Genomic DNA, 56,881 nt, shown 5'->3' with positions numbered 1-56,881 from the left:
GTGGCCGACAGATCAAACGCAAGGCACCAGGGCCAGTCGTAGCGCGAGTCAGGCCACCGCTTGGAGCGGCACCCCAACATCCTCACAGTCGTAGCGGGTGGCCACCGCGCGGGACTGCTTCAAGCGGTTGATCGCCCGTTCGATGCTCCGGCGCCGCAGGTACTCCCGGCACGGACCGCTGCTATCAGGTGGACATCGACGCCGATACCCGCCGCGTCGTCATGGTTGGCCGGCCGCTGCCGGGCAACCGGCACAACCCCCGAGGAGGGAGTCCGGTGCCAGAGCCGCCGTGTTCTGGTCTCTGCCTTGGTGGACGACGTCCGCGGACATCGTCCAGCCCGGAGCGCGGACCAGCGATGCGGGCCGGTTCACGGCTCCGGGGTGGCAAGCCCCGTTTTCCAGGCCCATGCCGCGATGCCGACCCGGTTCGCGGTCTTCAGCTTGGTCTGGATGTTGGCGACGTGGGTCTTCGCCGTTCCCGGCGAGATGAAGAGCTGGGCGGCTATCCGGGCATTGGTGTGGCCGCGTGCGATGAGACGCACGATCTCGCGCTCGCGGTCGGTCAGCGGATCCGCGGCGCGTGCCTCCGCCTGCGGGCGGGCGGCGGACGGCAGCGACGACGACGGCGGCGGCGGCGCGAGCCGGCGCAGGAGGCGGACGGTGATCTGCGGACTGATCAGCGCGTCACCGGCCATGGCCGCTCGGACGCCCTCGATCAGCAGGGTGGGGCCGGAGCGTTTGAGGAGGAAACCGCTGGCGCCGTTGTGGAGGGCGGTGTGCACGTACTCGTCGAGGTCGAAGGTGGTGACGACGATGACCCGGGTGGGATGCGGGGCCTGCGGGTCGGCGAGGCGGCGAGTGAGCTCGAGGCCGTCCAGTCGCGGCATACGGATGTCGGCCAGGACGACGTCCGGCCGCAGGCTCCGGGCCAGCTCGAAGGCCGTGGCTCCGTCGGCGGCCTCGCCGACCACGGTCATGTCGGGCTGTGAGTCCAGGACGAGACGGAAGCCGCTGCGGACGTCGTCCTGGTCATCGGCCAGCAGGATGCGGGTGGGTGCGTGGTTCACGAGGAGCGCTCCGCCGCAACGGGGGCGTCTGCCGACTCCGACGCCACGGGCAGCACCGCAACGAGCCTCCAACCGCCGTCGCTGTGGCGCCCGTAGGCCAACGTTCCACCCGTGGCGCGTACGCGCTCGCGCAAGCCGCTCAGACCCCGACCGCCGTGGCCGTCCCCCACCCGCCGCATGTCCGTACGCGGGCCACCCCGGTCGGTGGGTCGTCCGCCGACGCCGTCGTCGGCCACCTCGACACGGAGGGCGGGCGCGCCGTCGGGCGTACGGGCCGGGGTGAGGGTCACCTCGACCTGAGAGGCGTTGGGGGCGTGGCGGCGGACGTTGGTGAGGGCTTCGACGACAACCCGGTAGGCCGTCGAACCGGCAGCCCGCGAGAGGCCGTCCGTGGCGCCGGGGGCCACGTGCAGAATCGCCGCCGGGGCCAGGCCCGCGGAGGAGAACTGTGCGACGAGAGGGGCCAGCCCGTCCACGCCGGGCAGCGGCTCGACACCGTCGGCTCCCAGGCGCCGGGCGTCGCCGTCGTCCGCTTCATGAAGCGTTTTCACCATCCGGTCCATCGACGCCAACGCGTTGAGCCCGGCAGCCTCGATGCGCTCCAGGGCCGAGAGGGCCTGCCCGGGGTCCGCTTTCGCGACGAAGCGCGCGGCCTGCGCCTGCGCCACTATGCCGCTGACGTCATGGGCGACGAAGTCATGCAGGTCGCGGGCGAGTTCGAGCTGCTGGGTGCGCCGGGTCTCGGCGACCAGACGCTGCCTGCGGTGTTCCATCAGCCGTGGATAGCCGCCGATCACGGCTGCACCCAGTACGGGCAGGGACCAGAACGCCGCCGCGCCCGCGAGCGACAGCAGCGAGGCCTCCGGCACCAGCGGCAGTGTCCACGCCGCCACCGCCGCACCCGCCAGCACGACCGTCCCCACTGCCGGCCGCAGGGGAGACCAGCGGGCCACGACGACGAGCAGTACCAGCAGAACGGCCACTTCCACGAGTCGCGCCCATGACGCACCGGGCACGGTGGGCGGGGTCGCGAGGGCAGTGGTGGCCAGGGACAGGGCTCCGGCGAGCGAGAGCGGCAGGGCCAGGCGTTCGCGTGAACGGGGCCAACAGGCCAGGGCCCACGACAGCGTCGTCGCGGCGGCGATCGCCGATGGCGCCCCGTAGGGCTTCGACGCAGTCCCGTACACGGCGGCGACGGCGGCGAGCGCCGTACACCCGGTGGCGACGGCGGCGGTGGCCAGGACGACGTCGCGGCGCCCGACGTTCTCGATCTTCCTCACTCCTTGATCCTACGGGCGAGTGCCGCTGCTCTCCTCTGCCGAACGGCAGAGGAGAGCAGTCTGCCGGAGAGGGAGATCCGCTGATCGGCAGATGGTCCGAGCCCCGCTTCCGAAGTGAGGGTGGAGCCCGTCACCGAAACCACGGCCGCCGAGACGGCGGACCACCGAACGAAGGAGCCCGCATGTCCGGCATCCTCTCCACCCCGCGCCGCCGGATCGCCGTCGTGGCGATGGCTGTCACGACGGTCCTCGCCACGCTGAGCGGACCGTCCTCCGCCTCCGCGAACAGGCCGAGCGGCCCCGCCAAGGTCAGCGGACAGGGACGGATCTTCTACACCTACTCACCGGACGACGAGATCCGCTTCAGCGTGGACGCGACCGCGGCGCCCTTCAGCCGTCCCCTTGACCAGTTGCCGAAGGGATTGCCCACCGACGCCCGCGGCACGGTCACCTTCTCCCACCGGGTGGCCAGGACGCAGGAGACCCGGACGGCCGAGGCCGCCGTGGACTGCCTGGTCACCGGAGGCGACACCGCGACGCTCACCGCCGTGATCACCAAATCGGCCGACCCCGAAGAGATCGGCACGCGATACGGGTTCAGCGTCAAGAGCGGGGGCCCCGGCCGCGGCCGGTTCGCCTTCAGCTGGGGCGTCTCCAACGTGGACGTCGTCGATGGCAAGCTCGTCGCGCCACGGGTCGGCACGTGTATGGCCCCTGCTCCCTTCGCCCCGGTCACCGAGGGAGGCTTCCAGGTGACGCACCGGGATCTGCCGGCGCTGCCGACCGGATGGCAGCCCGGCGAGGACCGGTGACAGCGGGGAACGGGCAGCAAGGCCGTGCGCGGGCGGACAGAGCTCTGCTCGATGCACCCCGCCAGCGCACGGCCATGACCTACGGGCCGACATTGCCAGGACGGGGGTGGTGTCCGGTTCCGGACCGGCGACGTGTTGACGCCGGAATGCCCACTCACCAAGGCCGCAGTCGCTTCGATCTCCCGCCTCTACGTGTCCGTACGATGGCCGTGGAATGCCGTCGATCCGGAGGCCGCTCGCCCCGTACCGGCGCCGCCCCCGGGCCGGGCTGCACCACCGTCACCACCCCGTCCCCGGCGGCCGGGGTGTACTTCAGCCAGACCATGAGCAGGCCCAGGTCTCGGCCCGCCTCGGGCCGCTGCCGGCCCGTCGACCTGCACGGCCTCAGGTACAGGGCGACCCCGTCGGCTTACGACTTCGTCGTCAGATCGGCCCGGTCCCGCCCGAACCGAAGGTTCCGCAGCCAGTGATCGGCTACGGAGACGACCCGGCCCTGGGGCACCTGCCGGAAGCGATCGCTCCGGCCCCCTCCCGTGGTGCGTGGCACGCACAGAGTGGATCCCGTTGAGCCCATCAGCAGACCAGGGCGCGCCGATGGCGGCAAAGAGACGTTCATGGTTCTTCCGCCTACGACCCGGAGTTCAAAGAGCCGGCCGGCCAAAGGTCGGCGGCGGCTCCCGGGTCCTCCTCCCTGAGCAGGTGCCAGGCCGCGTGCGCGTTGCGGCGCGTGCGCACTGTGTCGTCGGCCTCGGGGCGGTGGCGGGCGCGCGCCACTTCAGGACGGCTGACCTGTGCGCCGGAGCAACTGCCCGGATCGCACCGTGCGCGTCGGGGCCATCGGCACGGTCCGGCACGTTTTGTGAGCTCCGCATCGCATGATGGAGACATGGGCGACAGCGAGGACTTCCTGACGTGGATCAAGACCGACCTGTACCAGGCGGAGGCCGCGCTTCACGACGGCGATCCTGAGCCCAGGCGGGCGCTCTGGTCGCACGAAGAGCCGGTCAGCGTGCTGGGCGCCTGGCGCAACGCCCGCGGCCTGGCGGAGGTCGACGCTCTCTTCACCGCCCTCGGCGGGTCCTTCTCACACTGCACCTCCTACGCATTCGAGCTACTGGTGTACGACGTCGTGGGCGACATGGCCTACACAGCAGGCCTGGAGCACGTCAGCGCCTCCGTCGATGGGGAGCCGCGCACCTACACACTGCGGGCCACCCAGGTGTACCGCCGCGAGAACACGGCGTGGCGGACGGCCCACCGCCACGCGGACACAGTCGCCCAGTGACGCCGTGACCCGACATCCGGGCCGCAGCCCGGTGAGCTGCGGACCGCCGGCAGCCTCACGGCACCGCGGCCAACAGCCATTGCGTCCCCAAGGATGAGACCAGTGGCGTGCGGGGCGCAGGGTGCGCAACACAAGCAACCCCCGATCGGCGGGAGGAGAGCGGCGACCAGGATCCGGAAGACGCCGGGTCCTGGGAGTGCGAAGACGCGGATGGCGGCGCCGGGGCGGATGCCGGGCAAGGTCCACAGGACCAGGCGCCGGGCGAGGGATTCGCCGACGACTGCAGCAAACTGGTGACGACCGAAAGCGGCTACGGCACCGCCCCGGCCTGCCACCGGCTCGGCTCCCAGCCGGTGCCGAGCGTGGACATCGATCCGTACCTGGTACAGACCTCCGCCGGACGCCCATGGCGCCTGGGCCGGCCTCAAGACCCGCCGACGCGGGACCTGGCTCGATCTCGTCCGGGAACGGAGCTGTCGACTCGAAGATCATGACCGAGAGGCCGACACTCGTACGATCCGGATGGTCTGTCTGCGCGGCAACTTCGGCTACATCGCTCCCCGTAACCCTGATCTGGCGGGACGCTGCAACCGCGCGCGAGCACCTGTCCCACGTCGTGGCGCCTGAGGGCGAGAGGTACCACCTGGTCGCCCTGGTGCTCGAAGTCCTGACCGAGCGCGGGACTCAACGCTGACAGCGGAAGCCGATCTCGCGCTCCTCAACACCATTGCGCGGTGGCGTGGAGAGTCCCGAGGAGGGTGAGAGCCTGGGCGCTGTGGGTGGCGGGTTCGGCCTGGTAGACGACGAGTTGCTGGCCCGGTGCCTCGCGTACGTCGAAGGCCTGGTAGGTGAGGGTCAAGGGGCCGACGTCGGGGTGGAGGAAGTCCTTGGCGTCCAAGGTCTTGCCCCGCACGGCGTGGGTGTTCCACAGGCGGGTGAAGTCCGCACTGTGCTCGGTGAGGTCTCGGACGAGACTGCGTAGGCGCGGGTTGTCGGGCTCGATGCCGGCCGCCTGGCGCAGGTGGGCCACAACGGTTTGCGCCGTGTAGCCCCACCGGGTGTGGAACCGCCGTCCCGCCGGGTCGAGGAAGACCATCCGGGCAAGGTTGTCCGCCGACTCGAAGGGCGAGTACAGGGCCCGGGCGAGGGCGTTCGCCGCGAGGATGTCCAGCGCCCGGTTCATGACGAACGCCGGGGCGCCCGGATAGCCGTCCAGCAGTTGGCGCAGGGCGGGACCGATATGGTCCGGGGCAGTGGGCGTGAGCGGGACGGACGGTGCCGTCCCGGCAAGTTGGTGCAGGTGCGCGCAGGCGTCGGAGTCCAGGCGCAGGGCGCGGCTGAGGGCGTCGAGCACCTGGGCCGAAGGGTGGCGTTCGCGTCCCTGTTCCAGGCGCGTGTAGTAGTCCGCGTTCACACCGGCCAAAACCGCCACCTCTTCCCGGCGCAGTCCGGTGACCCTGCGCACGCCGTGGTCGGGCATGCCGACGTCTCGGGGGCGCAGGCCGGCTCGGCGGGCGCGGAGGAATTCTCCCAGCTGGTTGTCGGGCATGCCGTCAGGCTAGACGGTGGCGGCGAGATGCTGCCTGGGTGCGGTGCACCCAGGCAGCACCCGTCCTGGCCGGTGCGCCTCGACCTGCCCAGACTCGGTGGTGTGAGCGGGGCGAACTCTCCTGAGTCCGCCGACATTTACCTCGTGCTCCGCTGAGAGGAAAACAGGAATGACATACGCAGCCAAGGTCGTGGCAATCACCGGAGCGAGCAGCGGCATCGGGGAGGCGACCGCCCGCCGACTCGCCGCCGACGGGCACCACGTGTTCCTCGGCGCACGCCGCACCGGCCGCCTCGATGCCCTGACCCGCGAGATCACCTCCGCCGGCGGTACCGCGGACTTCCGGCACCTGGACGTCACGGATGCCGCCGACGTGAACGCCTTCGTCTCCGCCGTCCGCGAGCGCTACGGGCGCGTGGACGTGATGGTCAACAACGCAGGCGTGATGCCGCTCTCGCCGCTGGACGCACTGCGGGTCGAGGAGTGGGACCGGATGATCGACGTGAACGTGCGGGGTGTCCTCTACGGGGTCGCCGCCGCCCTGCCGGTTATGCGCGCCCAGGGCGGCGGGCACTTCGTGAACATCGCTTCCGTCGGCGCGTACGAGGTCGTCCCGACGGCCGCCGTCTACTGCGCCAGCAAGTTCGCCGTCCGCGCGATCTCCGAGGGACTGCGCCAGGAGTCCCGCGATGGCAGCATCCGCGTCACTCTCGTCTCCCCGGGCGTGACCGAGTCCGAACTCGCCGACTCCATCGGCGACCCCGCTGCCAGAGAAGCCATGAAGTCCTACCGCGCCAAGGCACTGCCCGCTTCCGCCATCGCCGAGGCGATCGCCTACGCCGTTTCCCAGCCGGAGCAGGTCGACGTCAACGAGATCGTGGTCCGGCCCGCCGCGAGTGCTCAATGATCGCTTCGGTGGTATCTCGTCTTCTGACCTTGGTCCCCCCTGTATGCCGGGAGACAGCGGCTGGTCAGAGGCTTGACCACGATCCCTTGTGCACAGTCGGCCACTGACCGCATGCCCAGCGCCGTGATCGTGAACGCGTGGCGGTGCGGGCCACGGTGGAGGAGTTCGACCTCCCTCCCGACGGAGTGCCCTTCGATGTACGGCTGCTGACGGCGAACCGGGCGGAGTGGCTGCGCGAAGCGGGCCTGGAGGCAGGGACGCCGTTCCTCGTCTCGCCGGTGTTCGTCGCCCACCCGGCCTGGCGGCGCCGGGACGGTGACGGGCCGTGCATCGCCGGGGCGACGCGGAACCGCGAAGTGGCGGGGATGGACGCCTTCAATCGGTGGGCTGTGCGTGCCGGGCACGTGCCGACGAGCCCGATCCCGCAGGTGGCCAGGCGCCCGCGGGTTGGCGCGCAGCTGTCGCGCCGGACGGCGGACGAGCGCCGGCCGGCGACGTACGCGCGGGACACCGGGGCCGTGCGGGCGGAGTGGCTGCCGCCGGTCTCGTAACCGGTTGTGGCGGGATGTGGGGGTGCGGGGCTTCGACACGGCGGGCCTGCCACGATCCGGGTTCCGGGCGCGGTGGGCGGCGCGCAACGCGACGTTCTGCGACCTGATGGTCCGCACCGGGCTCAGGCTGGCCGAGGAGTGCGCGCTGACGGTGTTCGAGGTGCCGTGGTGGACACCGGAGTCGGGCGCCTACGTGAGGTTCTGGCTGCCGCAGGCGGTGGCGAAGGGCAGCTCGTCCCGTTGGACGTACGTGCCTGCTGCGGTGCTGCGGAACGTGGACGACTACCGGCGGTGGGACCGGGCTGAGGTCGTCGCCCAGGAGCAGGCGGCGTGCAGCCGGCCTGCCACGCGCACATGCTGCGGCACACCTTCGCCGTGGTGACTCTGGAGCAGCTGCAGCGCGGGAACCTGGCGGTTTTGGCCGAGCAGCACCCGCGCCAGCGCGAGCACTGCACCAGGGGGTTCGGTGACCCGCTGGACTGGGTGCGGCGCCGGCTCGGTCATCGTTCGGTGGTCACCACGCTCGTCTACCTGCACACTCTGGCGGAGCTGGAGACGGAGACCAGGATGGCGTCGGTTCCGGGTGGCTGGGACTTGCCGGTGCACGTGGTCGACGAGACGGCCGGCGGCGTGAACAGGCGCGGGAGCACCCGTCCGGGGGTTCGGGCGGCCCTGCCTGGCACCGGCTACGAGGTTCGCTCGGCGGTCTACCGTTCGTCGGGCGGCAGCGTGTGCGTGGACTTCGAGGGCGAGGACGGTCGACGCCGCACCTTCGACTTCGCGGACTGCGAGCTGCCTGCCTGGCTGGCCGGCATGAGGATCTCGCGGTCGCGGTGGCCGCCCGGATCGGCCCTGGCGGAGGACTGCGCACCCCTGCCTCCGCCCTGGCGATGTGGACTCCGTTGCAGCGGCTTCGTGACCGGCTGCCCATCCTCACCGCGGGATTGCAGGTCCCCGATCCACTCGAAGCGTGGTACTCAGGCTGGGTCCGCCGAGCCTCGTTTGTCCTCAACGTGGACGACGTGAAGCTCGGTGCCGTCGCGGTGGCGCTGGGAACGTCCGAACAGCCCGACAGTGATGTGTGACTGGTCCTGAGGCTCATCGGGGCCGACATAGGTAAGGACGTCGTTGTGATGACCGGTCACGACCCATCCCCCGACGTCCTCGAGGTCGATCACCCCAAAGTCTCCTGCCGAAGATCCGGCATGCGCCGGGCCGAACTTCTTCAGGAGGTCGGTGGCCTGTTCGGCGAGCTCCCCGTCCGGAGTGGTCAGCACGACACAAGTGCCATGCTCGAACAACACCCACGACTTGCGAGGGTCGGCGAGAAGCTGCTGCCAGACGTCTATCAGTACCTCCGTGTTCACGCCGATCATCATGCCGCAGGGCACCGACACAGGGTGACGATGGGCCGACGGCTCCGGCGAGTACGTGACCGCCTGAACATTCGGGCCTACCAGTCCCAAGGCCGGGATGGCTCCCCCGCAATCGGCTGGACCCGGTCAGCCGGTCAGCCGGTCAACCGGTCAACCGGTCAACCGCGAACCCTGTCCACAAGATCCCTTGTCGCTGGTTGCCGTCGGTCGTCCTTCCTGAGGGGGAGGGGACTACGAGTGAACGGGCGGGTCCGTCCCGGAAGCCCCGGCGGATACGCGGAACTTGGGTATGAGTCTCGGCCACGTGTCCGGATTACAGGTGGTACGTGCGGGGGACGGAAGATCGTTCTTGGGAGGGTTCCGGTCTGACCTGCTCGTCCAACACAGTCGAGGCGCAAGCGATTTCACCCGACGAAGGAACGGGACCACTCGCATGAAACGTCTCACACGACTGCTCGCCACTTCCGGACTCCTCGCCGCCGCCCTTCCCGGGCTGGCGACGCAATCGGCCTCCGCCGCCCCGACCCCCGCGTACCTGCGACAGACGCCGGCCTGGCACCGCTGCAGCCCCGATCGGCCGGCGGCGTACGAGTGCGCCACCCTCAAGGTGCCGCTCGACTACCAGCGTCCCGAAGGGCGCACCCTGAACCTCGCCATATCCCGGATGAAGAGCGAGAACCCCGCCAAGCGGCGTGGCGTCCTCCTCCTCAACCCCGGCGGCCCCGGGACCTCGGGACTCTACCGGCCGATGCGGACGAATGCCGAGATACCCAAGGACGTCCGCGACCGCTACGACCTCGTCGGCTTCGACCCGCGCGGCGTCGGCGAGAGCAGCCCGATCGGCTGTGGTGATCTGAGCGAAGCGGAGGTGGGCGTCGGCGGGGCGTACCGGCCCGAGACCTTCGCCTCGGACGTGTCCTGGGCGCGCGGAATCGCCGACAAGTGCCGTGAGAAGTCGGGCGATGTGATTCCGTACATCACCACCCGCAACACGGCGCGCGACATGGACGTCATCCGCGCCTCACTAGGGGAGCGGACGGTTTCGTACCTGGGCTACTCGTACGGGACGTACCTCGGCGCGGTGTACTCCCAGATGTTCCCGGAGCGCACCGACCGGTTCGTCCTGGACAGCGGCGTGGACCCGGGGCGCGTCTGGCGCGGCATGATCCAGGCGTGGGGGACCGAAGCCGAGCCCGCATTCGAGCGGTGGACACGGTGGGCGGCGGAGCGCTCGGACACTTATGGGCTCGGCGCCACGCCCGAGGCGGTCTCGGCCACCTTCTGGGCGCTGGTGGCGCGGGCCGACCGGGACCCGATCATCCACTACGGGGAGAAGATGACGGGTGACGACATCAGGGCCGACCCGTCGCTCTTCTTCGATCCCCACGGTGCCTCGGTCGTCGTCAAGTCCATCAAGGCATCGGCCGACAAGGCGCCCCAGCCGCCGGGTGGCACCGCTCCGGGCGCGAGCGGGAAGGGCGCCGACAGGAAGGGGCCCGGCGCGCAGTCACCGCTCGGCGGCATCCGGGCCGCCGGCCCGGGCATCGACGCGGGAGGGGCGTCGGAAGGTCCGGACGCCGTTCCCGCCGGCAACGCCACCGCCGTGTACTGGGCCGTGGTATGCGGGGACACGGACAGCTGGCCCCGCGATCCGGAGCAGTACGCGCGGGACGCGGCGCGGGACAAGGTGAAGCACCCGCTGTACGGGGACTTCGCGTCGAACATCAAACCGTGCGCCTTCTGGCAGCGGCCGCTGGAGCCCGCCACGCCCATGAAGACCCGGGCCGATGTCCTGACCGTGCAGAACGAGTGGGATCCGATGACCCCGCTCGGCACCGGCCAGGGGCTGCACCAGGCGCTCAAGGGGTCGCGTATGGTGCTGGCGCTGGGCGGTGAGGGGCATGGTGTGTATCTCTCCAACCCCACGGCCTGCGCCAACATACCCGTCAACGCGTACCTGTCGACGGGACGGCTGCCCGCGAAGGACGTGACCTGCCACAACCCGCCGCCCACCCCGGATCCGGAGGGTGCCGGAGCCCGCTGACGACAGGGCCCGGCCGCCCGTCCCCCGCTGCGATCGGCTGAACCCGGTCAAGCGGTCGGCCGCGCACCCTGTCCGCAAGATGCCCTCCACCCCGGCCACATCCGTCGAGGCCTCACGCCAATCCCGGGCCTTGGCCGGGTCCGTGGTCATCGGGCAGAGCTTCCGGGGGGCCGTCAGGGCGTGGTCGCTGTAACGCCTCGAACGACAACCGGCCCGCTTCGACCTCCCAGACGACCAGTTCCCACTCCCCTGTAGCCGACCTCGATTCCGGTGACGCCGGGCTGCGATCCATACGATCGGAGTCGTGCAGATCCCCGCCCTCGCGGTCATGTTTCCCCATGGGGATGGCGGTTGCGAGTGGATGCCCAAGCCCGGGAGGGGCCGACCTTGCCGCTCTCTGCCGCTCACGTGAACGGTGGAAAGACCGGCGACCACGGGTATCCGAGTTGCTCGCATCGTGCGAACCTCCCCAGACCTCGGCGGTCGCACGGGGGCCGCCTTCGGCCAGCCGCGCTTCAAGGTGCTCGGCCTGGGCTGATGGGTCGTCCGCGGAGATCGAGAGGGGCATGCCGAACCGGAGCCAGGGCCGAGCCGCATCGGCCCGGTTACGGGGGTGCCTCAATACGACATGGATCCGATCAGGTTCTGGGCGGGAGGACCGGACGGCCTCCACCAGCTCACAGTCCCACCCGGCCAGCCAGTCCCGTTTCCTCAGCCCCTCCTACTGGATGACAGCCCGGGGAGGCTGTCAGGTTGGGCTCCTTCGCCGGCCATGGGGGGTCGCTCATGTCGTACTCGCCGATGTCGAGAACGGCTCCCGTGGCGGTGAGGAAATACGGCACGTCGCGGTCCAGGTGCCAGCCGAACAGGTAGGAACCTTCCTGGGTCCCCGGCCGGAGGGGCGGCTGTTCCTGGTCGGTGTCGTTGAAGTGGCGCACGACCTCCAGGGCTCCTCCGCCGTGTTGGCCTTCTTCCGCGGCCAGGCGGCGAGCGAGTTCGGCGATTCGGGCCGTGTGGGGACGGAGTCTGTCCAGGACGCGGGTGATCTGCTCGTCGACACACAAACCCGGCTCTCGACACACGATCTTCCAGGAGTGGCTCACGGGTATCGCCGCGGGTTCGGTTGAACGGCTGCCGCGGACGGAGCCCTCGTCCGGTTCGGTGCCCAGCAACGCGGTGATCTCCGCCGCCGAGGTTCGCTGGCTGAACAACGCGAAAGACGTACGGACGAAGAGGCATCCGGGCCGATATCTGCGGGACGGCGGGCTGGTCCACGGAGATTCGCCTGGATCGAGGCGGCGGGTTCGTGCAGCGGGCAAGGGGGCGGTGACCGAAGCCGGAGGGGCCCGCTGGTGTCATGGTCGGCCGTGGCGGCCCGACCGGTGCAGGCGGGTGTGGCAGTGCCCCTTCCTGCCACACCCACCTGCCTTTGTACGGACCGCGGCCGCCGGTGCCGCCGGCTCTGCACGGTGGCACGAGGGCCTGTACCGGCTTCCCGCCCGGTACAGGCCCTCGTGGTGGTGCGGGGTCAGTCGTTCCAGACCTCGCCCAGGAAGTCGCCGCCGGTGCCCCGCTCGTAGTAGTGCTGCCCGTACAGGCCGCCCACGCACTTCTGCTGGTAGCGGTAGGCGTTGGTGGCGATGGAGCCGACCATCACACCCGAGTCGGCGTCCCACAGCTCGGCGCGGCCCCAGTAGCTGAGGGCCTTGTGCTTGCCGCCGAAGCAGACCTGGTGGTTGCCGTTGGCGGGGATGGATCCGCTGGTGCAGACGTTTCCGCCCCAGCTCTCGCAGGTCGCGCTCGCCGCGCTCGCGGGCGAGGCAACGATTCCGACGGCCACGGCGGCCATGGTCGCGGCCACGAGACCGAGACGGGCAAATCGATTCTTCTGCATGTCCGTTCCTCTGCTCAGCGGGCCGGCTGTGACCGGCCCCGACGCGCTCAACCTATGAGCGAGTGCCGGTCGGCCGGTATCTCACCCGTGCACGGTTGCGGGGCAGGATGCAGTCACCGCTGCACGGTCGAGCCCTCCGCCATGGAGATCTGTTCGAGGAACGGACGGTGCGTACCGTAGAGCGCGAGGAAGGCCAGCGCGAGCTCGTACACGTCCACACCGCCGGCCGTCAGCTCTCGTCCCAGCAACGTCTCCGCACGCCGCAGGTGCTCACGGACCGTCTGAGGATGCAGACCGAGCTGTTCCGCCGTCTCACCGACCGCGCAGTTGGCCAGGATCCAGACCCCCAGTGTGCGGTGCAGGTCGCGGCCGTCCGTGTCGAGCGCGCCGAGCACGTCCCGGGCCCATGCCCGGCCGGCGTCGGTGCCGATCAGGGCGGGCAGGCCCGGGCCGTGGCAGCCGGGTGCGCTGGGCCGGTCCCGCAGTTGCAGGGCTACGTGGAGGGTGGCCCGTACCCTGACGTCGCCCAAGTCCGCGCCCAGCAGTTCACCCGCCCGTTCCATCCGTGACCGTACGGTGTTGCGGCTGACCCCCATGATCTTCGCCGTCCGCACGGCGGTGAACCTCAGGGCCAGGGACACCGTCGACAGCAACTGGCCCCTGACCCGTACCGGCAGTGCCTCCAACGGCTGGAGCAGGTCCGATGCCCAGCGGGCCGCCTCGGCAACCGGCAGCAGGTCCACCGGGTCCATGCGATCGGTGTGCCGGGCACGGCGTCCAGGCAGGTACCGGGACGCCACCAGGTTGCGGTAGGCGCCTCGTAGGCTGCGCCGACCTGCTCCAGCGGGTGGAGGCGGCTGAGCCCCAGGAACACGCGTGGGTGGCGTGCGACGTACTCGGACAGGGCGGGACAGATCCAGTCGGCGGCCCCGGCCTCGGTGACGGGCACCACGATGATGACGTGATTGTCGTAGGCGGGGCAGGGAACGACAAGGGCCCGTCGGGCGGTCAGTTCCTCGCACTCCCGCGCCACCTGGCCACGTTCCTCCACCGGCACCTCCAGCAAGGCCATCCATGCCTGGTTGGCGTCCAGCAGCCCCGGTTGCGTTCCGGCTGCCGTCCGCTGGGCCAGGGCCACGTCCCCGCCCATCAGCAGCTGCAGTACGGCGAGACGCAGGTGGAGCGAGCTCGCTTCCCGTTGCCGGCGGTCGTCCTCGGCTCCCGCCACCCGCCGGAGCAGTCCGAGGATGATGGCGGCACAGCTTGCCAGGGGCGGCGCTCTCTCCGTCGAAGGGACGTGCCCGGGTGACGACGAGGACGTGGAACGGTGCCTCGCCGCCCAGGGGAACGATCCGGGTGTGACTACCCGTTTCGGAGACGACGGCCGATCCCAGTTCACCCCGGGCCACGGCCGCCGCCTCAGCCCCGTGGTCCTTGCCTCCGGGACAGAGGACCTCGGCGGTGCCCCCGAGTGTCCTGGCCAGCCAATCCATGGTGCGTCGTGCTGCCGCCTCTGCGCCGTCGGGGCCCACGCGCGCGTGCCGCAGGAGTTCCTTCAGCCGTGCAGTCTGTGCTGTCGCGCCGTTCACCGGCTTCGGTAAGCCCATGTGCCCTTCCCCCAAAGGTGTGCTGTCCGAGGGGCCGCGGCCCCTCCGGAGCCGATCATGCATGGCGAGGGCAGGGCCGTGCAGGGGAATTCGGGCTGCGCCGCCGCGCTGCGGTTGCGCCGCCGAGCCGTGATGGCCGCGGCACCGACGGCGGACACGGTGGCGGTTCCGGGAGCTTCGCCGGCATCGCCTCCGCCTCATTGCCCGGCTTCACGGTAGCCGGGTCTCGGCCTGCCGGCGCCGGTGCGGCCGACGGCGGCGGTCTGCGGGGTCGGGGCAGGCGCCGTTTGTCAGGTGCAGGTCGCGGTGCCGGTCGGGCCGACGTACCCCTCGAGGGCCACCCGCTTGTTGGGGAACAGCTGCTGACCGACCGCGTCGACGGCCGACAGCTTCCGGGGCATCTCGGCGTCCTTCAGGGGCTCGCCCGCGTAGACGGCGAGCAGCATGCCGTCGCAGGCAGCGTTGCGCTGGGTGACCGCGGCGGGGGTGGCGAAGCTCTGTTCCTTGTCGCCGGTGGTCTGGAGGTCGTTGTCGGAGACGGACTCCAGGCTGACGGAGGAGCTGCCGTTCCTCCCGTGGACCAGCCAGTACTGGATGTGGATCCGTTCGGGCAGGCAGAGCGGGCCGCCGAAGTGGTCCGGGTCGGGCCCGGACAGTCGCACGCCGCCTCTGCTCGGATCCCGGCTCGACAGCAGTTCGAGCCAGATGTAGCGGTCCTTGGCCTGCCACTCCGCGTTGTCGTGGCATCCGGACGCGTTGACGGGAAAGTACGGACCCGAGGCAGTGGACGGTGCGGCGGTGGCCGTGGGACTGGCCGGACCGGCCGAGGAGGAGGCAGACGCCGCCGTCGTGGGCCGGGAGTCCCCCGGCAGGGCCTCGCCACCGGAGTCCGTGCCTGCACAACCCGCCAGCACGGTCACGGCCGACGCGGCGGCGGCGACCCAGGTGCCAGCGACCCATCGGGACGCGATCATGAACCCTCCCCTTGCCGTGCACCAGGGCCCGGGAGGGACGAAACCGGTCCCGTCGGCCCGCGGCGATCCGGAGGCCGACTCTATGGCGCCTCAGGCGGATCGGGAGGCCGTTCGGCACAATGCGGGCGCTGCCGCCGGTCCGTCCGGGAGTATGAGACGGACCGGCGGTGCGGGGCTCGGTCGGGCCTGTCGTGAGGTGCTCTGCCCGGGTCCTTTCCGGCCGAGGTGGCGGGACCGCCGAGTGTTGGGCCGCAGGGCGGTCCAGGTCGGGGCCGCGTGCATGCGACCTGATACGAACCAACTTGCCCGATCTCGTACTTGTCCGGGTCAGATGCGCGTGGAAATATTCCACCGCGCGTCCTTGGGAGGCCGGGGCGGATCGGCCTCGGCACTCCTCACGTCATGGTTCCGTCCCGTGAACGAACAGACAGCCAGGAGTGCATTCCTCATGGTCCGATCGAAACTGCGGACGTTCCTGCTCGGCGCCGGCAGCGCGACCGTCATGCTGGCCGCCGCCCTCCTCCCCGTCGGCGCGTCCGCCGCGGCCCAGCCCTCGGGTCCGGTCGCCACGGACGCCCGCCGTGCGGCGACCGACACGACCCTCGGTCCCGCCGCCGGGTTCTGGTCCTGCACCGTCCCGCCCGGCTACACCTACACCACGACTTCCAGCACCTCCACTTGCGGAAGCAGCAGCACGCAGTACTTTGTCCAGCCGGCCGCGGACAACCTGTGGGCATGCACGCTCCCCGCCGGCTTCACCTACATCTCCGTACAGAACACCTCGGACTGCGGCCCCGGCGGCAGCAGCATCAAGTACTACCTGCGTACCCCGCAGACCAACCTGTGGGCCTGCACCGCACCCGCCGATTTCACGTACATATCCGTGCAGAACACCCTTGACTGCGGGCCCGGGTCCGGTACCAAGTACTACCTGCGCACCCCGGAGACCAACCTGTGGGCCTGCACTCTGCCCGCAGGCTTTACGTACATCTCCGTACAGAGCACACAGACTTGCTCGACCAGCGGGACCCGCACCAAGTACTACCTGCGCACTCCGGAGTCGAACATGTGGGCGTGCACCGTTCCCCCGGGATACACGTACATCTCCGCTCAGAGCACCAACGACTGCTCAATCAGCGCAACGACCACCAAGTACTACATCCGGGCCTATTGACACCTCCTGCGCACCCGGCCCGGCCCCGGCGAGCATGCTTCGTCCGGCCGACGGACCGAGCCGTGGCCAGGACTGTGCCCGAACAGTCACGCAGCGAGGGCCATTTCCAATGGCAGCCCTTGCAGAGGTCGTTGACCTGCGGGTCATGGAGGAAGCCGCCGGCCCGGGCAGCTCCCTCCATGATGTTCTCGGCCCGTCACGTCGAGGGCCGGAGTGAGCTGACCGGCCGCCCTAGGGAGTGTCGTCAAAGTGGCGTCGGCCGCCCGGGAGGGCGGGGCCGGCGGGGCCTGGTGCGTGCGATCGCAAGGCGGAGGAGGGAATCGACGCGGAGCGTCGGTGACTGACGACAACGCGGCGAGCGTGCGTGCCAGGCCCCGCCGGCCAGACGGGACTTTGACGACACGACCTAGGGTGCCAAGCTGAGTCGGAGGCTGCCCACCGCTGGTCGAAGGCTGTCGGGGTCGACTTCCATGAGGTTCACATCGAGACCAACGCACACGATCCGACTCCGCTCTTCTCGGACCGGGGTAAGCGAGGTCCCGGTCGGGTACGCACCCTTCATCGCGGACTGAGAACCGGAGGTCACGTGATCTTGTGACTGACGCGGCTCCGGATCGTTCCGCCTGGCAGGGGGCCCGGTGATCTGCGTGATCCGGAGTGTGAACGGTTGCGGCCGTTTCTGCCGGTCAGCAATAGGCGTTGCGGCAGGCGGCGGGATCACCGGCAGGTGATCGACGGGATTCCGCGCCGGGTGAGCACCGGGGTCCAGTGGCGTGATCTGCCCGAACGCTTCGGGCCGTGCAAGACCGTCTACGAACGCCACCGGCTGCGGTCTGCCCACGGCACCCGGGAACGCCTGCTCCAGCAGGTCCAGGCCGCGGCCGATGCCGCTGGTGAGATCGGCTGCGTTCCCTCACCGTTCCACGTCTTGGTGACAAATCCCCGGGACCGGCGCGGCTCGGTCCCCGGCGGCCTACAGTGACCGCTATGACGGGGGCAGGGGCACGCCTGGTGGGCGGGCGCTACAGGCTGATCGAGCTGGTCGGACAGGGCGGTATGGGGCGGGTGTGGCGCGGTCACGACACCACGCTGGACCGGCAGGTCGCGGTCAAAGAGGTCCTGCTGCCTGAGGGCATCGCGCCCGACGAGCGAGAGCAGTTGCTCCGGCGTACCCTGCGCGAGGCCCAGGTGGCTGCCCAGCTCAACCACCCGGGCATCATCACCGTCCACGACGTGGTCGAGCGCACGGGCGCCCCATGGATCGTCATGGAGTTCGTCGCCGGCCGGTCCCTCGGCGCGCTGGTCGAACAGGACGGCAGGCTGCCGTGGGAACAGGTCGCGGCCATCGGTGCGGAGATGGCCGACGCGCTCGCGCAGGCCCATGCCGCCGGGGTGGTGCACAGGGACCTGAAGCCCGACAACGTCCTCCTCCAGGGCCGCCGTACGATCATCACCGACTTCGGTATCGCCCGGGTCCTGGACGGCTCCGGCGCGACGAGACTGACGCGCACGGGGATCATCGTCGGCACCCCCCAGTACATGCCGCCCGAGCAGCTCGAAGGCGGGGACGCAGACTCGCCGGGCGACATCTGGTCGCTGGGGGCCACGCTGTACGCCGCCGTCGAGGGCACCGCACCCTTCGCCGCACCCAGCCTGATGTCGCTGTTCCACGCCATCATGACGAAGCCGCTGCCACCGGCCCGGCACGCGGGGCAGCTCGCCCCCGTCCTGGAGGAGCTGCTGGCCAAGGATCCGGGGAAGCGTCCCACCGCCGCCGAGCTCGCCGAGCGGCTGGATGCGGCCCGGGGCCCACGCACCCAACCCGACCAGCGCCCTGCCGAACCGCGTCAGGTGCACCTCCTCTCGACCGTCACGGCGCCGCCGGCCCCGCGGCAGCCGGCGGTCCACCCACCCACCGGACCGGCGACCGGTCCGGTACGGGCGCCGACGCCGGTGTCACCCACACCGGCGCCACCCGCGCCACCCCGGCCGTCCGCCGCCCGCCAGCCCCGTGGACCCGGCCGCCGGGCCGTCCTGTTCGCGGGGGCCGCCGCCGTCGTCGGTGGAACCGGCGCCGCGTGGGTGTGGAAGTCCCGCTCGCCGAGCTCGGACCGGGCCTGCGTCGCCACCCTCACCGGCCACACTTACATGATCAACTCCCTGGCGTTCACCCCGGACGGGAAGACTCTCGCCAGCGCGAGCGATGACAGCAGCGTGCGCCTCTGGGACGTGAAGGCCCACGCACACCTGGCCACGTTGACCGGCCACACCGACATGGTGTTCTCCGCGGCGTTCAACCCGGACGGGAAGACACTTGCCACCGCGAGCGCCGACAAGACGGTGCGCCTGTGGGACACCGCGACCCGCAAGCCGGTGGCCACGCTCACCGGCCACACCGCCAGAGCCCGGGCCGTGGCGTTCGATCCCACCGGGAAGATCCTCGCCAGCGGCGGTCAGGACGGCATGGTTCTGCTGTGGAACGTGACGGCACGGACCAGGACCAGCAGCCTCGACGTTCCCGGCGGCATCGTGTACGCGGTGGCCTTCAGTTCCGACGGGAAGACCCTCGCCGCCTCCGCGGGACCCGGCCCCGCCGCCCGCCGGTGGGACATGAGGTCCATGAAGGGCACCGACATCGCCACGAACGGCGGCACCACGCAGTCGATCTCACTCAGCCCCGACGGAAAGACGCTGGCCGTCTCCGAGCCCTATGGCACCGCGTCCCTCTGGGACCTGGCCTCCGGGACCCTGGCCGGCACGCTCGCCAAAGTCCACACGGACTTCGTCACCATGGTCTCCTTCAGCCCCGACGGCAGGACCTTGGCCACGGCCAGCGACGACCGGACCGTCCGGCTGTGGGACACGGCTTCCCGGGACCATATCGCCACGATCACCGGCCACGGAGATCAGGTGATCTCCGTGGCGTTCAGCCCCGACGGAACCCTGCTCGCCAGCGGCAGCCGGGACAAGACCGTCCGGCTGTGGGCTCTGACCTGAGCATGCCTGTCCGGGCCGGTCCGTTGGCATCCCCATGGCCCAAGACCGCTTCCTACTGCCGGCCCGCAGCGAAGACGGACGCATGCGAGTTCGTCTCACCGAAGATGGACCGGAGGGAGGTGAGGCGGCGGTGACAGATGAGGACTGCGGCTATGCCGACGAAGGCGGGGAAGTGTTCTGCCTTGCGTTCGTAGCGGCGGTGGGGCCGACGGCAGCCTGCGAGTCAGGAGACGGTTCTCTCTACCACCCAGCGATGCCGGCCCAGCCGGTTGAGGACTCGACTCCCTTACGGGCGATGCGATGACGGATTCCACGCCCGCGAAGCCATCGGCGCAGGTGATCGCAGTCGTAGCCCTTGTCGGCGTGTAGTTTCGCCGGTCGTCGCCGTCGTGGGCCGCGCAGTGAGCGGATCGGCGGGATGCCCCGCACGAGCGGTTCAAGGCCTCGGCTGTCATGTATGTGCGGCACCGGACATACCCAGCGAAGAGGCAGTCCGTTCCGGTCCGTGAGCAGATGGTTCTTCGATCCCAACGTGCCGCGATCGGTCGGATAGGCTCCCGTCGATGGCCCCCTTTTGCAGCCCGCATGCCGGCCGAGTCGATCGCGCGGCGCGACCAGTCCAACTGGCCTCCGGCGCCGAGTTCGTCGAGGATGACGCGGTGCAGCCCGAGGTGGCCACGAAGATGATCGCGGCCAGGGCCTCGCGGTCACCCGGCCGCCGTCGGCCCCCACCCGGCGGTCGTATCACCTCACTCGTGCGGGTTCAGCGCGGCGGGTGGCCCGCAGCAGAGTCGCGCATTCGTACACCGGACCTTGGTCCGTGGGGTAGTTGGGCGGCCCGGTGTTACTGCCGCCAGAGCGCTCTGGTCACCGGGCCTCGCCCGCGCACGCCCTATCGACGCGGACTGAACCGACCATAGCCACGCCCAGCCACCGCCGGGCATCAGAAGCACAGCGTTCGCCATCCCGCGTGACATGCGGGGGCGGGAGTTGACGCCCAAGGCTGACACCAGCCACCCCAACCGCGGCCTTCCGCGTTCTCACCCCGGCGTCGCAGCGGACCGAGGAAGCGGAGCCGCCTGTTGCGTACGCCGGGGCTTGGTGCCGGCCACTGAAGACGGCTGCTCCCGAGCCGCTCAGCTTGTCGTTCAACCCCTCAGGATCGTCGTCGAGCCTGCCTGCTGTCAGGTGAGCAAGTGACTGAGACCGCCTTGGCCATCCCTTCCGTTCCAGACCACGGCCGGACGTGTGCGACTGCCCCGTGGAATTTGTAGTCACCCTCGCGAAGGTAGGAGGCGCCCCACAAGTCGCGCATGAGCGGCCGTACTTACAGTGCTTGACTGATGCTCCGTCTGGGCTTGACGCCCTGCTTGTGACGGCTGGGGCGTGCGTGCGGCTCGCCGACATCAAGGCGTCGTTTCTTGTGGTGTGATCGCTCGTTGAACCGGGCATGGCGGATCTCGTTGAGCGGTTGGGCCGGACGAGTTATGGGTTTTGTTCCGGCGGGTCGTGCCACCGACCGAGGTGATTCACCCTGTGGAGCCGGGCTCGGGTCTGGACGAGGCTGCACCGAGTAGTCCTGGACGAACTCGGCGCCGGAGGCCAGTTGGACTGGTCGCGCTGCGCGATCGATTCGGTGGGCCTGCGGGCAGCAAAGGGGGGCCTCTGACGGGACCGATTCCGACTGACCTCGGCACGTTGGGATCGACGATCCATCTGATCACGGACCGGAACGGGCTGCCGCTGTCCCTTGGTATCTCTGGCGCGAACATGCACGACAGTCAGAGCCTGGAGCCGCTCGTGTGCGGAATCCCGCCCATCCGCTTACGCCGCGGGCCGCGACGCCGACGGCCGGAGAAACTGCACGCGAACGAGGGGTACGACTACAACCACCTGCGCCGATGGCTCCGTGGGGCCTCATCCGCCACCGCCGGCCTGTCCGTGTGGGCGTGCAGAACGGGTCAGCGTGAGACTCCTACGCTGCTGGCCCAGACACAGCGAGGGGCGCGTCCTCCGGATCGGTGCGGGTCCCCTCCGAGCGGCTCTGCACATCGTCCAGGTCCGCCCAGGAGATGAACCCCGGTCCGCTGTCGGTCATGAACCTCTTGACGATCGGACCGAGATCGTTGCAAGCCACGTAATTCCCGCCAAACGGCAATGCATCCGGGGGCACAGAACCAGTCGAACATCGGAGCTACCCGGCCTGCTCGTCGTGCCACACGAGCCGCCAAAAGAAACGACGTCCAAAAACCGGGGCACGTCCAGGAGAATCCGCCGGAACCTCAGCCGGTACCGGAAACACCCAGGTCAACGGCCCGATCGACGCCGCGAGCCGCACACCCTTGAAGGGACACCCGGGGTCGGCCGCAACAAGGCACTCGCCGACCTCTCGGGACGCCTCCCGACGCAGCGGTACCGTCCGGCCGGCCGCGCAGGCCGGCCCGCCGCGTCGTACCAGCCGAGAGCGAACAGCCCGGAACGGGCCAGGGCGCCGGTGACCGCTTCGTTGGCGTCCCGTCACCTGATCGTGGGCCATCGGCACTTCCCCGAGACATGACGGCCGGTCAGGGAATTGCTCACGACCCCTCGCACGCACCCGCTCACTGACCGCTATGCGCTCCGCCGCCACCTCCTTCTGGTCGACGCACACGGCTGACCAATATCACGGTATGCCCGTAATGCCGGGGGGCGCTCGAAGCCGTCTCTCAGCCGTACTTCGCGCCCGGCCGAATGCTCCCGGGCCTCGGGACCGCATCATCGTTTCTTCCCTGTCAGCCCTGTGACCTGCGCAGAAAGGGCTTCTGGTCGAAAGAGTGACGTGGTGTGGATCCGCTGGTAGCGGGACCTGAGCCTCGCAATCATGGGTTCCGCTTTCGCCTCGAAAGCAGCGGCCTCACGGGTGGCGCAGCCCGGCCGCACCACGAGAGGGAGGAACTGGATTCATGTCCATGCCTGTTGTGAGCATCTGGGACAACGCCATGCCTGGCGCTCAGCCCGCCTACCCGAGGACTTCCGCGTGGGACACCACGTGGCCACTCGAAGGGGGAACCGCCTGGGTATTCTACAGCACGCCGAGTCAGAGCCGGGTCAGGAAGCCGGTGATCCTCTCCGACGGCTTCTCCGCCGGGAAGAGCGATCCCGACGCCCTGTGGAACGCCCTGGAGAACGGCGAGTACCCCTTCGTCTCCTCGCTGCGCGAGGCCGGCTTCGACCTGGTTCTCCTCGGCTTCGACGAGCGGTCCGCGTCGATCATCGACAACGCCGACGTGGCGATCCAGTGCATCAAGAAGGCGATCGACGACCGCGAAGGAACCGCCAAGCTGACGGTCGGCGGCTTCAGCATGGGCGGGCTGGTCACGCGCTACGCGCTCGCGAAGATGCAGCACGAGGGTGACGACCCCGAGACCTCGACCTACCTCTCCTACGACACCCCTCACCGCGGCGCCTGGCTGCCCATCGCGGTACAGGCATTCGCGCACTGGGTGAAGGACAACTGGGGGTCGATCCCGGGGTTCGGCGAACTCCTCGGCAGCTTCTCCGTGCTGGTCAACAGCCCGGCCGCCCGCGAACTGCTGCGCTGGCACATCGATACCGTCGAGGCCGAGGCCGGCCAGGACCGGGCGCGCATCGACTTCCTCGCCGAACTCGAACGGGTCGGCGGCTGGCCCGAGGGCGTACGCCGGCTCGGTGTCGGAAACGGGGCGGGCACCGGCGCCGGAAACAACATCCCGGCCGGCGTGACGGCGATGCGCACCACCGGTCAGGAGCTGACGGGCACCTATCTGGACACGCAGAACACGGGAGAACAGCTCGTCGCCGTCCTGAAGAAGGCCGGAGCCACCGAGATCCGGATCACCACCAGCGGCCTGCCCGACATCGACGGCGCTCCCGGCGGCCTGTTCCCCGAAGCGCACAACCTCCCGGGCCACCCCGGAAACTTCGGAACCGCCGCCTTCCTGGCCGGACTCCTCGAAGGCCAGCCGGCCGAACTCACCTACAACACGAGCACGTTCGTCCCGAGCGTCAGCGCGGTGGCGGCCGGGGACATCGACGACCACGACACGCTTTACAGCAAGATCGACCCTGCCGACAGCGAACTCGACGCCTTCATGTGCGCCGGTGACAACGAGGGACACACAGTGATGACCGAGGAGCTCGGCGCGTGGATCCTGGCCAAGCTCCAGGGCGAATAACCCACTGCCACGACGATGACCGGCTCCCGGCCCTGGCACGACCGAGGGGACCCGGGATCCGGTCACCGAGCCGGCCGTCCGCCGTCAGAGCCACGCGGCGGGGCAGCAGCCAACGCAGAGCCTCCCGGCTGATCCGGACGGGCCGGGAGAGGTTCCTGCACAGGTGATCGGGACGCCTGGGCGGGCGATCACCGGTTTGACGCCCTGGGCCCAGACATGTCGGCGGTACATGTCGTGGTCGTAGCCGCGGTCGGCCGGCAGCGGAGGGGACTTTCGCGATCAGGGACAACAGCTGAGTGCTGTCGTTGCGGTTTCCGCCGGCCAGCGACACAGCGAGCGGGATGCCCTGTCCGTCGACGCAGACATGGCGCTTGCTACCCGGATGTGCTCGGTCGACCGGGCTGGGTCCGCTTTGGCCCCGCCGGGCAGCCCTGACGTTACTGGAGTCGATCACAGCCCTCGACCAGTCCATCTGCTTCGCCGACCGCAGTCTCGTCAGCAGGACAGCATGGAGCCGGTCCCGCACACCGGCCTCATTCCACGCGGCCAGCCGCCGCCAGCACGCCATGCCAGAACTTCAGGACCCGTCCATCCCCAGGTCGGACGGCGGGCCGCGCCGGGCAAGCCCCTCGCGCGGAGGGACGTGCCCGGCATCGTGCGTGGCCGTCAGCGGCCGACCGCTTCGGGGTATCGGGCGCGGCGCCGGTCCGGGTCGTCGACGCCGATCTCCTTGGAGCGGGTGCAGCGGTGGTGCTGCCGGAACGGGACCCCCCGCTCTCGGCTCGCCTCGGAACCGGGAACTACCGTCGCGATAGGCCCTCGCCGGTGTCAGGCGTGCTCGTCCGATGGCTGCTGGACAGGCTGGACCGACCAGCTTGGCGGCTCGTCGTTGCCTGAGGCCTCGTCGCGCTCCGCGTCGGCGGCTGTCGCATGGATCTTGCCCGGCGCGTGGTGGACCGGTGCGTATACGGCGTAGAGCTGCAGGGTCTCCTCACCGATGTTGGTGACGTTGTGCCATGTGCCGGCGGGCACGAAGATCGCCCAGCCATCCTCGACCTCCCGGTCGAAGTCGAGTCGATCCTTCGTGCGGCCCATTTGGACGCGGCCCCGGCCTGCGTCGAGTCGTAGGAACTGGTCAGTCTCCGGGTGCGCCTCCAAGCCGATGTCCTCACCCACCGGGATCGACATGAGGGTCAACTGAAGGTACTTCCCAGACCAGGCGACCGCGCGATAGTGCGTGTTCTCAAGCGTCGCCTTCTCAAGGTCGAAGCTTTGAGGTTCCGGCCCGATGTCCTTGATGGTCACACTTCTCTCCCGGTCGGCAAAGGCGGTACGCGGTACACGGTTGCGGTCTTGCTCCAGCCCACGTCAACACTCTCAGAGCCCTAGGCTCTTCTGGCCACGAACACGCGAGCCGCCACGGCGCAAAAGGCCGCGACCTGTTGCCGCAGTCCGCCGTCGTCCGGCCGTGCAGTCGACCGGTTTGTGCAGTCGATGACAGTCTTGTCGGCCAGGCGCCGACGCGACGGCGGAGATGACGCGCCAGAAGCTGAAGTGGGAGTCCCTCCACAGGCAAGGAGAGGCCCACGCTGCATCACCAGACCCGCCCCGACGGGGCCTCACCGGCTCGGCGCAGCACAGCCGTACGGGTCAGGCGGTGCAGGACTCGGCCATCGAAGATCGTGCGGCTCCGGGGCCGGGTCATGGTGCTCGTCCTGGCCCTACGAAACAGATCGGCCGCACCGGCAGCGAAGCCCTCAAGACATACCTGCGTTCCCTGCTGCAGCAGTACGTACGAAGCCAGCTCGTCTGGTACACCTCCGTCCCCCGCTACACCGTCGTCAACGACCACAGGCAGCCCCCATCCACGTATTCCCACGCCTGAAAATCGAATGGCCCCCACCCCTCCGACCCACGAACCCAGCCCCCACGATCCCCGCCCAATGGTGGTGGGGCACCTTGAAGCAGTAACCCCCAACACCACCACCGGCGTGCCCAAACTGCCACCGGCAACCCGGCCACAAGTACGCCGTGGGCCTTGGCCAGTGGTCGTGGCCGAATTGCGGGCGGTGGGCTTCGGTGCCGACTTCGCCGGTAGGGTGACCGCTTGTCGATTGGGGAGTCGAGGGGATGCGCGTGATCGCAGAGGGACAGGTCGACATGGCGCGCAGTCAGGTGTTCGGCGAGGTGGCTGAGCTCTACGACGCAGCCCGGCCGGGGTACTCGAACGCGCTGGTCGAGGAGGTGCTGGCGTACGCGGCTCTGGGTGACCGTGCGGCGGTGGAGATCGGCGCGGGTACCGGAAAGGCCACGGTGCCGTTCGCCGAGGTGGGCACTCCACTCGTGTGTGTTGAGCCCGACCCGCGTATGGCCGAGGTCCTGCGCCGCAACACGGCGCGTTATCCCGGGGTCCACGTCGAGGTCGGCGGCTTCGAGGGCTGGCAGCCGGGCGGGCGACGCTTCGGGCTTCTCCTCGCCGCCTCGTCCTGGCACTGGGTGGCCCCGGATCGGCGCTGGGACCTGGTCCACGACGTCCTCGCGCCCGGCGGTGCGGTGGCACTGTTCTGGAACCCGCACGGGGTCCTTGATGCAGAGTTGCAGACCGCACTGGCCGAGGTCGACGGCCGTCATGGGATGACCAACACGCCGCACAGCGAGCTGGCGTCCTCCTACGACGAGGTCCCCGGAAGCTCGCTCGGGCCGGACGGCTGGCCGGAGGCCGAGTGCCGCCGCGACGGCCGGTTCACCGACCTGCGCGCCGTCCGGTACCGGCAGGACCAGTACTACGACACCGACCGCTACCTGGGATTGCTGGCCTCGCTCTCGACCTATCGCGTCCTGCCCGCCGACCGGCGCGAGCGGGTCCTGACAGAGACGGCCCAGGTCCTGGACGCACACGGCGGCGGCATCGGCATGCACCACCTCGACGACCTCTTCCTCGCCCGGGTGCGGTGAGCCGGGGACCCTCCGATGCAGTGGTGACCCCTGCCGACAACGCGAGCAGCCACCGCGTGATCATCAGGAGTCGTGTGGACTCCTGAAAGATGCTGTGATGGCCGCGGGCCGGAGTGCAGACACCACCCGCCCGCAGGCGATGTTCGACCAGGGTATGGCCCGCATCGCCGGCCCGTTCAGGTGCGTTGGGTGCGATCTCTCGCTTTCACGTCCGTAGGCGACCTGAGCGTCTCTGACACCACTGTCGCCAAAGCGAGAGATCGCACCGCCTCACGGGCGTGCGTGACCCCGTTCCACGGGGTCCGTTGACGGTCAGTCAATCCGCTTGGGCAACACGATCCGGCTCGCCCGCTCCCCCGGCGGGAGCCTGATCTTCCTGCCCAGTGCGTTGCCGGAGAGACGGGTCTCCTTCACGAGGTCGCGCACCTTGTCCTTGAAGGTGCTCATGCATCGACCTCGTCGCCTTGTGCAGGTTCTCTCACGTGCGCACCCCCTCCGACCACCGTTCCAGTACTCCCCGTGACCGCATCCGCCGGTCACCCCGCACCTGGCGCGGGGACACCGCGCGGGATGTCGTCCTGGTGCTCGGCCGACACCAGGACGACGGAACCGGCGATGCCAAGGAATGTCATATGGAGCCGGCGCCAACCCGCCCCAGATCGAGGTTCCCGCACCCACACCGTCGATGACCGCACCGGCTGCGCCCGGGACCCCGGGCGGGGCGCCGACGACCGGCCCCGTCCACGACGGCCGTGAACACGGCGGCCCTGTCCAGCTTCCGGACACAGCCACCCGACAGGCTCTGAGCCCGCCCGGTCCGCTCGGCCCGCCCCACGCTCATCCCTCGGGAGCGGGGGCTGGCGAACCCGCCACCAGCGCCTCCACCTGGGGCCGCAGCGCCGGCTCCGCGCACAGCACGAAGTGATCGATCCGCCGCAGGTCGAAGACACCCCGCACGCCATGTCGCCGCGCATGCGCGACCAGATCGTTGAAATGCGTCTCGAAACGCGTGGAGAAATGGATCCGCACCGGTCCCCCGCACACCGACCGCAGCCGCTCGCACCTGCGCACGAACCGCTCGTAGGACCCCACCTCCTCCGCGTCCTCCCACACCTCGCCCGCGTACCGGCACACCTGCGCCAGGTCCTTCCCGGCGATCCGGTGCAGGTAATCGCAGAAGTTCGCGAAGGCGTCCAGGTCCCGGGTCCCCGCCACGATCCCGCGCAACGCCGCCGCCGGATCGGAAAGGTCCAACCCGGCCAGGGCCCGGGTGACGGGGAGAGTGGACCGGTTCATGTTCGGGTCCAACAGCAACACGCCTGCGAACGCAGGCCGTTGCTCCGGTCGCTCGGCCCACCGCTCGGCCAGGCGCAGCACCGTGTCGGCCCCGTACGAGAACCCCACGAGCACGAGCCGCTTGCCCGGGTGGCGCCGGGAGAGGGCTCTGATGGCGCCCGCGATCAACTCGGTGTGCGTGGCCAGGCCGATCGGCCGGTAGCGCGCGTCCCGCGCCTCCTCCGGATGGTGACCGAACGTCGTCAACGCGACGGTGTGGGGCCGGGCCGAGGCCATGTACGGGCGGAACTCAGAGGCGTCCGTGCCCAGACCGTGCAGCAGGACCACCAGATCACGCGAAGCCGTGGCCCTCTCCAGGTAGCGCAGCCGGCGGCCAAAGACCATGTGGTCCGCCGGCAGGTCCACATCGAAGTCGTCGGCACTGATCTCGAAGGAACCCTCGACCACCGCCGACCCCGCGTCCCGACCGCCCGAACCCGCCCTGCCGCCCCACCACCCGAGGCCGAAACCGACGCCCGAGGCGAGGAGCGCGACACCGGCCGGTGCGACGGCATGCGCCCCGACCCAGGCGAGCACGGCGCGGGCCTCGTCCGCGTAGATCCCGATCAGGATCCCCAGCACGCCCCCGACTCCGGCCAGGGCCGCACGCACCCGGGTCACCATGCTCGTGGCCGGGGCCGGGCCCGGAGCCGTCATCCCGCGCCCCGAGGCCCCGCCGACGCCCGCACTGCTGTCCGTAACCGCACCCCATCACCCCGTCCTCCGCGTCGCGGCCCCCGTCGCACTGGCGTTCGCGTCCCCTACCCCCTGGGTGGGCGGGCGAAGCCCTTCCGGTTCCCGGGGCCTCGGGCAGGCAGACAGGCAGGTCGGCCAGTCCGGCAGGAGCTTGCCGGTCTCCGCCGGGCGTTCCTGCCGGATCCAATGATCGGGCCGCACTCGGCGGCGCCCGGGCACGATGCCTTCCAGCACCTGCCGGTGATCCCGCCGCTGCCCACCCCCCTAAGCCGAGGGGCAGGGGCGCGTCTTGCCGGGGCGGCCCCAGGTGGCGGGGTTGTTCAGGCCCGGTGGCTGGTCGGGCAGCAGGCCGCACGCCATCAGTGTCGTCACGCTCTTGTCCATGTGCGACTCCAGGACGTAGACGGCCTTGCTCGGCGGGTACTTGTGGTGGCTGTCGAGCGACAGGAGGCCCGAGGCGCCCGAGAAGTTCTGGACGCCCGGGTTCGACAGCCGTGCGTACACGTCCGTCGGCTGGAACGGCGCACTGCTGTTCTGCGGCGTCTTGTACTGCGCGTAGACGGAGTTGATGACTTCGGAGGCCACCCGGAGCGCGTCGTAGGCCCCTGCCGCGTTTCCCTCCGGCACCGAGCCGTCCTTGAATACGCTGCGAAAGCGCACGGTGAATTCGGAGTACGGGCTGTCGGGGCTCTCCGTGCCGGTGGAGTTGTTGAGCATCACGTAGAAGGGCTTCAGCACGGAGTGTTCCTTTAGCATGTCCTGCGGATCCTGCATGTATTTCGCGGCTGTGCTCTCCGAGAACACGGCGACCGGTTTACCGTCCGCCTTCCGGCAGTCCGCGCTTGCCTGGAGGGCGTCGAAGAGTTCCGGCATCTCGCCCGAGCGGCCCGCGTACAGGATGAATCCACCGGAGGTTCGGATCTCGGCGCAAACGTCCCGCGCCACTTCCGAGACGATCTGTCCGTTGCGGTTCTCGTAGTAGGGGACGGTGACCACCTTGCCGCCCTTGTAGTGCTCGGTGAACTTGCGCTGGAGGTCGGAGCTGAAGAACTCGTCGTCGGGGTCGTAGACCATCACGGCCGTCCGGCCGCCGTCCTTGCCCGTCGTCAGCTCACCGATCTGCTCGGAGTACGCGGCGAACTCGGCCATCACCTCGGCGATGCGGTCGTTCGAGGGAGACACCTGGAAGTAGTAGGAGGGGGCCCGTTCGTCCACCATTCTGCTGCCCGTGACGGAATTGCCGATCACGGGAATGCTCGCGGCCGAGATCTCCGCGACCGCAGCGAACGAGGACGGGCGGCTCTGGGTGATGCCCACCACGGCAGCGATCTTGTCCCGGTCCTTCCGGTCGATGATCTCCTTGGCGACGTCGGGTTCCCGGCCGTTCTGGGATCCGTAGGCGAAGTATTTTCCAGCGTTGGCGATCAGCAGGCGTATCTGGACGATGTCGCCCTCGCGGCCGTTGACCTGGTTCTGGGCCGCGAGCGCGCCGCGCAGGCTCTGGATGCTGACCGGGGTGGAGTCTCCCGGCTCGGCGGTGAGCGGGGCGAAGAACACCACCGTCCGGTACGGACGCCCGCTGGTCATGGCGTCGTGGTTCTGCTGTGCCGCGACGGCTTCCAGGGCGAACAGTTCGTCGTCCCGGCCAGGGACGCCCAGATGGCATTCGCGGCCGTCGGTGACCCCGACGATCTCTCCGGTGCTCACCTTGTGGCATGACGGCGGCAGTTCGGTGTCGCGCTCGACGAAGTACAGTCCTCCGGCGACGAGGGCGAGCACCACCATCGGGGTCGCCACGGCCCGGGCGTAGTCCCCCCGGCCGTTCGCCCGTACGGTGACCGTCGGATTGGTCCCCACCCACCGATCGGCCGGCCCGTCGTCGTCGCTCGCTGACAGCGGGACGACGTACACGGCCGATGAGGCGCCCCGGGTGTACAGGCTGTGGACGCGGTCGGCGAGACCGGTCACGCTGCGGAGGTCGGCCGGCACGGTCTGGGCGTACGAGGGCGGCTCACCCTTCAGCGCCCCGAGGACCATCAGGGGCGCGGGCGGCTCGGTGCGGACGATGTCCGCGTAGGTGTCGAGCAACTGGCGGACGGGGGTGCCCTCCTCGCCGACCTCGGGGAGGAGCAGGACGAAGGGCCAGCGCCGGCGGACCCGGTAGATCCACAGCCGGGACGGGGCGGCCGCCCTGGACAGGTCGTTCAGCAGGGCCATGAGCAGCATCCGCTGGATCAGAGCGTGGTTGCTGCGGGCGCTGCCGGACGGGGTGATCGTCAGCGCCATGCGGAGGAAGTTCGCGCCCTGGGGGCGCCGTGAGCCGACCCAGCGCAGGCTTCGGCGTCTGCTGAGCCACAGGCCGTAGACACGCCGGGGCAGTCCGACGACCAGGAGTTGGAAGAGGGAGAGCCAGATGTTGACCAGGAAGTTGTCCCCGGTGGCACCGGCCAGCCGTGCCATGGTCCCCAGGAGGGGCCGCCGGAGCATGAGTTGGGTGTAGAGCTCGTCGCGCAGTCGGCGTCGCTTGGCTGCCGCGGACCCGGCGCCGACCGGCACGTCCAGGGCGGCGCGGCAGGTGTGGAACCGCGGCAGTCGCAGTTCGCCGGCGCCGAGGGGCATCGTGCCCTCCAGCTGCTCGACGATGGCGTCCAGCAGGGCGATGTGCCGGTCATCCACGGCGCCGGGCACCTCGCCGGGCAGGGCGTCACGCGGAGCGGCGTCGCCGTCCTCGATCAGGGCGTGCGGGACGAGGTCGACCGCTCGGTCGAGATCCTCCTCGCACAGGCGTTCCCGGTAGCCCAGGATGACCGTGCGACCGGTGGATGCCTGGATGGTCCCCGGCGGAGCGGGATCCCGTTTCAGCAGCATCACGGGTAACCGACGGCTCGCACTCCGGTTCGCCGCGAACGTGTCGAACTGCTCGATCAGGTATTCGATCCCCTGCGGAAGCGGCCGTTGCACGCTGCTCCTCTGCGCATCAGGACGCCAGGCCGCGAAGCCAGCCGTCTTCCGGATACACCGCTGCACGGCAGAGCTCGGCCGGATGCCATCACACCCCCGAGCGGTCGCGACCGACCACCCGCCCCCCAGCGGCAGTGAGTTCCGCCACATTAGCGGGACGCTCTGCCGGTCCGCCGGGGAATGCGCGGGTTGCCCGTGCGCCGGGCGCAGCGCGGCCGGCCCTGGCCAGGGCCGGGATCGGAGCCGGGACGAGGAACAGGACCAGGACCAGGGCCGGTCCGAACCCACGCCGGGCGCAAGGCGGCCCTCCAGGAACGGGCGGACATCCACCAGGCCTGGGCCGACAGAGGAACCCCGCGAAAAGTGGCAGCTGCGCATCCACATCGCCGCCGCCCCCCGGTCCGACACCGTCGTCGCCACGCTGCGCGATGCCACCGTCCGGCGCGGCGACTTCGCCGCGGTGGCGGAGACTCGGGGGTCGTCCGGGACCGGGATGCCGGGCCCGGCGGTCAGGGCGCACTGGGGCGCACTCCGGGCGCATTCTGATCGAAGATCAATTCGAGTGCGCCCCCACGGGTGAGGTGCACGGTCTCAAGATCGCGGGTTTGGCTGGCGTCCTGGCGTGACCTTCTTCCCTTCCCCCGGCGCGGGCCCGGGGCAGTTCGTGCTGCCCTCGCCCCAGCAAGCCAGTGAATCGTTTCGTCCCCTCCTGCTCGACCCGGCCCTGCCTGATCACGCCGGCGCTCTGGCCGCCGTACGGGACTCGGCGCTGGGCGCAGCGACCGCAACCGCGACAAGATCACTCGTGCACAGCAGCAGTCCCTGTTCGGGCGCCGGATCGGTGTCGTCGGGTTGTCGGTGGGCAGCAGCGCCGCGCTGACCTGCGCGATGGAGGGTGTGGGCGGCTCCTTCCGGCTCGCCGACTTCGACCGGCTGAGTCTGTCGAACCTGAACCGGCTGCGCGCAGGTGTCCACGAACTGGGGCTGGAGAAGACCGTGCTGTGCGCCCGGCGCATGTACGAGCTCGACCCATACCTCGACATCGAGCTCCACCGCGGCGGCCTCACCGAGGACTCCATCGGAGACTTCTTCGCCGTCGAGCGCGGCGGTCTGGACCTTCTGATCGAGGAGTGCGACACACCGTGGGTGAAGGTGGCCGCCCGCGAGCATGCCCGTCGCCTGGGGGTTCCGGTCCTCATGGACACGAACGACCGCGGGCTGCTCGACGTGGAGCGGTTCGACACCGAACCCGGCCGGCCACTCTTCCACGGTCTCATCGGTGACACGACGTCGGAGGAACTGCGCGAGCTCGACCGCGCCGGAACGATCCGCCTCCTGCTGCGCATGGTCGACGAGCAGCGCTTGAGCCCTGCGATGGCCGATGCCCTGCCCAGGATCGGCCGGACGCTGTCCGGCTGGCCCCAACTCGCCAGCGGCGTGATGCTCGGTGCGGCCCTCGCCACGGACACCGCCCGCCGCATCCTCCTGGACGAACCGGTCCCCTCCGGGCGCTACTCCGTCGACCTCGACGTCCTCGTCCCCGCCCGGTCCGGCTCCGCGTCGGTCGGCATGGCGGCGCAGCCCGAGGGCGCACGACCTGGAACCGCCCCGTGACGCGCGTACCCGAACTCCGCGGCAGACGCCTCAAGCTGCGCGAACTACGGCCTTCGGACCACGAGCCGTTCACGCGCATCCTCACTCACCGCCTGCTCACCCGCTACCTCGGTATCGACCGCATGGACGAGAGCGAGGCGCACGACACGTTCGCCCGGAGCCTCAACCAGCCGCACGCGCACCCGCGGCACCGGTACACCCTCGCCGTGTCCTGCCTCGACGACGACACCCTCACCGGCACGATGGGCCTGCTCGTCGAGGGCTACGGAAACAACGCCATGCTCACCAGCCTGGTGCTGCTCCCCGGCGCCCCCACGGCAGGCCACGGACACGAAGCGGGCCGACTGCTCATGGCCTACGGGTTCGGCCACCTCGGGCTGCACCGCATCTGGGCCGGCCACCGCAGCGACCACCACCGCATGGCAGACGTGATGCACGCCGCCGGCCTGCGCCGTGAGGCCACCCTGCGCCAGCTCTTCCGCACCCAAGACTGCTGGCACGACGTCACCACCTACGCCGCGCTCGCCCCTGAATGGAAACGCCAGGCCACGGAGGCCGAAGTGGCCATCCTGGACGCCGGGCCCGGGCCCCGTACCTCCTGATCCCGTAGGGGCCGAGGGAGAGTCGGATGTTCCTGGCATTTCATGCGCCCCTTCTTTCACCCCCGCACATCGCCTCACGTTGAGTAGCGTTGCGCTACCCTCGGCGACGAAATGGGTTGCGGCAAGACGGATGAGGCAGGTGGGCCGGGATGCGCGAGACACGACGCGTGGCGCGGGTACTGGGAGCGTGCGCGGCGGCGCTGACGCTGGCGCTGGCGGCGCCGGGTACGGCACAGGCGGCGGACGGGGTGCTGTTCATCGATCGGGCACCGATCCACGACCCGTCCGGCTGCTACCCGTTGGGCGACTTCGTGCCGTCGGAGGTCGCCAACTTCACGAACGGGACCGCCTACGTGTGGTCGGGGCCCCACTGCGACGGACAGGTGACGGGCTCCATCCTGCCGGGGCAGCTCCTGCACCCTGCCCCCGGCATGAGCCTGTCCATCCGGTAGCGCCACGTCCGGCATCAGGCGACCAGCTCGTAAATGCTCCGGGCCGTCAGCCACAGGCCGACGAGCAGGGAGAGCGTGACGATCAGCTGCTCCTGGTGCTGCTCCAGCCAGCTCCGCAGGGCGTTCAGCCGGGCGTCCGCAGCCGCGGGCGCCCGGAGCGCGTACATCTCCATGACGATGAGGCTGAGCGTGGCCAGCAGGCAGTAGCCCGTGAGTGCGAGCCAGTCGGTGGGGGTGGAGAGGTTCGCGTCGATGGCGGTCGCGGCGCCGGCGCCGACCAGTGCCCAGGGTTGCAGCAGCCATGCCAGGCCGGCTGCGGTGACCGGGGAGGCGTTGTCGATCCGGGCGGTCCAGCGAGGTGGGCCGTGCGGGCGGGGCGGTCGGCGGTGCCGGTGGACGCCGTACAGCACCAGAGCCACGCCGATGGCGAGTTTCCCAGCGATCACGGCGGTCGAGGGCGCGCTGTGACGGGCCGGGGGCTGTCCGCCGGTCAGCAGCATCACGCAGGCGATGACCGCGACCAGATCGGCCAGCCACGACAACAGGAACGCCAGGCCCAGGCGGACGCCGCGCCGTGAGGAGAGAAGCAGGATGAAGGCGCTGTTGTGCAAGGGCCCCAAGGTGACGGCCATACCGATCACCACCAGGTCGAGGACCATAGGATCAGCCGCTCCTGGGTGTCAGGGCCGTCTGCCACGTGCGGATGGGCGGGACCGGTCAACAGAGTCGGGCGGCGCTGCGGTGCTGCATCCCGACTCTGCAGGTGGCGGCCCGGCTCGTCAAGCAGGCCACGCACGACACGTCGGCGACCGGTTGGCCGGCCGAGCTCTCAGGCTCCCGGTCCGCTCGGGCTCTCGGTGGCGGCGGAGGCGGAGTCCTCGGCGTAGTAGCGCCGTAGAAGTTCCCGCTCGGCGTCCCGGTGCGGGAACATGAAGAAGATCAGCAGCGCACCCAGGGCGATCGCGGCCAGGCCGACGGTGTACGCCCAGTCGTCGCCGTGGAGGAACGACTGGCGTGCTGCCGCGATGATCTGATCGGCGTACTGGGGGTGCTGCTGGGCGACCTGCCCGGCGGAGGCGAACGACTTCGTCAGCTCGCTCTGGACCTGGTCCGACACGTCCTTGCTCTCGGGGGAAGCGGCGATCGCCGCGCTGAAGGCCGAGGCGTAGCCGGCGGTGAGGAGCAGGCCCATGATGGACTGCATGATGGCCCCGCCGAGGTCCCGTTGCAGGTCGGCGGTGCCCGAGGCCATGCCGGCCCGTCGTACGGGCACCGATCCGGTCAGCGAGTGGGACGCGGGCGTCCCGGCGAAGCCGGCGCCGATACCGATCAGCACGTAGGCGAAGCCGATCTGCCAGTAGCGGCTGTCCTCGCCCCAGAACAGCAGCATCCAGCCGAAGGCCAGGAAGAGGAACGCGTAACCGATCAGCAGGGTCGTGCGGGCGCCGCGTGTCTCGACCAGCTTCGCGGACCGCGGTGCCACGAGCACCATCATCACGACGAGGGGGAGGATGGCGGCGCCGGCTTCGACGGGGTTGTACTCGAGCACGTTCTGCAGGTACTGCTGGCTGATGAACGCCGACCCCATCATGGCGCCGTACACGATGATTCCCGCGCATGCGGCGACCCAGAACGTGCGCCGGGCGGCGACGTGGAGGTCGTACAACGGGTTGGGAGCCCGGCGCTGACGCCAGAAGAACGCCGCTCCGGCAGCCAGGGCGATCACGGCGAGGCCGACTACCAGTGCCGCCTGGCCGGGGACGGCGGCGAAATTGATCGCCAGCACCAGTCCCGCGATCAGGAGGACGGACAGGATGCCGCCGAGGTTGTCCACCGGTTCGGCCGACTCGTTGGCGTGCGCGGGGACGAACAGCAGGGCCATGACCAGCGCGACCACGGCGAGGGGCAGGGTGACCAGGAACACCGACCCCCAGTAGAAGCGTTCGAGCAGCGCGCCCGCGATCACCGGCCCGAGCATGGAGATGCCTCCGCCCAGGGCCGACCACAGCGCGATCGCCTTCGTCCGCCCCGGCCCCGCCCACAGCGCGGTGATCAGCGCCAGGGTGGTCGGATAGGCCATGCCGGCCGAGAGCCCGCCGAGGATCCGGGCCATCACGAGGACGGAGTCGTTCGGCGCGTACGCGGCGAGCAGGCAGGCGGGGACGGACAGAGCGATGCCGAGGAGGAGCAGCAGCTTGCGCCCGTGACGGTCACCGACCGCACCCAGATAGAGCACCGATGCGGCCAGGCCGAGGGAGTACCCCACGGCGACCAGGTTCAGCGTGGTCTGGGAGGAGTCGAAGGCCTTCCCGATCGCGGGCAGCGCCACGTTGGCCACCGACAGGTTCAAGTTGGCCACCGCGGCAACGATGATCAGGGATGCCAGAACGAGCGACTCCCGCGCCGGGGCCTCACGCGGAACATCGATGCGAGGCGCCCCGCTTTTCGACATGGAACCTCCGGGGCGAAGTTGGGCTTGGCGAGAGTCTTGCCTGATCCACGGTGCCGCGCATCGCCCCATTGGGATGACACGCCCACCGTCGCCGACGCGGTCCGCCGCCACGCCGGTGTCCGCCGAGGTTTTCGGACCGCAGCGGTTGTCGACCGGTGTCACGGCCCGGTCCTTGTGTCCGCGGTCGAGCAGACCAGAACGCGCCAACAGCGCCCATCGGCTGGCAGGCATTGTCCCGAAGGCGACGACAGCCCCACGCCGGGGCCCGCCTCGGGGACGGGGCCCCTGCGTGGGGCTGTGAGTTGGCTGTGAAGCGACGGGTTGAGGAGTCCGGTGTGTGGGATGAGTGCCGACAAGTTCTATATTCATACGAACCATCCATACGCGGCCCGGCTGCGGGGATCTCAGGGGGACGACTGCGATGGCCGATACCGACACCGCTCCGGCTGCCCGGACGGAGTCCCGTAGTACCCGCAAAGCGCGGAGGAAGGCGCAGAACCGCAGACGCCTGGGCCTGGGCGTCGCCGTGATCGCCATGGCCGGGGCCACCGCCGCCGCGTTCGCCTTCACGAGGAGCGGTCCCGAGGGGGCCGCCCAGCACGATGCGAAGCTCGGGGATCCGGGTGGTGCGGCCGACGGGGCCGCCGCTGCGAAGAAGGCCGAGGAGGCCTGGGACGGCAAGGTCAAGGTGTTGGGAGACGGCTCCACCTCCTACACCGGGCCACAGCCGGGACAGCTCAAGCCCGAGCGGCTGAAACCCGGGGAGAAGCCGCCGCAGTTCGTGGTGTTCTCCTGGGACGGCGCGCTGGAGGGCGACGACCACCTCTTCTCTCACTTCCGCCAGGTCGCCCGCGAGAACAAGGCTCACATGACCTTCTTCCTCACGGGCATCTACCTGCTGCCGGAAGGCAAGAAGGCGCTCTACCGGCCGCCGCAGCACAACCAGGGTTCGGCCGCCATCTCCTACCCGACCGTCCCGCACGTGAAGGGCACGCTGGAGCAGCTGCGCGGCGCCTGGGGCGACGGCGACGAGATCGGTTCGCACTTCAACGGGCACTTCTGCGGGCCAAAGGGCGGCGGGGACTGGAGTCCCGCCGAATGGAAGAGCGAGATCGACCAGACGTATTCGTTCGTCAAGAACTGGAAGACCAACACCGGTTTCACCAAGGAGGCGCCGCTGCCCTTCGACCCGGACCGGGAAGTGGTCGGAGGCCGGGCGCCCTGCCTGGAGGGGCAGAAGAACCTCCTGACCGCGATCAAGCCGTACGGCTGGCGCTACGACGCGAGTTCCGCGGGAGACTTCCAGCTGTGGCCGTCCAAGCTGGACGGCATCTGGAACTTTCCCCTGCAGCTCGTACCACTGCAGGGCAAGGAGGTGCAGGTCCTCTCCATGGACTTCAACTTCCTCTTCAACCAGTCGGGCGACAGCACACAGGGCGACCCGGCGAAGTTCGCAGCGTGGCAGGCGCAGACCCGGTCCTCCTACCTGAACGGCTTCAACCGCGTCTACAACGGCAGTCGGGCGCCCATGTTCGTCGGCAACCACTTCGAGGACTGGAACGGCGGCATCTACATGAAGGCCGTCGAGGACGTGATGAAGGACGTCTGCCCGCGCCAGGACGTCCGCTGCGTGTCGTTCCGGGAGCTGGCGGACTGGCTCGACGCGCAGGACCCGAAGGTCCTGGCCCAACTGCGCGGGCTCGACCCCGCGCAGGCACCGGACTGGGCTTCGCTCATCAAGTAGACGAAAAGCCCGGGGCCGGGCAGCGTGCGCTGCCCGGCCTACTTCACCGCCTTGATGTAGTCGCTCCACAGACGCACCGCCCGCTCGCTGCCGGGCGTGCCCGGGGCGTCGCCGCCCAGTCCCGTCAGCGGCAGCGGAACCAGGTCGGTCAGCGACATCCGGTAGACCACCACGGCCGTGGACTCCTGCTCGGTGCTCGCAACGAACCAGCCCGCCGTCTTCGCGGCCGTCGTTCCGGTCTTGCCCGCCGCCCCGGCGTGCGCCTTGCCCGCCGTCTTCGCCGACCCCTCGGTGACCGCGTCCCGCAAGGCGTCCGTCACCGCCTGGGCGGTCTTGGCCGTCACGGCCCGGGTCGGCTGCGGCATGTCGAGCGGGACGGCAGCGCCGTTGCGGCTGGCCGAGCGCACCGAGTAGGGGTCGGTGTGCATGCCGTCGGCCGCGAAGGTCTCGTAGGCGCCGGCCATGCGGATCGCACTGGGCATCGAGTTCTCCCCGAGCGCGAACGTGGGAATCCGTGGCCCGAGGCTCGATCCGAGCAGGCCCGCGCGCTGGGCGAACGACTGCACCCCGTCGAGGCCCACGTCGAGACCGAGTTGCAGCATGGGAGTGTTGACGGAGTTGGCGACGGCTTGGCGCAACGTCACCTGGCCCCAGTTGCGACCGTCGTCGTTGCGGCCCTTGACCACCTTGCCGCTGCGGTCCCAGTACGGCCCCTCGGGCGTCTGCACGGTGACCTGGTCGTCGCCGTTGTATGTGGTGGAGGGGGAGACGGGCGTACGGGTCTTGCCGCGTGAGCGCAGCACCCCTTCGTCGAGCGCGGCGGCGTAGACGATCGGTGTGAACGCCGTGCCGACCGGGATCGTCGTCGCGTTCGACTCGTTGAAGCCCTGCTTCAGATAGTCGGGGCCGCCGTACACGGCGAGCAGCCGCCCGTCGGTGGAGACGCTCGCCGCGCCGATCTTCGCGTGTTTGTCCGTGTCGGGACGACGCTCGGCGTCGAAGTCCTTCTGCGCCTTTTGGACGGCAGAGGTCAGGGCCGTCATGCGGGCCTGGTCGAACGTCGTGTAGATCTGGTAGCCGCCGAGGTCGAAGTCGGAGTCCGTGATGTGGCCCGCCTTGATCGCGTAGGCCTTCGCCAGCTCGACCAGATATCCGGTCTGCGCGCCAGGAGTGCCGGGGAGGGCGGCCCCCAAGGGCTCGGGGAATGTGGTGTAGGTGGCGCGCTCGGCGCGCGAGAGCCGGCCGGTCTCGACCATGCGGTCCAGGATCCAGGCCCAGCGTTCGACGGCCCGCGCGTGGTTCTCCTTGCCGACGGCCGGGTCGTACAGCCCGGCGCCCTTGAGGAGGGAGGCCAGGAAGGCGCCCTCGCTGGCATTGAGCTGCGAGACGTCCTTGCCGAAGTACGCCTGGGACGCGCGTTGGATCCCGTATGTCCCGCGCCCGAACCAGCTGGTGTTGAGGTAGTCCTGGAGGATCTGCTTCTTGTCCCTCTGGTTGTCCAGCTTCACGGCGAGCAGGAGCTCCGTGAACTTCCGGGAAAGTGTGCGGTCCTGGTTCAGGTAGGCGTTCTTCACGTACTGCTGCGTGATGGTGGACCCGCCCTGGGTCTCGCCCCCCGTCGCCGCGGCACCCAGGGCGCGCAGGACGCCGGCCGGTGACACGCCGGGATCCGAGTAGAAGCTCGCGTTCTCGGCTGAGAGAACGGCTCCCTGGACCTGGGGAGGCACCTTGTCCAGCGGCATCTCCTGCCGGCTGACCCAGCCCGTCCGGGCCATCGTGGAGCCGTCGGCCCAGTAGTAGACGTTGTCCTGCTGCGTGGCGAACGAGTTGAGGTCTTCGGGTATGTCCGTGGTCGCGTAGGCGTACGTGATGAACCCCGCCAGGACTGCGAACGCGTACAGACAGGCACCCAGCCACTGGCGCCAGGAGGGTATCCAGCGGCGCCAGCCACTGCGGCCCGGCCTCGGGAAGACAGGTCTCAGGCGCCGCAGTTGTGTGCGCGCCGCAGCGGCGGCCGGCGCGAGGGCGGCCGGCCGGCCGGCCGCCGCCCGGGGCCGACGGCGCGTCCCGGTCTTCCCCCGGCGGCCCGACGGGGCTCCGCCACTGCCCTCCGGAGCCGTCCGCCTGCCCCACGATCGCCATCTTGCGGACGTATCCTGCCTGCCCACTAGGAATGCCCCCTTGCTGTGCTTTCCTGCATACCCTAAAGGCACTTGCTGTGAGGTCGGTGTGGTGGCATCGGCTTCCGGCCGCGAGGTACGGCGCCCGTGGCGGAAGGTGACAACTGGAGGCAGGTCGCCCTGCGCTCGATGCGTCTCCTGTCAGGTGACCGTCGACGAAGCGGAAGACGCCGAAGGAGACGAAGGAACCGCCTGGTTGTGCGAAGATTCCGTCCCCCGGTCCGTGTGGACCGGGTGACAAGGGGAAATGCAGTGATACCAAAGAGGTTCAGGCTTGCCGTCGGCGCAGCCTTGACCGTGACCCTGTCGTCCGCGACGCTGTTCGCCTACTCCGCGAGTGCGGGTTCCGGGCCCGAAGCAGCCGACCGCGCGACCGTCGACGCCTTCGCCCGCATAGCCGACGACGTGCTCTCCCAGCGCACCCAGGCTCTGGTCGAGGAGCAGCCGGGACACCGCAGCTCCGGCCCGTCCTCCGCGAAGACGCGCATGTCGGCCCAGCTGAAGAAGGACGAGGACGCAGCGATATCGTCGCTGCAGTCCCGCAAGACGCGCCTGGCGGCGCTCGGCGAGGCCTACACGGGTGCCACCACCCACGTCGCCGTGGACCGGGCCACGGTCACCGGCGGGAAGGCGACCGTCGAGGTGTCCGAGGACACCACGCTCACCTACAAGAAACTGCGCGGGGACGAGCCGGCCACGACCGACTTCCGGACGCGCTACGAACTGACGCTCACCAGTAAGCGGGGCGGCGCCTGGGAGCTGACCTCGATCAAGTCCCAGGACAACGGCCCCGTCGCGATCAACGAGCCCGTGGCGGCCAAGAAGAACGTCGCCAAGGACGATGGCAATCAGTATCCGGACGGCACGCCCGCGTCCACCAAGTACCCCGCCCCGGCGAAGCCCAAGGTGAAGACCGGCGGTGCGTACGACTACGCGGCCATGGCGAAGTACGCGGAGAAGTACTGGAGCAGCTACAACCCGGCGTACCGCAAGTTCAGCGGCGCGGGAGGCGACTGCACCAACTTCATCAGCCAGGCGCTCAAGGCGGGTGGCTGGAAGACCGTTCCGGGCTCGACGACGGACTACCGCAACTGGTCGTACGACGGCACCCGCCAGACGGACTCCTGGGTCGGCGCGAACGAGTGGGCCTGGTTCACGCTGTCGAACAAGCGGGCCGCCAACCTGGCCAACGTCTACCAGACGGACGTCGGTGACATCGTGCAGGTGGACTTCAACAGGGACGGGTCCAAGGACCATTCCATGATGGTGACGTACCGCAGCAACGCCGGAATGCCGTACCTCACGTACCACTCCACCAACACCTACCGTAAGTCGCTCGCGAGCATCATCGCGTCCTACCCGGACGCGATCTACTACGCGTACCGCACCTGACGGGTGCCCTTCGGCTGCTCCTGCCGCGGAACCCCCGCGGCAGGAGCAGCCCGCCGGTTTTCCGGTGGCCTGGGGACGAGCTGTCAAGCAAGCGGCTTGCGGTAACGGACGTACTCGTTCTGCCGCCGGAACTCCACGCTCTCGTAAAGGTCGTAGGACCGGTGCGGGTTTGCCGTGCCCGTGAAGAGCCGGGCGGTCGTTGCACCGTGCTCGCGAAGGCTCCGCAGCCCGTCCAGCAGCAGGGCCCGGCCGATTCCAAGTCGCCGCTGGTCCGTCCGGATACTCAGCTCTTCGACCTCGCCCACGGTGTGGTCGTGGCGGCGGATGGAGCAGAGGGCGACGCCGACCATGTCCTGCCCGTTCCAGGCAGCGCGCCAGCATGCCGGGTCGGCGGTGTCGACGAAGTCCTGGAAAGGCCACCTCTGAGTGAAGCCGCTGTCCGCATACGATTCGACGACCGTCCTCCAGGCTGCACGGTAGTGGCTTGCCCCGATCGGCCCCGTCCGTATCCCGGCCGGCAGCTCGCTGCCCCGCTCGGGCAACTGCTGCAGATCGCCCAGCTCCAGCTCGACCAGGCTGAAGACACGTCGGTAGCCGGCGGCGAGCAGAAGCGCCGTGGCATCCTGCTCGGAGGCCAAGGCGTTCGCGCCGATCACTGCCGTCCGCGCCGTTCCATGCTGTTCGACGAGCTGGCGGATCCGCTCTTCGGCCCAGCTCAACATGGCTGAGCCGATGCCCTGGCCGCGATGGTCGGGCAAGAGGTGGCCGCGGTGCAGGTACAGCCACGTATCGTCCCGCTCTTGCCACCACCGGATCGTCGAGTAGCCGACGACGCTCCCGTCGAGGACCACCAGGATCTGGTTCTTGGACGGCTCCTCCAAATTGGCAGAAGCTTCGGCTGTCTCGGCCACTGCCGGGAGCCCTTCCACCACCGAATGGACATCGACCCGGTCCCGTTCAGCGCAACCCAGCCGCACCGCGGCCATGACGCCGTGGTCTTCGTCGCCGCGATACGGCCGGAACCCGAAGCCGACCGGAAGGTCCTGCCCTGCCGTGCCATCCAACATGAACGGATGGTCTCGAACTTCGAGGCAGGTCCGCCACCTATTCACGCCGCGGTCGGCTGCGGCCGTTCAACGAGCCGGCCGCGTTCGAAGCGGGCCCCGGCGCGGACGAGGGCGACGAGGTGGGGTGCGTTCACGGCTCGCCAGCGGGCTTGGACGGCCTTCTTCGCCGCGGGCTGAGCCGACTTCGGGAGGCTGTCGCGGCAGTTGGCCGTTTTGTGAACCCAGCACCTTTGGTGGCGGGTTTCGGGGAAGACCTCGTTCAACGCGTTCCAGAAGCCCAGGGCTCCGTCGCCGACGGCGAGGACGGGAGCACGCATGCCGCGCCGCTGGCAGTCCCGCAGCAGGCTCGCCCAGGACTCCGAGGACTCGCGGTAGCCGTCGGCCATCGCGATCGGCCCAGACGTAGACGTAGTCCGGGGCGGACAGGTCGCGCTCGCTGAATGGCTTGTGGTCGGCCTGCCACTGGGCGGTCTTGCGGCACCACGGCGGCAGGATCACCGAGGAGAACCGCTTGCGCTCGCCGGTTGCCTCGTTGATGCGCTTGTCGTTGACGCGCGGGGCCTTCACCTCGATCACCCCGGCCGCGGTGGTGACTTTCCTGGGCTGGTGATAGCCGTTGCGGACCACCAGGCGGCGCCCGCTCCCGTCTCGCTGGTCGGCCAACTGAGCTATGTAGCAGTCGACTTCAGCCTCCAGAGCGGCGGCCGGCATCCGCCTCGCGCACGATGTCGTCGACCAGGGAGCCGGTCTCGGTCGTTCCATCGGCATTCACTGCGCTCAGCACGGGCGTGCCTTCCCGACCGGCGGTGCGACGTCGGCCTACTCGATGACCAGAAGTCGATCACTCGGGAAGGTACGCCCTTCGCGTCCAACCCGGGGCCGATCCAGAGGTCATGAGCATTGCTCGTCCTGCACCTCCGCGATACGGCAGCCCGGTCGCAGAGGCAAGCGGCGCAGGCGAGCACAAAGGGTTTGCCGCGAGGGATGTGGCCACTGTTTCATTTTAGTTCTCGTGAATCGAAACCACAGTCCCCGGGGATTCGAAATTGATAAACTTGGACTGTTTGTTCTTTCCGGAGATGGACGGCTATTTTCGAACAGGCTGAGCATTTTCCATCCGGTGGCGCAAATGCGCCCCTACTTTTGCGCCGGACTGCGCCACATTCAGCCCCAGCAATCCCGTGCGCTCGCTGATTCCAGTGACTTATGACGGGCGTTGGTTGTACGTTTCTTCTTACCGAAGGCATATTCCACCAGCGGTTCTTGCCGTTGAGGGGGGACGCTCATGACGAGTCACGCAACCGAAGTCGACCTGGAAGATCTGCTGCGCGAGGTACTCCGGGCAACCGGTGCGGGCGAGCGTTGGACGACCGATGCGGACGAGATGTGGTGCCGCCTCACCCGCCCGTCCGGGACAGTGCGCCGACAGGGCTGGAAACTGCACGTATCCGCGACGGCGGCCTCGGCGCCGGAAGTCCTTGAGAAGGCCCTGCACGTGCTGCTGCGGGGAGAGTCGACATTCAAGTTCGTCCGGTCCACCGAGCAGGTGGGCGCGCTCAACTCCCGAGCCACGCCCCGGGGAAGCTCGGGAAAGTTCATCACCGTATACCCGTCCTCCGACGGCGACGCTGCCCGGATGGCCCTTGAACTGCACCAGGCCACGGCGGGACTTGCCGGTCCCCGGATTCTGTCCGACCAGCCGTACGCACCGAACAGTCTGGTGCACTATCGCTACGGTGCTTTCGTCGGCCGACGGCGGCTCTCCGACCAGGGCCTGCTGGTGTGGTTCATCGAGGACCCGGACGGAAATCCCGTCGAGGACAAGCGCACCGGGCAGTATTCCCCGCCCTCTTGGGCGGTCAGTCCGTTTCCCGCCTCAGTACCCCTTCCACCCCGGCAGGAGAAGGCAGCGAACAGCCCCGTGCTGCTCGGTGGCCGGTTCTCGATAAGGGAAGCGATCCGGCACACGAACAAAGGCGGCGTCTACCGGGGCACGGACGTCACCACGGGCGCGCCCGCGGTGATCAAGGAGGCCCGGCCGCACGTGGAAGGCGACACGGCCGGCTCCGACGTCCGCGACTGGCTGCGAGCCGAGGCCAGGACCCTGAAGAAGCTGTCGGGTACGGGACTCGCACCGGAGCCGCTCGCGATGTTCGAGACGGGCGGGCACCTGTTCCTCGCCCAGGAGGAAGTGCCGGGCGTCCCCCTGCGCACCTGGGTGGCCGAGCGCTTCCGCGACGTCGGAAGCGAACGCTACCGGCCGCACGCGCTCGCCCAGGTCGCACGCCTCGTGGACCTGGTCGCGGCGGCCCACGCCAAGGGCTGCATACTGAGGGACTTCACGCCCGGCAACGTCATGGTCCGCCCCGACGGCGAACTGCGCCTCATCGACCTGGAACTCGCCGCCCTGCAGGACGACGACGTGCTCCCGACACGCGTGGGGACACCCGGCTTCAGCGCCCCCGAGCGCCTCCAGGACGCTCCTGTCTCCCCGACGGCCGACTACTACAGCCTCGGCGCCACCGTCTGCTTCGTCGTCGCCGGGAAGGTACCGAACCTGCTGCCCGAGGAACCGGCCGCCCGGCCCGCGGAGCAGCGGTTCGCCCAGTGGCTGAGCGCGTGTACCGCGACGCTGCACCTGCCGGACAACCTGACCGAGATGATTCTGGGGCTGATGAAGGACGATCCCGGCGAGCGGTGGGACCCCGCCGCGGCGCGTGCGGCTCTCCGTGGGACGGACTCGTCACGGCCGGCCCACCCCGCTGCCGGACCGGCGCTGACGGACGAGCCCGGCGCCGCGACGCAGGCCGCGGTCGCCGGGATGGTCGGCCACCTCGTCGATTCGATGACCCCGGACGACGACCAGTGGCTGTGGCCCGTGTCCACCCGGGCCGGGGAGACCGACCCCTGCACCGTGCAGCAGGGCGCGGCGGGCGTACTGGCGGTCCTGACTCGGTACTTCGAACTCACAGGTGACCCGCGCCTGCCCGGTCCGATCTCCACCGCGGCCCATTGGATCGCCGCCCGCGCCGACACCCGCTCCATACGCCCCGGCCTTCACTTCGGCGGCCGCGGAACCGCCTGGGCGCTGTACGACGCCGGGCACGCGCTCGGTGACCGCACGCTCAGGAACCGCGCGGTGGCCCTGGCTCTGGCCCCGCTGGAGTCGACACCCAGCCACGACATCACCCACGGCTCCGCCGGCAGTGGACTGGCCGCGGCCCATCTGTGGCACCGCACCGGTGACACGCGCCTGGCCGAACTGGTCGTCGACGCGGCCGACCGGCTGGCCGCCGCCGCACAGCCCGAGCCGTCCGGCGTGAGCTGGCCCGTCCCCGCGGAAGCCGTCTCCGAAGAAGCCGGCAAACGCTACCTGGGCTTCGCCCACGGAACCTCCGGCATAGGCTGCTTCCTCCTGGCCGCCGCAGGCATCTCCCACCGCCCGGAGCACCTGCAACTTGCAGTGGCGGCCGGAGAGCACCTGGTGGCCAACGCCGTCATGGTCGGCCGGGCAGCCCAGTGGCCGGCCCAGGCCACGGACCTGCCCACGGCCCCGTACTGGTGCCATGGTTCGGCGGGCATCGGCACCTTCCTGATCCGCCTCTGGCAGCGGACCGGCGACAAGCGGTTCGGTGACCTCGCCCGGGGCGCCGCACATGCCGTCGTCGAGCGCGCCTCCCGCGCCGCCCTCGCCCAGTGCCACGGACTGGCGGGCAACGGGGACTTCCTCCTCGACATGGCCGAAGCCACCGGGGACCCCGCCTACCGCACGATGGCCGAGGACCTGGCCCGCCTCATCGTCTCCGAACGGGCCCACCGCGGCAGCCATGTCGTCTTCCCCACCGAGTACGGAGACGTCTCCACCAGTTGGAGCGACGGATCCGCAGGAATCCTGGCCTTCCTCCTGCGAACCCGCCACACAGACTCCCGGCACTGGATGATCCGGCAGCCGGGCTGAGCGGCAGGGAACCTGCCGCCACCTCACAGAGAAGGAGAAAGTCATGGAGAACCACGACCTCGAACTGCTGGCTCACCTGCACGCCCTTCCGGAAACCGACCCGGTCGGCGTCGACGGAGACCAGTTCTCCGGCACGTGCGCCTGCGTCGGCCTGCTGACGCTCCTCAACACCATCTGCATCGGCATCAGCTGCGCCTAGCCGAGAACCTCCGGCCGGTCAACCCTGCTGACCACCGCTCTCACCGACCGGGACGCCGCCCGGTGCCCTGCCGAGCCGGTGTACGCCATCAGCACCCGCGGTCTGGTCAAGAGCTACCCGGGCCCGGACGGGAGCACCACCCACGCCGTTCGCGGCCTGGACCTGGACGTGCTCCAGGGCGAAACCTTCGCCTTCCTCGGCCCCAACGGCGCGGGAAAGTCCACCACCCTCGCCCTGCTGTGCGCCCTCGCCCGCCCCACCGCCGGACAGGCCACGGTGGCGGGCGCCGACGTACTGAGCCGGCCGGACCAGGTACGGAAGCTGGTCGGGATGCTCTTCCAGCACAGCGCACTGGACCCGGACCTGACAGCCGAACAGAACCTGCACATCCACGCACGCCTCTACGGACTGCACCGCCGCCACGCCCGCCTGCGCACCACCGAGACACTCGAACTCGTCGGACTGGCCGACCGGCGTCGCTCCCCGGTGCGCACCCTGTCCGGAGGCATGCGACGCCGCCTGGAACTCGCCCGCGGCCTGCTGCACGCACCCCGGGTCCTCTTCCTCGACGAACCGACCACCGGACTCGACCCACACGCCCGCGCCCAAGTCTGGGAGCACCTGCGCACACTGCGCGACCAGCACGGCAGCACGATCTTCGTCACCACCCACTACCTGGAGGAGGCGGAGAACTGCGACCGCCTCGCCATCATCGACCACGGCCGACTCGTGGCCCAGGGCACACCCCTCGCCCTCAAGGCCGCGATCGGAGACGACCGGGTGACGCTGCGCACCGGCGACGACACGGCAGCACGCCAGATCGTGCGCCGAACCGCGCCGGCGGACCTCGCCGTCACCCTGGACACCGAGGGGGTGTCCCTGCGGGTACCCGACGGCAGTGCCTGGATCCCGCGCCTGTGCGCGGCACTGGAATCCCACGGCATCGCGGTGCACGCCGCCTCCGCCACACCGCCGACACTCGACGACGTCTTCTTCCACCACACCGGCCGCAGCATCCACACACCCCGGCACCCGGCCCCGGTCGCCCCCGCGGCGGCAACCGGGGCGACCCGATGACCGCGCCTTCCCTACCGGACCCGGACGCCATCCGTACCGCGGACACCCCCGGCGCCCCCGGCCACGAGCGCGGCATCCGCCTGCGTCACGAACTGCGCGCGGTACACGCCCTGGTCTACCGCGACCTGCTGCGCCTGTCGGCCCAGCGCACCCACACCGCGCTGATGCTGCTCCAACCGGTGCTGTACCTCTTCATCCTGGGGGGCGGTCTGGCCGCCCTGATCCCCAATTCCTCGCTGGGCACCGGATACCAGGCCTACCTCTTCCCGGTGATGCTCATGATGACGGTTCAGACACCAGCCATCATGGTCGGCATCCGTCTGATCACCGACCGCCAGAGCGGCTACCTGCGCGAACTCCTGATGGCCCCGGTCCACCGGTCCACCCTGCTCCTCGGAAGCTGCGCGGGGGGCACCATCGTCTCCACGATCCAAGGCGTCGCCCTGCTCGGCCTGGCAGGAGCCGTCGGTCTGCCCTACGACCCCCTCCTCCTGGCCCTGCTCCTGGGGGGCATCGCCCTGACCTCCTTCACGATCACCGCCCTGGCCCTCGCCCTGGCCGTGGGCCTCAACCGGCCCGAGGTCTTCCACATGCTGCTCGGCGTCGTGATGACGCCCCTGCTGTTCCTTTCCGGCGGCTTCTTCCCGATCGAGAACCTGCCGGGCTGGGCCCACACGCTGGCCGCCGCCAACCCGCTCGCCTACGGAGTCGACCTGCTCCGCCGCTGCATCGCACTACGGGTACCGAACCAGGCAGCCACCACGGGCATCGAATGGTCCACCGGGCAACCTCCCATACTCCTGGAAAGCACCCTCCTGCTGGCCGTCGGAGTCACAGCGCTGCTCTGGGCCTCCCACCGTTTCAGCCGACCTGAATAGCGCCGGACAAGGTCCCGCAGCCCGCCTCCCCGGACACGGACGACCAGGGTGAACAGCCGTGTCGACCGGTCGGTGATCCGTCGTTCATGAACCCTCCCGCGCCACTGACACGACCTTCCCCTTGCCCGGCGTGCCCACATCCCGCCGGGGACGTGGGCACGCGTGCGTTGCCGGCCTGGCGGACGACCGGTCTGCCGGCCTACCAGGACGACTTGGTGACTCCGGGGAGGAATCCGGCGTGCGCCTGCTCGCGCATACGCACCCGGGACAGCCCGAACCTGCGGAGGTGTCCGCGGGGCCGCCCGTCCACGCTGTCACGGTTGCGGACCCGGGTCGCGCTGGCATTGCGGGGCTGCTTGCGCAGCTCCGCCAGCGCGGCCGCGCGTTCGGTCTCCGAGGAGGACGGGCGCCGGATGACTTCCTTCAGCTCGGCCCGCCTGGCGGCGTACCGCGCGACGGCCGCCCGGCGCTTCTCGTTCTGCGCGATCTTGCTCTGCTTGGCCATCAGACCTTCACCCCCCGGGCGCGGATCCGCGCCACGGCGGCCTCTACGCCGATGGTGTCCACGGTCTTGATCGCCTTGGCGGAGAGCTTCAGCCGGACGTACCGGCTGTTGTTGCCGAAGCCCGGCTGGGCGCCGGTCAGTTGGCAGTGGGCGGACAAGGGGTTACCTGCCTCTCTCGGAACGATTCCTTCTTGATAATGGAAACCATTGTCATATACTAGCGCCATGGCTCGCACGGAAGCACGCCCGATCATCAAGCTCCGCTCCACGGCGGGGACCGGCTACACGTACGTCACCCGCAAGAACCGGCGGAACGACCCGGACCGCGTGGTGCTGCGCAAGTTCGACCCGGTGGTGCGTCGGCACGTCGACTTTCGCGAAGAACGCTGATCCCCGCCCTCCCGCCTGAAGGACACCGCCATGAAGCCTGGAATCCACCCCGCCTACGGCCCCGTCGTCTTCCGCGACAAAGCCGCCGACTTCGCCTTCCTCACGCGCTCGACCGCCACCAGCGACAAGACGGTGGAGTGGGAGGACGGCAACACCTACCCCGTCATCGACGTCGAGATCTCCTCGCAGAGCCACCCCTTCTACACCGGCACCGCCCGCGTCCTGGACACCGCCGGCCGCGTCGAGCGCTTCCAGCGCCGCTACGGGAGCAAGGCGTGACCCTGCCCGTCGTCCTCGTCGCAGGGCTCCACTGCGACGCCCGCAAGGAAGTCGTGGACCGGCTGCTGCGCACCGTTCCCGGCAGCATCGCCCTCCACCACGACCTGGCCACCGCGTCGGCCGGCACGTTGCTGCGGCTGGTGCGCGACGCCGCGGGCGAGCTGTCCCGGAGCGAGGCGCCCCTCGTCAACGACTGCGCCTGCTGCGCCCTGCGCGAGGACCTCGTCCCCGAGCTGAAGCGGCTGGCCGACAGCGGCCTCACCCGGCTGGCCGTCGTCGAGCTCTGGGACTCGGTCGAGCCCAAGGGGATGGCCGAGGTCGTGGTCGCACACGGCGCCGGCGCACTCGACCTCACCGGGGTGATCACCGCCGTCGACCCCGCGCTCGTGCTGCCGTACCTCGTCAACGGCGACGACCTGGCCGACGCAGGACTCGCCGCAGCGGCCTCCGACCAGCGGACCGTCGGAGACACCTGGGCCCGGCAGCTCGAGTACGCGCCCGTACTCGCCCTCGTCGACAGCGAAGACGCCGACGACGAGGACCGAGCCCTTCTCGCCCAGCTCCACCCGACCGCCCGGCAGGTTTCCGCCGGATCCGGAGAACTCGCCCAGCTGGCCTTCGCCGGCTTCGACGTGGAAACGGCAGCTGCCGCCCAACACCCGGCCTGCGCGCTACTCCCCCAGGAAGCGGAGGACGCAGGCGTGACCACCCTGGTCTGGCACCGCCGCCGCCCCTTCCACCCCGAACGCCTTTACGCGGCCCTGGAAGACCTCTGCTGCGCCGCCGCCCGCAGCCGCGGCCGGTTCTGGCTCGCCGACCGCCCCGACACCCTGCTCGCCTGGGACGCCGCGGGCGGCGCCCTCTGCGTGGAGAACGCCGGCCCCTGGCTGGCTTCCCTCCCGGACGCCGCGTGGGAGATGGTGCCGCCGATGCGCAGGGCGGCAGCCTCGCTCGACTGGCACTCCGAACACGGCGACTGCTGCCAGCACCTCGTCTTCACCTCCCCCGGCCTCGACCGGCACGGACTGGAACAACTCCTCGATTCCTGCCTGCTCACCGATGCCGAATACGCGGCGGGCCGAGAGACGTGGAAAACGCTCCCCGCCGCCTTCGACTCCCTCCTCGACCCGGCGTCCTGACAACCGGACGACCCGACGACCCGACGACCCGACTCACGCAAGGAACACCCATGGCCCGCCGCCACACCCCGCACAAACCGCTCAAGTCCCGCCCCAACCCACTGGACGCGGCGAAGATCACCTACATCGACTACAAGGACACCGACCTGCTGCGGAAGTTCATCTCCGACCGAGGCAAGATCCGCAGCCGCCGCGTCACCCGCGTCACGGCGCAGCAGCAGCGGCAGCTCGCTTCAGCGATCAAGAACGCCCGCGAGATGGCACTGCTCCCCTACGGCAGCAGCCGATAGCGCGGCGGCGACGGCGACCGGCCGGCGGCCCTTCGGCGGCAGCTCTGTAGAATGTGAACGTGAGTTCGAATTCAATGGAGAGCCGGCCCGCCCTGACCCCTGCGCTGACCGGGGCGGAATTGCTGCGCTGGTACTGGACACTGGCTGAACTCTCGGCGCTCGCCAGGGAGATCGGTCTGTCCGCAGGGGGTGGGAAGGTGGCGGTGACGGCCCGGCTGGCCGCCGCACTCGACGGGAACCGGCCGCCGGAGCCGGTGCGGGCCCCGCGCCGAGGCGGGCGCCGGCTCGCGGCCCCCGTCGACGGCGACACCGTGATCCCGGAGGGACAGCCGTGCAGCCAGGTGCTCCGGGAGTTCTTCATCCGGGAGATCGGGCCCGGATTCCACTTCGACGCCTTCATGCGTGACTACGTTGCACAGCACGCGGGACACACCCTCGCCGAAGCGGTCGCCCACTGGCACGCCACCCGCGCCCGGGCCGCCGAACCCCAGGCGGTCGCCGCCCAGTTCGAGTTCAACCGGTTCCTGCGCGACTGGCACACCCGCCACCCGCAGGGCACGCGACAGCAGGCCCTGGCCGCCTGGCGGGACCACCGCGCCCTCCCGAAGCACTGAACCGCCGGGGCCGCCGGGGCGTGCCGATGAGGTGGGTACCCGCCAGTAGGTTCCCAACATGGCTTGTTTACAGTGGTCTTGACTGACCGCCAGCGACGCTTCGACGCCGGCGGGAGAGCGTGCGTGCGGCGGCGTGCCGTCGCGCGCGGGAACGAAGGAAATCATGGGTTCGATACACCAGCGCGTCGGCGCGGTCCTCGGTACGGCCGCCCTGTTCGTCGGCGTGACGCTCACGGCCGGGGCTGCAGCGGCCAGCGCCGACGAGACGGGCGACCTCTCGACCGACATCGATGTCTCCGTGTCCACGACCGGGGTCTCGGGCCTCACCGCGATGTCGGCGGACGGGTCGTACACGATCAACATCATCAGCCCCAGGGACGGCCACGAGATGGGCTTCGCCCGGTGGAACGCCGACCCGCAGCCCGCGCCCAACATCCCGGGCGACTCTCTCATCGCCAAGGACATCAGCCCCGACGGCTGGGCGGTCGAGGCCGAACTGAGCACCGGCCGCATCGCCTCCACGCGCGGCCACAAGGCGATCTACCTCGCGGTCGCCTCCGGCAACCTGCCCGAGGGGCACCCGTACAAGCTGCGTGGGTGCATCGTCAAGGGCAGCGAGCGCAAGTGCACGCCTTGGCACGCCGTCCGCGCCTGATCCGCTGAAGGGCCGGGCCGCTCAGCGGCCCGGCCGGCCCGCGTCCTGACGAGCCGCTCCGGCCCGAGGTGATTCTCGCGTTCCACGAGTCGTGCCTCGTGAGGGACGACGGCGAGTGGTTCACGGGACAGCTCGACAATGACGGCTCCGTGATCTGCTGGGCCTCCTACGGATCTGACCTGGCCGAGGCCATCCGCAGTCTGTGAACGACACCCCGCTCGGGTGCAGGTGGACGCCGCCGCGGGTGATCACGCCCCCGGCGCGCAGTCACCGCCCGGCTGCGCCGGGGATGTGGTCGGGCCGTACACATTCGATGAGGTAGTCGCCGGTGTGGGGGTCGATGGTGACGCCGTGTGCTTCGCTGTGGAAGCCGGGGAAGGCACGGTCGAACGCCTCCAGGGCTCCGAGGTAGCGCAGGACCGGGCCGTCGGGGGCGCCGAGTGCCTCTCCGGGCATCAGGACTTGGGATCCCGGGCGGGGTCACGGTGACCATGGCCGCGGCCACCCTGCCGGCGCCTCGGGCGAGGGGAAGGCGTTCCGTACCGCCCCGGATGAGCTGCTGGTAGCAGCTCCGGGGTGGTACGACCGGTTCGGGCAGATCCTGGAAGGCGGTGTCCAGCGCATCGATCAATTCGGCCCGGGTGAGGTGTTCGTGCATCTCCTGACACAGCCCGCGCAAGGTCGCACCGCTGTAGCGCTGCGGATGGCGTTCGACGAGGCGCGGCAGCACCTGTCGCAGGGGCGTGTCGGCGTCGTGGAGGGCTTTGAAGTCCATGAGGGCGTCCATCAAGGTGCCCCACTTCCCCTTGGTGATGCCCAGGGAGAACAGGACGAGCGTGGTGTAGGTGTCGGTCTTTTCCACCACGATGCCGCGGTGGGCGAGGTAGGCGGTGAGGATTCGGGCCGGAATCCCCCACGAGTCCGACTCCCCTCGTGCGTTGACGCCTGGGTAGGTCAGCGTCACCTTGATGGAGTCCAGCATGCACTGGCCGTTCGCCAGGCCGGGGAAGCCGTGCCACTCCGCGTCGGGTTCGAGCTCCCAGCAGCGGGGATCGCCGGCCAGCAGCGCGGGGGAGGCGTCGGCGAAGGGAACGATGGACCCGTCGGCGGGGTCGGTGACGGTGTCGGGCTGCCAGACTCCGAAGAACCACGGCAGCCGGTCGCCTGCGTCCGCGATGCGGCGCCCGGTCCGGACGACGGCCTGTCGGAAACGGATCGCCTCCGTGACCGCCTCGTTGACCAGCCACTCCCCCTGGGGGCCGTCCATCATCGCCGCAGCCACGTCCAGCGAGGCGATGACCGGGTACAGGGCCGACGTGGTGCCGTGCATCATGAACGCCTCGTTGAAGCGGTGGTGCTCGACCGGCGCCCGGGGCGAGGACTTCACGTGCACCATGGCGCTCTGCGACACTGCCGCCAGCAGCTTGTGGGTGGACTGGGTGGCGAAGACGGTGGGGCGTTCCTCGCTTGCGAACGTGTCCGGGCCGACGGCCATGCCGTAGCGGCCTGCGTAGAGGGGGTGGAAGCGGGCGTAGGCGAACCATGCTTCGTCGAAGTGCAGACGGGGAGTGCTGGGGGCCAGGGCCCGTGCGGTTTGGACGGTGTCGTAGCACAGGCCGTCGTAGGTCGAATTGGTGATCACCGCGTACTGGGCGTGGGGGGAAACGGCGCCTGATGTCAGCGGGTGCGCGGCGATCCTGGCGGCCACTGCGCCCGGCGCGGTCTCACGGGCGGGCAGAGGGCCGGCGAGGCCGTATCCGTTGCGGGTCGGAATGAGGTAGACCGGGCGGGCACCGGAGATCACCAGCCCGTGCAGCACCGACTTGTGGCAGTTGCGGTCCACCAGCGCGATCTCGTCAGCCGTGACGCAGTAGTGGCCGACCATGCGGTCGGCCGTGGAGTCGCCGTGCAGAACGAAGTACGTCCGGTCGGCGCCGAAGACGCGGGCAGCGTTGCGCTCGGCATCCCCGATGGGCCCGCTGTGCTCGAAGAGGGAACCCAGCTCCTCCACCGAGATCGACAGGTCTGTACGGAAGAGCCGCTCACCGTAGTAGTCGAAGAACGCGCGGCCGACGGGCGACTTCAGGAACGCAACCCCTCCCGAGTGTGCGGGGGTGTGCCAGGAGTACTCGTGGGCGTCGTCGAATCGGCGCAGCGCTTTGAAGAACGGGGGCAGGACGGAGTCGCCATAGGTGCGTGCTGCGTTGAAGACACGGCCGGCGATGAAGGACGGTGTGTCTTCGAGAGGCCAGATGTAGCCGACGGCGGTCTCGGCCACCCATAGAGGCAGCCGTTCCAGGCCGTGGTCGGAGTCCTCGCTCATGACGACGAAGACGGGCAGGGCGGTGAACCGGCCGGTGATCTGCCGCAGGACCGCCCCTCCCCCGCCGCCTGCGTCGTCCCCCGCCTCGGACGGCAGGTCCAGGCGACGACCGCAGCCGTCAGGCCCGCCTCCGTACGCAGGGCGGCACGGGCTCCCTCGACCGTCCGCGCCCACCGCACTTGCAGCCCGCGGTTCTCCAGCTCTTTGCCGATCCGGCGCAGCTGGTCGCTGCTGACGCCCCCGCCCATGGGGTCCTCACGCAAGGCCAAAGGACACTACCGCTCGACATGACGCTCCCCACCTGCGCCGACCTTGGCTATGCATCAAGCGTCGAAGGCAAATGCCACGGACCGGGATGGAATACGGCAGCATCACCCATTCGAGAACTCACTCTGGCCGGCAAGCCATCTGCTGCACGCGCGCCCTTGGCGGGGGCTCCCTTGGTGGCTGCCCCACCGGAAGAGACGACACCACGACTACAGACTCCGTAACCGCCACCGGCCTGACTACCGGCCCGTCGGCCTCACACCGAGGACCTCAGTGCGAGGCGCCCCAGTAACACTCGGCGTCCGTGCTCAAACCGATCACCAGGCACCCGATGTCGAGATGCGGCGGCGTGTCTTCAGGGAGCGCCACAGCTGGTGGCTCCGCCCGGGCAGGTGACACTGTCGTTGGACGCCGAGCCCACGATCACCAGCACCAGGACGATAAGAGCCAGGATGATCACAGGTACGCCGCCTGCAGCCCAACTGCTGCGCTCGCGTGCAGGTTTCGGAGCGCTGGGCTGTGGGTTCGCATTCTCGCGTGCGGGCTCGGCACCGGGCCCGTCATGCCCCGCTGTCGTCATCATGGCACCCGCCGTCGTTGTCCCATTCATGATGACACGTCATCGAACCTCACCCGTCAAGTCTCTTGCCGTGCAAGCTCTTTGAGAAGGTGGGCATCGTTCGGGCCCTGTCTGTGAATGGGCAGGTCCAAAGTGCTCAGGCTCTACGCAGACACGGGGCCCATCGACGCCGAGGGCTGCATCGGTCCGGGAGTGCACGCGTGACCGTTGCACGGCGGGACGGCTGCGAGACTCGCAAGGAGGTGATCCCGGCCGAGGCGATCGTCGCTCCGCAGGTCGCGGCGGGCTGCGAGCCAGCCGGCGGACCGTGGCGCAGCCCCTATGACAACCTCGTCCTCACGGAGGCAAAGGCCGGTTCGGGCGGGAGCGAGACTTTCAGCGTGGCGCTCAAGATGCGACGGTTCATTGAGTCTCCGGTGCAGAGGCGTCGGCGGCGGCCGCGCATGCCCTGCCGGCCGCCACGTGCAACTCTGCTAGGGTCTGTTGCGAAAGTGGATCTTGTTCGTTCATGATCACGTCTTGTGGGACGTGGAGATCTGACGAACGGCCAGTGGGCCCGGCTTGAGC

45 protein-coding genes and 5 pseudogenes are annotated in these 56,881 nt (G+C 69.8%); 27 read left to right on the top strand and 23 right to left on the bottom strand.

The window, feature by feature from the left end; translation table 11 throughout:
• Window positions 1–368 precede the first annotated feature (368 nt).
• Window positions 369–1,067, bottom strand: a complete 699-nt coding sequence (locus ACFXGI_RS33040; RefSeq protein ID WP_384714800.1) for a response regulator — start codon at window positions 1,065–1,067, stop codon at window positions 369–371.
• Complete coding sequence (locus ACFXGI_RS33035) at window positions 1,064–2,347, bottom strand: sensor histidine kinase (RefSeq protein ID WP_384714797.1); 1,284 nt, start codon at window positions 2,345–2,347, stop codon at window positions 1,064–1,066. The genes ACFXGI_RS33040 and ACFXGI_RS33035 overlap by 4 nt, the downstream gene beginning before the upstream one ends.
• 182 nt (window positions 2,348–2,529) lie before the next feature.
• Between ACFXGI_RS33035 and ACFXGI_RS33030 the strand changes: the two genes are divergently transcribed.
• Window positions 2,530–3,159, top strand: coding sequence for a hypothetical protein (locus ACFXGI_RS33030; protein WP_384714794.1), 630 nt, complete (start codon window positions 2,530–2,532; stop codon window positions 3,157–3,159).
• 886 nt (window positions 3,160–4,045) lie between these two features.
• Window positions 4,046–4,444: a DUF4440 domain-containing protein gene (locus tag ACFXGI_RS33025; protein ID WP_384714791.1), complete on the top strand. Its 399-nt coding sequence runs from the start codon at window positions 4,046–4,048 to the stop codon at window positions 4,442–4,444.
• 718 nt (window positions 4,445–5,162) lie between these two features.
• Here the strand turns inward: ACFXGI_RS33025 and ACFXGI_RS33020 are convergent.
• Window positions 5,163–5,993 (bottom strand): helix-turn-helix transcriptional regulator, encoded by an 831-nt coding sequence (locus ACFXGI_RS33020; protein ID WP_384714788.1) that lies wholly within the window; start codon window positions 5,991–5,993, stop codon window positions 5,163–5,165.
• A 169-nt stretch (window positions 5,994–6,162) separates the two neighbouring features.
• Here ACFXGI_RS33020 and ACFXGI_RS33015 point away from each other — a divergent pair, with 169 nt between their 5' ends.
• The 3 genes from ACFXGI_RS33015 (at window position 6,163) to ACFXGI_RS33005 (ending at window position 7,833) form a co-directional block, all read left to right on the top strand.
• The gene (locus tag ACFXGI_RS33015; protein WP_384714785.1) at window positions 6,163–6,900 is read left to right on the top strand and encodes an SDR family oxidoreductase; all 738 of its coding nucleotides are present in this window, start codon (window positions 6,163–6,165) and stop codon (window positions 6,898–6,900) included.
• 137 nt (window positions 6,901–7,037) lie between these two features.
• Entirely contained in the window at window positions 7,038–7,451 is a 414-nt protein-coding gene (locus tag ACFXGI_RS33010; RefSeq protein ID WP_384714782.1) for a hypothetical protein, read from the top strand.
• A gap of 22 nt (window positions 7,452–7,473) precedes the next feature.
• Window positions 7,474–7,833 carry a hypothetical protein gene (locus ACFXGI_RS33005; protein WP_384714779.1) on the top strand — a complete coding sequence of 120 codons (360 nt, stop codon included), beginning with the start codon at window positions 7,474–7,476 and terminating at the stop codon, window positions 7,831–7,833.
• A 595-nt stretch (window positions 7,834–8,428) separates the two neighbouring features.
• On the opposite strand, the gene ACFXGI_RS33000 is transcribed toward ACFXGI_RS33005, so the two are convergent.
• Entirely contained in the window at window positions 8,429–8,830 is a 402-nt protein-coding gene (locus ACFXGI_RS33000; RefSeq protein ID WP_384714815.1) for a hypothetical protein, read from the bottom strand.
• Window positions 8,831–9,260: 430 nt separating this feature from the next.
• On the opposite strand from ACFXGI_RS33000, the gene ACFXGI_RS32995 reads away from it, so the two are divergent.
• Window positions 9,261–10,871: an alpha/beta hydrolase gene (locus tag ACFXGI_RS32995; protein ID WP_384714776.1), complete on the top strand. Its 1,611-nt coding sequence runs from the start codon at window positions 9,261–9,263 to the stop codon at window positions 10,869–10,871.
• A 677-nt stretch (window positions 10,872–11,548) separates the two neighbouring features.
• Here the strand turns inward: ACFXGI_RS32995 and ACFXGI_RS32990 are convergent.
• The 4 genes from ACFXGI_RS32990 to ACFXGI_RS32975 form a co-directional block, all read right to left on the bottom strand.
• Window positions 11,549–12,043 carry a DUF4279 domain-containing protein gene (locus tag ACFXGI_RS32990; protein WP_384714773.1) on the bottom strand — a complete coding sequence of 165 codons (495 nt, stop codon included), beginning with the start codon at window positions 12,041–12,043 and terminating at the stop codon, window positions 11,549–11,551.
• 356 nt (window positions 12,044–12,399) lie between these two features.
• On the bottom strand, window positions 12,400–12,765 hold the full coding sequence (locus tag ACFXGI_RS32985) for a hypothetical protein (protein WP_384714770.1): 366 nt from the start codon (window positions 12,763–12,765) through the stop codon (window positions 12,400–12,402).
• A 113-nt stretch (window positions 12,766–12,878) separates the two neighbouring features.
• Window positions 12,879–13,517, bottom strand: a complete 639-nt coding sequence (locus ACFXGI_RS32980) for a helix-turn-helix domain-containing protein (RefSeq protein WP_384714767.1) — start codon at window positions 13,515–13,517, stop codon at window positions 12,879–12,881.
• A 1,145-nt stretch (window positions 13,518–14,662) separates the two neighbouring features.
• Window positions 14,663–15,346, bottom strand: coding sequence for a hypothetical protein (locus ACFXGI_RS32975; protein ID WP_384714764.1), 684 nt, complete (start codon window positions 15,344–15,346; stop codon window positions 14,663–14,665).
• A gap of 448 nt (window positions 15,347–15,794) precedes the next feature.
• On the opposite strand from ACFXGI_RS32975, the gene ACFXGI_RS32970 reads away from it, so the two are divergent.
• The 3 genes from ACFXGI_RS32970 to ACFXGI_RS32960 all read left to right on the top strand — a co-directional run bounded on the left by ACFXGI_RS32970 (window position 15,795) and on the right by ACFXGI_RS32960 (window position 19,517).
• Window positions 15,795–16,520, top strand: a complete 726-nt coding sequence (locus ACFXGI_RS32970) for a hypothetical protein (protein WP_384714761.1) — start codon at window positions 15,795–15,797, stop codon at window positions 16,518–16,520.
• Between the two features lie 598 nt (window positions 16,521–17,118).
• Entirely contained in the window at window positions 17,119–17,502 is a 384-nt protein-coding gene (locus ACFXGI_RS32965) for a transposase (protein ID WP_384714812.1), read from the top strand.
• A 5-nt stretch (window positions 17,503–17,507) separates the two neighbouring features.
• Window positions 17,508–19,517, top strand: a complete 2,010-nt coding sequence (locus ACFXGI_RS32960) for a WD40 repeat domain-containing serine/threonine protein kinase (RefSeq protein WP_384714758.1) — start codon at window positions 17,508–17,510, stop codon at window positions 19,515–19,517.
• A 115-nt stretch (window positions 19,518–19,632) separates the two neighbouring features.
• Here the strand turns inward: ACFXGI_RS32960 and ACFXGI_RS32955 are convergent.
• Window positions 19,633–20,262: pseudogene (locus ACFXGI_RS32955) on the bottom strand (IS5 family transposase); the annotation flags it as partial.
• Window positions 20,263–21,045: 783 nt separating this feature from the next.
• Between ACFXGI_RS32955 and ACFXGI_RS32950 the strand changes: the two are divergent.
• Window positions 21,046–21,425 (top strand): annotated as a pseudogene (locus ACFXGI_RS32950) (IS5/IS1182 family transposase); the annotation flags it as partial.
• Between the two features lie 1,190 nt (window positions 21,426–22,615).
• Entirely contained in the window at window positions 22,616–23,710 is a 1,095-nt protein-coding gene (locus ACFXGI_RS32945) for an esterase/lipase family protein (protein WP_384714755.1), read from the top strand.
• 168 nt (window positions 23,711–23,878) lie between these two features.
• Here ACFXGI_RS32945 and ACFXGI_RS32940 read toward each other — a convergent pair.
• Window positions 23,879–24,284 (bottom strand): annotated as a pseudogene (locus ACFXGI_RS32940) (transposase); the annotation flags it as partial.
• Between the two features lie 254 nt (window positions 24,285–24,538).
• Window positions 24,539–25,015 carry a cupin domain-containing protein gene (locus ACFXGI_RS32935; RefSeq protein ID WP_384714752.1) on the bottom strand — a complete coding sequence of 159 codons (477 nt, stop codon included), beginning with the start codon at window positions 25,013–25,015 and terminating at the stop codon, window positions 24,539–24,541.
• An 825-nt stretch (window positions 25,016–25,840) separates the two neighbouring features.
• Between ACFXGI_RS32935 and ACFXGI_RS32930 the strand changes: the two genes are divergently transcribed.
• On the top strand, window positions 25,841–26,665 hold the full coding sequence (locus ACFXGI_RS32930) for a class I SAM-dependent methyltransferase (protein ID WP_384714749.1): 825 nt from the start codon (window positions 25,841–25,843) through the stop codon (window positions 26,663–26,665).
• 312 nt (window positions 26,666–26,977) lie between these two features.
• Here ACFXGI_RS32930 and ACFXGI_RS32925 read toward each other — a convergent pair whose 3' ends face one another.
• From ACFXGI_RS32925 to ACFXGI_RS32915, 3 genes are all read right to left on the bottom strand, one after another.
• On the bottom strand, window positions 26,978–27,112 hold the full coding sequence (locus ACFXGI_RS32925; protein WP_384714746.1) for a hypothetical protein: 135 nt from the start codon (window positions 27,110–27,112) through the stop codon (window positions 26,978–26,980).
• A gap of 390 nt (window positions 27,113–27,502) precedes the next feature.
• Window positions 27,503–28,612: an alpha/beta fold hydrolase gene (locus ACFXGI_RS32920; protein ID WP_384714743.1), complete on the bottom strand. Its 1,110-nt coding sequence runs from the start codon at window positions 28,610–28,612 to the stop codon at window positions 27,503–27,505.
• A gap of 348 nt (window positions 28,613–28,960) precedes the next feature.
• Window positions 28,961–31,657 carry an ABC transporter substrate-binding protein gene (locus ACFXGI_RS32915; protein ID WP_384714740.1) on the bottom strand — a complete coding sequence of 899 codons (2,697 nt, stop codon included), beginning with the start codon at window positions 31,655–31,657 and terminating at the stop codon, window positions 28,961–28,963.
• A gap of 798 nt (window positions 31,658–32,455) precedes the next feature.
• Between ACFXGI_RS32915 and ACFXGI_RS32910 the strand changes: the two genes are divergently transcribed.
• The 3 genes from ACFXGI_RS32910 (at window position 32,456) to ACFXGI_RS32900 (ending at window position 34,325) form a co-directional block, all read left to right on the top strand.
• A complete protein-coding gene (locus tag ACFXGI_RS32910; RefSeq protein ID WP_384714809.1) occupies window positions 32,456–33,271 on the top strand; it encodes a ThiF family adenylyltransferase in 816 nt (271 codons plus the stop codon).
• Window positions 33,268–33,873 (top strand): GNAT family N-acetyltransferase, encoded by a 606-nt coding sequence (locus tag ACFXGI_RS32905; RefSeq protein ID WP_384714737.1) that lies wholly within the window; start codon window positions 33,268–33,270, stop codon window positions 33,871–33,873. The genes ACFXGI_RS32910 and ACFXGI_RS32905 overlap by 4 nt, the downstream gene beginning before the upstream one ends.
• Window positions 33,874–34,022: 149 nt before the next feature.
• A complete protein-coding gene (locus ACFXGI_RS32900) occupies window positions 34,023–34,325 on the top strand; it encodes a hypothetical protein (RefSeq protein WP_384714734.1) in 303 nt (100 codons plus the stop codon).
• 14 nt (window positions 34,326–34,339) lie between these two features.
• Here the strand turns inward: ACFXGI_RS32900 and ACFXGI_RS32895 are convergent, their stop codons facing one another.
• Together ACFXGI_RS32895 and ACFXGI_RS32890 are read right to left on the bottom strand one after the other, a co-directional pair.
• Window positions 34,340–34,984 (bottom strand): GAP family protein, encoded by a 645-nt coding sequence (locus ACFXGI_RS32895; protein ID WP_384714732.1) that lies wholly within the window; start codon window positions 34,982–34,984, stop codon window positions 34,340–34,342.
• A gap of 170 nt (window positions 34,985–35,154) precedes the next feature.
• Complete coding sequence (locus ACFXGI_RS32890; protein ID WP_384714729.1) at window positions 35,155–36,777, bottom strand: MFS transporter; 1,623 nt, start codon at window positions 36,775–36,777, stop codon at window positions 35,155–35,157.
• A gap of 421 nt (window positions 36,778–37,198) precedes the next feature.
• Between ACFXGI_RS32890 and ACFXGI_RS32885 the strand changes: the two genes are divergently transcribed.
• Window positions 37,199–38,521 (top strand): hypothetical protein, encoded by a 1,323-nt coding sequence (locus tag ACFXGI_RS32885; RefSeq protein WP_384714726.1) that lies wholly within the window; start codon window positions 37,199–37,201, stop codon window positions 38,519–38,521.
• A 38-nt stretch (window positions 38,522–38,559) separates the two neighbouring features.
• On the opposite strand, the gene ACFXGI_RS32880 is transcribed toward ACFXGI_RS32885, so the two are convergent.
• Window positions 38,560–40,689 carry a transglycosylase domain-containing protein gene (locus ACFXGI_RS32880; RefSeq protein ID WP_384714723.1) on the bottom strand — a complete coding sequence of 710 codons (2,130 nt, stop codon included), beginning with the start codon at window positions 40,687–40,689 and terminating at the stop codon, window positions 38,560–38,562.
• A gap of 264 nt (window positions 40,690–40,953) precedes the next feature.
• Between ACFXGI_RS32880 and ACFXGI_RS32875 the strand changes: the two genes are divergently transcribed.
• Window positions 40,954–42,093: an amidase domain-containing protein gene (locus ACFXGI_RS32875; RefSeq protein ID WP_384714720.1), complete on the top strand. Its 1,140-nt coding sequence runs from the start codon at window positions 40,954–40,956 to the stop codon at window positions 42,091–42,093.
• Window positions 42,094–42,176: 83 nt separating this feature from the next.
• Here the strand turns inward: ACFXGI_RS32875 and ACFXGI_RS32870 are convergent, their stop codons facing one another.
• Both ACFXGI_RS32870 and ACFXGI_RS32865 read right to left on the bottom strand, forming a co-directional pair.
• A complete protein-coding gene (locus ACFXGI_RS32870; RefSeq protein ID WP_384714717.1) occupies window positions 42,177–43,160 on the bottom strand; it encodes a GNAT family N-acetyltransferase in 984 nt (327 codons plus the stop codon).
• 41 nt (window positions 43,161–43,201) lie between these two features.
• Window positions 43,202–43,880: pseudogene (locus tag ACFXGI_RS32865) on the bottom strand (transposase); the annotation flags it as partial.
• Window positions 43,881–44,445: 565 nt separating this feature from the next.
• On the opposite strand from ACFXGI_RS32865, the gene lanL reads away from it, so the two are divergent.
• The 4 genes from lanL to ACFXGI_RS32845 are packed head-to-tail and all read left to right on the top strand — an operon-like array spanning window position 44,446 to window position 49,272.
• On the top strand, window positions 44,446–47,118 hold the full coding sequence (gene lanL, locus ACFXGI_RS32860; protein WP_384714714.1) for a class IV lanthionine synthetase LanL: 2,673 nt from the start codon (window positions 44,446–44,448) through the stop codon (window positions 47,116–47,118).
• A gap of 43 nt (window positions 47,119–47,161) precedes the next feature.
• A complete protein-coding gene (locus ACFXGI_RS32855) occupies window positions 47,162–47,317 on the top strand; it encodes a VenA family class IV lanthipeptide (RefSeq protein WP_199813732.1) in 156 nt (51 codons plus the stop codon).
• Window positions 47,318–47,341: 24 nt separating this feature from the next.
• Complete coding sequence (locus ACFXGI_RS32850; RefSeq protein WP_384714806.1) at window positions 47,342–48,394, top strand: ATP-binding cassette domain-containing protein; 1,053 nt, start codon at window positions 47,342–47,344, stop codon at window positions 48,392–48,394.
• Entirely contained in the window at window positions 48,391–49,272 is an 882-nt protein-coding gene (locus ACFXGI_RS32845) for an ABC transporter permease (protein ID WP_384714711.1), read from the top strand. The genes ACFXGI_RS32850 and ACFXGI_RS32845 overlap by 4 nt, the downstream gene beginning before the upstream one ends.
• Before the next feature lie 199 nt (window positions 49,273–49,471).
• Here ACFXGI_RS32845 and rpsN read toward each other — a convergent pair whose 3' ends face one another.
• Both rpsN and ACFXGI_RS32835 read right to left on the bottom strand, forming a co-directional pair.
• Window positions 49,472–49,777, bottom strand: coding sequence for a 30S ribosomal protein S14 (gene rpsN / locus ACFXGI_RS32840; protein WP_384714708.1), 306 nt, complete (start codon window positions 49,775–49,777; stop codon window positions 49,472–49,474).
• Complete coding sequence (locus ACFXGI_RS32835; protein ID WP_384714705.1) at window positions 49,777–49,935, bottom strand: bL28 family ribosomal protein; 159 nt, start codon at window positions 49,933–49,935, stop codon at window positions 49,777–49,779. Before ACFXGI_RS32835 ends, rpsN begins: the two co-directional genes overlap by 1 nt.
• A gap of 67 nt (window positions 49,936–50,002) precedes the next feature.
• On the opposite strand from ACFXGI_RS32835, the gene rpmG reads away from it, so the two are divergent.
• The 6 genes from rpmG to ACFXGI_RS32805 all read left to right on the top strand — a co-directional run bounded on the left by rpmG (window position 50,003) and on the right by ACFXGI_RS32805 (window position 53,144).
• Window positions 50,003–50,167, top strand: a complete 165-nt coding sequence (gene rpmG / locus ACFXGI_RS32830; protein WP_384714702.1) for a 50S ribosomal protein L33 — start codon at window positions 50,003–50,005, stop codon at window positions 50,165–50,167.
• Window positions 50,168–50,197: 30 nt separating this feature from the next.
• Window positions 50,198–50,446: a type B 50S ribosomal protein L31 gene (locus ACFXGI_RS32825; RefSeq protein ID WP_329124852.1), complete on the top strand. Its 249-nt coding sequence runs from the start codon at window positions 50,198–50,200 to the stop codon at window positions 50,444–50,446.
• Complete coding sequence (locus tag ACFXGI_RS32820; RefSeq protein ID WP_384714698.1) at window positions 50,443–51,585, top strand: CobW family GTP-binding protein; 1,143 nt, start codon at window positions 50,443–50,445, stop codon at window positions 51,583–51,585. The genes ACFXGI_RS32825 and ACFXGI_RS32820 overlap by 4 nt, the downstream gene beginning before the upstream one ends.
• Before the next feature lie 50 nt (window positions 51,586–51,635).
• Window positions 51,636–51,875 (top strand): 30S ribosomal protein S18, encoded by a 240-nt coding sequence (gene rpsR / locus ACFXGI_RS32815; RefSeq protein WP_384714695.1) that lies wholly within the window; start codon window positions 51,636–51,638, stop codon window positions 51,873–51,875.
• A gap of 59 nt (window positions 51,876–51,934) precedes the next feature.
• The gene (locus tag ACFXGI_RS32810) at window positions 51,935–52,489 is read left to right on the top strand and encodes a DUF6434 domain-containing protein (protein WP_384714692.1); all 555 of its coding nucleotides are present in this window, start codon (window positions 51,935–51,937) and stop codon (window positions 52,487–52,489) included.
• Between the two features lie 163 nt (window positions 52,490–52,652).
• Window positions 52,653–53,144 carry a hypothetical protein gene (locus tag ACFXGI_RS32805; protein ID WP_384714689.1) on the top strand — a complete coding sequence of 164 codons (492 nt, stop codon included), beginning with the start codon at window positions 52,653–52,655 and terminating at the stop codon, window positions 53,142–53,144.
• A 267-nt stretch (window positions 53,145–53,411) separates the two neighbouring features.
• On the opposite strand, the gene ACFXGI_RS32800 is transcribed toward ACFXGI_RS32805, so the two are convergent.
• Together ACFXGI_RS32800 and ACFXGI_RS32795 are read right to left on the bottom strand one after the other, a co-directional pair.
• Window positions 53,412–53,600, bottom strand: coding sequence for a hypothetical protein (locus ACFXGI_RS32800; RefSeq protein ID WP_384714803.1), 189 nt, complete (start codon window positions 53,598–53,600; stop codon window positions 53,412–53,414).
• Between the two features lie 79 nt (window positions 53,601–53,679).
• A pseudogene (locus ACFXGI_RS32795) lies at window positions 53,680–55,467 on the bottom strand (arginine decarboxylase); the annotation flags it as partial.
• Window positions 55,468–56,881: the final 1,414 nt, after the last annotated feature.

This window comes from Streptomyces sp. NPDC059355 (genome assembly GCF_042752335.1).
Lineage (GTDB): Bacteria > Actinomycetota > Actinomycetes > Streptomycetales > Streptomycetaceae > Streptomyces.
Note: the sequence above shows the minus strand (reverse complement) of the source record. Positions and strands in the feature narration are given on the sequence as shown.

Bases quoted from the DNA above. Each gene is read 5' to 3' on its own strand.
- ACFXGI_RS32930 (WP_384714749.1), top strand. From the start codon at position 25,841: ATGCGCGTGATCGCAGAGGGACAGGTCGACATGGCGCGCAGTCAGGTG.
- ACFXGI_RS32895 (WP_384714732.1), bottom strand. From the start codon at position 34,984: ATGGTCCTCGACCTGGTGGTGATCGGTATGGCCGTCACCTTGGGGCCC.
- ACFXGI_RS32885 (WP_384714726.1), top strand. From the start codon at position 37,199: ATGGCCGATACCGACACCGCTCCGGCTGCCCGGACGGAGTCCCGTAGT.
- ACFXGI_RS33030 (WP_384714794.1), top strand. From the start codon at position 2,530: ATGTCCGGCATCCTCTCCACCCCGCGCCGCCGGATCGCCGTCGTGGCG.
- ACFXGI_RS32995 (WP_384714776.1), top strand. From the start codon at position 9,261: ATGAAACGTCTCACACGACTGCTCGCCACTTCCGGACTCCTCGCCGCC.
- ACFXGI_RS32970 (WP_384714761.1), top strand. From the start codon at position 15,795: ATGGTCCGATCGAAACTGCGGACGTTCCTGCTCGGCGCCGGCAGCGCG.
- ACFXGI_RS32800 (WP_384714803.1), bottom strand. From the start codon at position 53,600: ATGCCCGGAGAGGCACTCGGCGCCCCCGACGGCCCGGTCCTGCGCTAC.
- ACFXGI_RS32805 (WP_384714689.1), top strand. From the start codon at position 52,653: ATGGGTTCGATACACCAGCGCGTCGGCGCGGTCCTCGGTACGGCCGCC.
- ACFXGI_RS32825 (WP_329124852.1), top strand. From the start codon at position 50,198: ATGAAGCCTGGAATCCACCCCGCCTACGGCCCCGTCGTCTTCCGCGAC.
- rpmG (WP_384714702.1), top strand. From the start codon at position 50,003: ATGGCTCGCACGGAAGCACGCCCGATCATCAAGCTCCGCTCCACGGCG.
- ACFXGI_RS32960 (WP_384714758.1), top strand. From the start codon at position 17,508: ATGACGGGGGCAGGGGCACGCCTGGTGGGCGGGCGCTACAGGCTGATC.
- ACFXGI_RS32900 (WP_384714734.1), top strand. From the start codon at position 34,023: ATGCGCGAGACACGACGCGTGGCGCGGGTACTGGGAGCGTGCGCGGCG.
- ACFXGI_RS32975 (WP_384714764.1), bottom strand. From the start codon at position 15,346: ATGATCGCGTCCCGATGGGTCGCTGGCACCTGGGTCGCCGCCGCCGCG.
- ACFXGI_RS32845 (WP_384714711.1), top strand. From the start codon at position 48,391: ATGACCGCGCCTTCCCTACCGGACCCGGACGCCATCCGTACCGCGGAC.
- ACFXGI_RS32925 (WP_384714746.1), bottom strand. From the start codon at position 27,112: ATGAGCACCTTCAAGGACAAGGTGCGCGACCTCGTGAAGGAGACCCGT.
- ACFXGI_RS33015 (WP_384714785.1), top strand. From the start codon at position 6,163: ATGACATACGCAGCCAAGGTCGTGGCAATCACCGGAGCGAGCAGCGGC.
- ACFXGI_RS33025 (WP_384714791.1), top strand. From the start codon at position 4,046: ATGGGCGACAGCGAGGACTTCCTGACGTGGATCAAGACCGACCTGTAC.
- ACFXGI_RS33000 (WP_384714815.1), bottom strand. From the start codon at position 8,830: ATGATGATCGGCGTGAACACGGAGGTACTGATAGACGTCTGGCAGCAG.
- rpsR (WP_384714695.1), top strand. From the start codon at position 51,636: ATGGCCCGCCGCCACACCCCGCACAAACCGCTCAAGTCCCGCCCCAAC.
- ACFXGI_RS33020 (WP_384714788.1), bottom strand. From the start codon at position 5,993: ATGCCCGACAACCAGCTGGGAGAATTCCTCCGCGCCCGCCGAGCCGGC.
- ACFXGI_RS32855 (WP_199813732.1), top strand. From the start codon at position 47,162: ATGGAGAACCACGACCTCGAACTGCTGGCTCACCTGCACGCCCTTCCG.
- rpsN (WP_384714708.1), bottom strand. From the start codon at position 49,777: ATGGCCAAGCAGAGCAAGATCGCGCAGAACGAGAAGCGCCGGGCGGCC.
- ACFXGI_RS32870 (WP_384714717.1), bottom strand. From the start codon at position 43,160: ATGTTGGATGGCACGGCAGGGCAGGACCTTCCGGTCGGCTTCGGGTTC.
- ACFXGI_RS32980 (WP_384714767.1), bottom strand. From the start codon at position 13,517: ATGGACCCGGTGGACCTGCTGCCGGTTGCCGAGGCGGCCCGCTGGGCA.
- lanL (WP_384714714.1), top strand. From the start codon at position 44,446: ATGACGAGTCACGCAACCGAAGTCGACCTGGAAGATCTGCTGCGCGAG.
- ACFXGI_RS32890 (WP_384714729.1), bottom strand. From the start codon at position 36,777: ATGTCGAAAAGCGGGGCGCCTCGCATCGATGTTCCGCGTGAGGCCCCG.
- ACFXGI_RS32985 (WP_384714770.1), bottom strand. From the start codon at position 12,765: ATGCAGAAGAATCGATTTGCCCGTCTCGGTCTCGTGGCCGCGACCATG.